General features: G+C 59.4%; 57 protein-coding genes and 1 tRNA gene (2 of these 58 running past the window's edge). 35 read left to right on the top strand and 23 right to left on the bottom strand.

The features are described 5' to 3' along the window. Positions 1-604, top strand: partial view of an RsmB/NOP family class I SAM-dependent RNA methyltransferase gene (locus ACR3EL_RS07920; protein ID WP_170338544.1) — the 3' portion only. 557 nt of this gene lie to the left of the window's left edge; 604 of the gene's 1,161 nt are visible here — the last part of the coding sequence; its start codon lies off the left edge, out of view; the stop codon is at positions 602-604. A gap of 104 nt (positions 605-708) precedes the next feature. Continuing rightward, positions 709-3,000 (top strand): ATP-binding protein, encoded by a 2,292-nt coding sequence (locus tag ACR3EL_RS07925; protein WP_480721099.1) that lies wholly within the window; start codon positions 709-711, stop codon positions 2,998-3,000. Here ACR3EL_RS07925 and ACR3EL_RS07930 read toward each other — a convergent pair. Next, on the bottom strand, positions 2,997-3,590 hold the full coding sequence (locus tag ACR3EL_RS07930) for a gamma-glutamyl kinase (protein WP_170338548.1): 594 nt from the start codon (positions 3,588-3,590) through the stop codon (positions 2,997-2,999). The two genes, ACR3EL_RS07925 and ACR3EL_RS07930, sit on opposite strands and share 4 nt — an antisense overlap. A gap of 306 nt (positions 3,591-3,896) precedes the next feature. Here ACR3EL_RS07930 and recA point away from each other — a divergent pair, with 306 nt between their 5' ends. From recA to ACR3EL_RS07950, 4 genes are all read left to right on the top strand, one after another. Continuing rightward, complete coding sequence (gene recA / locus ACR3EL_RS07935) at positions 3,897-4,961, top strand: recombinase RecA (protein WP_170338550.1); 1,065 nt, start codon at positions 3,897-3,899, stop codon at positions 4,959-4,961. Positions 4,962-5,102: 141 nt separating this feature from the next. Beyond that, positions 5,103-7,775 carry an alanine--tRNA ligase gene (alaS, locus tag ACR3EL_RS07940; RefSeq protein WP_480721103.1) on the top strand — a complete coding sequence of 891 codons (2,673 nt, stop codon included), beginning with the start codon at positions 5,103-5,105 and terminating at the stop codon, positions 7,773-7,775. A gap of 1 nt (position 7,776) precedes the next feature. After that, complete coding sequence (locus ACR3EL_RS07945; RefSeq protein ID WP_093962104.1) at positions 7,777-8,064, top strand: DUF1330 domain-containing protein; 288 nt, start codon at positions 7,777-7,779, stop codon at positions 8,062-8,064. 377 nt (positions 8,065-8,441) lie between these two features. Beyond that, complete coding sequence (locus ACR3EL_RS07950) at positions 8,442-9,065, top strand: transglutaminase-like cysteine peptidase (protein WP_170338554.1); 624 nt, start codon at positions 8,442-8,444, stop codon at positions 9,063-9,065. A 119-nt stretch (positions 9,066-9,184) separates the two neighbouring features. On the opposite strand, the gene ACR3EL_RS07955 is transcribed toward ACR3EL_RS07950, so the two are convergent. The 5 genes from ACR3EL_RS07955 to ACR3EL_RS07975 form a co-directional block, all read right to left on the bottom strand. Further along, positions 9,185-10,060, bottom strand: coding sequence for a hypothetical protein (locus ACR3EL_RS07955; RefSeq protein WP_480656799.1), 876 nt, complete (start codon positions 10,058-10,060; stop codon positions 9,185-9,187). A 437-nt stretch (positions 10,061-10,497) separates the two neighbouring features. Beyond that, positions 10,498-12,315: a translational GTPase TypA gene (gene typA / locus ACR3EL_RS07960; RefSeq protein ID WP_170338557.1), complete on the bottom strand. Its 1,818-nt coding sequence runs from the start codon at positions 12,313-12,315 to the stop codon at positions 10,498-10,500. A gap of 74 nt (positions 12,316-12,389) precedes the next feature. Next, positions 12,390-12,725, bottom strand: a complete 336-nt coding sequence (locus ACR3EL_RS07965; protein ID WP_170339109.1) for a DMT family transporter — start codon at positions 12,723-12,725, stop codon at positions 12,390-12,392. 366 nt (positions 12,726-13,091) lie between these two features. Next, on the bottom strand, positions 13,092-13,337 hold the full coding sequence (locus ACR3EL_RS07970; RefSeq protein WP_093962100.1) for a hypothetical protein: 246 nt from the start codon (positions 13,335-13,337) through the stop codon (positions 13,092-13,094). After that, the gene (locus ACR3EL_RS07975) at positions 13,337-13,990 is read right to left on the bottom strand and encodes an alpha/beta hydrolase (protein ID WP_480721107.1); all 654 of its coding nucleotides are present in this window, start codon (positions 13,988-13,990) and stop codon (positions 13,337-13,339) included. The genes ACR3EL_RS07970 and ACR3EL_RS07975 overlap by 1 nt, the downstream gene beginning before the upstream one ends. A 179-nt stretch (positions 13,991-14,169) precedes the next feature. Here ACR3EL_RS07975 and iscR point away from each other — a divergent pair, with 179 nt between their 5' ends. The 11 genes from iscR to ACR3EL_RS08030 all read left to right on the top strand — a co-directional run bounded on the left by iscR (position 14,170) and on the right by ACR3EL_RS08030 (position 22,258). Further along, positions 14,170-14,628, top strand: a complete 459-nt coding sequence (gene iscR, locus ACR3EL_RS07980; protein ID WP_093962098.1) for a Fe-S cluster assembly transcriptional regulator IscR — start codon at positions 14,170-14,172, stop codon at positions 14,626-14,628. 56 nt (positions 14,629-14,684) lie between these two features. Beyond that, positions 14,685-15,728 (top strand): cysteine desulfurase family protein, encoded by a 1,044-nt coding sequence (locus ACR3EL_RS07985; protein WP_170338559.1) that lies wholly within the window; start codon positions 14,685-14,687, stop codon positions 15,726-15,728. Between the two features lie 18 nt (positions 15,729-15,746). Then, a complete protein-coding gene (sufB, locus tag ACR3EL_RS07990) occupies positions 15,747-17,267 on the top strand; it encodes a Fe-S cluster assembly protein SufB (RefSeq protein WP_170338561.1) in 1,521 nt (506 codons plus the stop codon). After that, positions 17,267-17,536, top strand: a complete 270-nt coding sequence (locus ACR3EL_RS07995) for a hypothetical protein (RefSeq protein WP_170338563.1) — start codon at positions 17,267-17,269, stop codon at positions 17,534-17,536. The genes sufB and ACR3EL_RS07995 overlap by 1 nt, the downstream gene beginning before the upstream one ends. Further along, positions 17,536-17,739 carry a hypothetical protein gene (locus tag ACR3EL_RS08000; protein ID WP_170338565.1) on the top strand — a complete coding sequence of 68 codons (204 nt, stop codon included), beginning with the start codon at positions 17,536-17,538 and terminating at the stop codon, positions 17,737-17,739. Before ACR3EL_RS07995 ends, ACR3EL_RS08000 begins: the two co-directional genes overlap by 1 nt. A 48-nt stretch (positions 17,740-17,787) precedes the next feature. Continuing rightward, the gene (gene sufC, locus ACR3EL_RS08005; RefSeq protein ID WP_170338566.1) at positions 17,788-18,543 is read left to right on the top strand and encodes a Fe-S cluster assembly ATPase SufC; all 756 of its coding nucleotides are present in this window, start codon (positions 17,788-17,790) and stop codon (positions 18,541-18,543) included. After that, positions 18,543-19,823: a Fe-S cluster assembly protein SufD gene (sufD, locus tag ACR3EL_RS08010; protein ID WP_480721111.1), complete on the top strand. Its 1,281-nt coding sequence runs from the start codon at positions 18,543-18,545 to the stop codon at positions 19,821-19,823. The genes sufC and sufD overlap by 1 nt, the downstream gene beginning before the upstream one ends. After that, a complete protein-coding gene (locus ACR3EL_RS08015; protein WP_093962092.1) occupies positions 19,823-20,308 on the top strand; it encodes a YIP1 family protein in 486 nt (161 codons plus the stop codon). Before sufD ends, ACR3EL_RS08015 begins: the two co-directional genes overlap by 1 nt. Then, positions 20,305-20,871, top strand: a complete 567-nt coding sequence (locus ACR3EL_RS08020; RefSeq protein ID WP_093962091.1) for a Yip1 family protein — start codon at positions 20,305-20,307, stop codon at positions 20,869-20,871. Before ACR3EL_RS08015 ends, ACR3EL_RS08020 begins: the two co-directional genes overlap by 4 nt. Positions 20,872-20,882: 11 nt before the next feature. Further along, positions 20,883-22,103, top strand: coding sequence for a cysteine desulfurase (locus tag ACR3EL_RS08025; RefSeq protein WP_170338570.1), 1,221 nt, complete (start codon positions 20,883-20,885; stop codon positions 22,101-22,103). A 78-nt stretch (positions 22,104-22,181) separates the two neighbouring features. Beyond that, positions 22,182-22,258, top strand: a tRNA-Arg gene (locus tag ACR3EL_RS08030). 131 nt (positions 22,259-22,389) lie between these two features. On the opposite strand, the gene mepK is transcribed toward ACR3EL_RS08030, so the two are convergent. Further along, a complete protein-coding gene (gene mepK / locus ACR3EL_RS08035; RefSeq protein ID WP_170338571.1) occupies positions 22,390-22,959 on the bottom strand; it encodes a peptidoglycan L,D-endopeptidase MepK in 570 nt (189 codons plus the stop codon). A 354-nt stretch (positions 22,960-23,313) separates the two neighbouring features. On the opposite strand from mepK, the gene ACR3EL_RS08040 reads away from it, so the two are divergent. From ACR3EL_RS08040 to ACR3EL_RS08055, 4 genes are read left to right on the top strand one after another with little or no spacing between them, the layout of a single operon-like run. Continuing rightward, positions 23,314-24,924, top strand: coding sequence for a L,D-transpeptidase family protein (locus ACR3EL_RS08040; protein WP_170338573.1), 1,611 nt, complete (start codon positions 23,314-23,316; stop codon positions 24,922-24,924). Positions 24,925-24,960: 36 nt separating this feature from the next. Continuing rightward, on the top strand, positions 24,961-26,052 hold the full coding sequence (gene lpxD / locus ACR3EL_RS08045) for a UDP-3-O-(3-hydroxymyristoyl)glucosamine N-acyltransferase (RefSeq protein WP_170338575.1): 1,092 nt from the start codon (positions 24,961-24,963) through the stop codon (positions 26,050-26,052). 32 nt (positions 26,053-26,084) lie between these two features. Continuing rightward, positions 26,085-26,342, top strand: a complete 258-nt coding sequence (locus ACR3EL_RS08050; protein ID WP_093962086.1) for an acyl carrier protein — start codon at positions 26,085-26,087, stop codon at positions 26,340-26,342. A gap of 9 nt (positions 26,343-26,351) precedes the next feature. Continuing rightward, positions 26,352-27,560, top strand: coding sequence for a beta-ketoacyl-[acyl-carrier-protein] synthase family protein (locus ACR3EL_RS08055; protein ID WP_093962085.1), 1,209 nt, complete (start codon positions 26,352-26,354; stop codon positions 27,558-27,560). 50 nt (positions 27,561-27,610) lie between these two features. Here the strand turns inward: ACR3EL_RS08055 and ACR3EL_RS08060 are convergent, their stop codons facing one another. Further along, positions 27,611-28,222 (bottom strand): invasion associated locus B family protein, encoded by a 612-nt coding sequence (locus ACR3EL_RS08060; protein WP_093962962.1) that lies wholly within the window; start codon positions 28,220-28,222, stop codon positions 27,611-27,613. Positions 28,223-28,689: 467 nt separating this feature from the next. Here ACR3EL_RS08060 and ACR3EL_RS08065 point away from each other — a divergent pair, with 467 nt between their 5' ends. Continuing rightward, positions 28,690-30,237, top strand: a complete 1,548-nt coding sequence (locus ACR3EL_RS08065; RefSeq protein ID WP_170338581.1) for a helicase HerA-like domain-containing protein — start codon at positions 28,690-28,692, stop codon at positions 30,235-30,237. A 42-nt stretch (positions 30,238-30,279) separates the two neighbouring features. On the opposite strand, the gene ACR3EL_RS08070 is transcribed toward ACR3EL_RS08065, so the two are convergent. From ACR3EL_RS08070 to ACR3EL_RS08100, 7 genes are all read right to left on the bottom strand, one after another. Further along, complete coding sequence (locus tag ACR3EL_RS08070; RefSeq protein WP_170338583.1) at positions 30,280-30,534, bottom strand: hypothetical protein; 255 nt, start codon at positions 30,532-30,534, stop codon at positions 30,280-30,282. Between the two features lie 188 nt (positions 30,535-30,722). After that, the gene (locus ACR3EL_RS08075; RefSeq protein ID WP_170338584.1) at positions 30,723-32,036 is read right to left on the bottom strand and encodes a branched-chain amino acid ABC transporter permease; all 1,314 of its coding nucleotides are present in this window, start codon (positions 32,034-32,036) and stop codon (positions 30,723-30,725) included. Continuing rightward, a complete protein-coding gene (locus ACR3EL_RS08080) occupies positions 32,033-33,043 on the bottom strand; it encodes a branched-chain amino acid ABC transporter permease (protein WP_093962081.1) in 1,011 nt (336 codons plus the stop codon). Before ACR3EL_RS08080 ends, ACR3EL_RS08075 begins: the two co-directional genes overlap by 4 nt. Positions 33,044-33,253: 210 nt before the next feature. After that, positions 33,254-33,583, bottom strand: coding sequence for a hypothetical protein (locus ACR3EL_RS08085; protein WP_480721120.1), 330 nt, complete (start codon positions 33,581-33,583; stop codon positions 33,254-33,256). A gap of 327 nt (positions 33,584-33,910) precedes the next feature. Continuing rightward, positions 33,911-34,741, bottom strand: a complete 831-nt coding sequence (locus tag ACR3EL_RS08090; RefSeq protein WP_170338588.1) for an ABC transporter ATP-binding protein — start codon at positions 34,739-34,741, stop codon at positions 33,911-33,913. Continuing rightward, on the bottom strand, positions 34,738-35,526 hold the full coding sequence (locus tag ACR3EL_RS08095) for an ABC transporter ATP-binding protein (RefSeq protein WP_093962961.1): 789 nt from the start codon (positions 35,524-35,526) through the stop codon (positions 34,738-34,740). The genes ACR3EL_RS08090 and ACR3EL_RS08095 overlap by 4 nt, the downstream gene beginning before the upstream one ends. A 131-nt stretch (positions 35,527-35,657) precedes the next feature. Next, complete coding sequence (locus tag ACR3EL_RS08100) at positions 35,658-36,839, bottom strand: ABC transporter substrate-binding protein (protein ID WP_170338589.1); 1,182 nt, start codon at positions 36,837-36,839, stop codon at positions 35,658-35,660. Between the two features lie 167 nt (positions 36,840-37,006). Here ACR3EL_RS08100 and ACR3EL_RS08105 point away from each other — a divergent pair, with 167 nt between their 5' ends. Together ACR3EL_RS08105 and ACR3EL_RS08110 are read left to right on the top strand one after the other, a co-directional pair. Continuing rightward, on the top strand, positions 37,007-38,104 hold the full coding sequence (locus ACR3EL_RS08105) for a PQQ-dependent sugar dehydrogenase (protein WP_170338591.1): 1,098 nt from the start codon (positions 37,007-37,009) through the stop codon (positions 38,102-38,104). Between the two features lie 32 nt (positions 38,105-38,136). Continuing rightward, on the top strand, positions 38,137-38,547 hold the full coding sequence (locus tag ACR3EL_RS08110; RefSeq protein ID WP_170338593.1) for a hypothetical protein: 411 nt from the start codon (positions 38,137-38,139) through the stop codon (positions 38,545-38,547). Between the two features lie 3 nt (positions 38,548-38,550). Here ACR3EL_RS08110 and ACR3EL_RS08115 read toward each other — a convergent pair whose 3' ends face one another. Beyond that, positions 38,551-39,555, bottom strand: coding sequence for a GlxA family transcriptional regulator (locus ACR3EL_RS08115; protein ID WP_170338595.1), 1,005 nt, complete (start codon positions 39,553-39,555; stop codon positions 38,551-38,553). A 169-nt stretch (positions 39,556-39,724) separates the two neighbouring features. Here ACR3EL_RS08115 and ACR3EL_RS08120 point away from each other — a divergent pair, with 169 nt between their 5' ends. Then, positions 39,725-41,095, top strand: coding sequence for a class II 3-deoxy-7-phosphoheptulonate synthase (locus ACR3EL_RS08120; protein WP_093962074.1), 1,371 nt, complete (start codon positions 39,725-39,727; stop codon positions 41,093-41,095). A 54-nt stretch (positions 41,096-41,149) separates the two neighbouring features. Here ACR3EL_RS08120 and ACR3EL_RS08125 read toward each other — a convergent pair whose 3' ends face one another. Beyond that, entirely contained in the window at positions 41,150-41,824 is a 675-nt protein-coding gene (locus ACR3EL_RS08125; RefSeq protein WP_170338597.1) for a PAS domain-containing protein, read from the bottom strand. 237 nt (positions 41,825-42,061) lie between these two features. Between ACR3EL_RS08125 and ACR3EL_RS08130 the strand changes: the two genes are divergently transcribed. The 7 genes from ACR3EL_RS08130 (at position 42,062) to phoB (ending at position 47,472) form a co-directional block, all read left to right on the top strand. Then, positions 42,062-42,952: a YicC/YloC family endoribonuclease gene (locus tag ACR3EL_RS08130; RefSeq protein WP_170338598.1), complete on the top strand. Its 891-nt coding sequence runs from the start codon at positions 42,062-42,064 to the stop codon at positions 42,950-42,952. Positions 42,953-42,967: 15 nt separating this feature from the next. Continuing rightward, positions 42,968-43,609: a guanylate kinase gene (gene gmk / locus ACR3EL_RS08135; protein WP_170338600.1), complete on the top strand. Its 642-nt coding sequence runs from the start codon at positions 42,968-42,970 to the stop codon at positions 43,607-43,609. After that, the gene (locus ACR3EL_RS08140; RefSeq protein WP_480721130.1) at positions 43,606-44,139 is read left to right on the top strand and encodes a gamma carbonic anhydrase family protein; all 534 of its coding nucleotides are present in this window, start codon (positions 43,606-43,608) and stop codon (positions 44,137-44,139) included. Before gmk ends, ACR3EL_RS08140 begins: the two co-directional genes overlap by 4 nt. Before the next feature lie 16 nt (positions 44,140-44,155). Continuing rightward, complete coding sequence (locus ACR3EL_RS08145; protein ID WP_480721132.1) at positions 44,156-45,202, top strand: sensor histidine kinase; 1,047 nt, start codon at positions 44,156-44,158, stop codon at positions 45,200-45,202. A 70-nt stretch (positions 45,203-45,272) separates the two neighbouring features. Continuing rightward, positions 45,273-46,052, top strand: coding sequence for a phosphate ABC transporter ATP-binding protein PstB (gene pstB, locus ACR3EL_RS08150; RefSeq protein ID WP_093962069.1), 780 nt, complete (start codon positions 45,273-45,275; stop codon positions 46,050-46,052). Between the two features lie 16 nt (positions 46,053-46,068). Then, the gene (gene phoU / locus ACR3EL_RS08155) at positions 46,069-46,770 is read left to right on the top strand and encodes a phosphate signaling complex protein PhoU (RefSeq protein WP_093962068.1); all 702 of its coding nucleotides are present in this window, start codon (positions 46,069-46,071) and stop codon (positions 46,768-46,770) included. A gap of 12 nt (positions 46,771-46,782) precedes the next feature. Continuing rightward, positions 46,783-47,472 carry a phosphate regulon transcriptional regulator PhoB gene (gene phoB / locus ACR3EL_RS08160; protein ID WP_480721134.1) on the top strand — a complete coding sequence of 230 codons (690 nt, stop codon included), beginning with the start codon at positions 46,783-46,785 and terminating at the stop codon, positions 47,470-47,472. A gap of 1 nt (position 47,473) precedes the next feature. Here the strand turns inward: phoB and ACR3EL_RS08165 are convergent, their stop codons facing one another. Then, a complete protein-coding gene (locus ACR3EL_RS08165) occupies positions 47,474-48,385 on the bottom strand; it encodes a LysR family transcriptional regulator (RefSeq protein ID WP_170338607.1) in 912 nt (303 codons plus the stop codon). 96 nt (positions 48,386-48,481) lie between these two features. On the opposite strand from ACR3EL_RS08165, the gene ACR3EL_RS08170 reads away from it, so the two are divergent. Both ACR3EL_RS08170 and ACR3EL_RS08175 read left to right on the top strand, forming a co-directional pair. Beyond that, on the top strand, positions 48,482-49,711 hold the full coding sequence (locus ACR3EL_RS08170) for an acyl-CoA dehydrogenase (RefSeq protein WP_170338609.1): 1,230 nt from the start codon (positions 48,482-48,484) through the stop codon (positions 49,709-49,711). Between the two features lie 129 nt (positions 49,712-49,840). Beyond that, positions 49,841-50,608 (top strand): SDR family oxidoreductase, encoded by a 768-nt coding sequence (locus ACR3EL_RS08175; protein ID WP_170338611.1) that lies wholly within the window; start codon positions 49,841-49,843, stop codon positions 50,606-50,608. Here the strand turns inward: ACR3EL_RS08175 and ACR3EL_RS08180 are convergent. Genes ACR3EL_RS08180 through ACR3EL_RS08190 form a run of 3 tightly spaced genes read right to left on the bottom strand, consistent with a single transcriptional unit; the run spans position 50,605 to position 52,856 of the window. After that, positions 50,605-51,474 carry an acyl-CoA thioesterase gene (locus ACR3EL_RS08180; RefSeq protein ID WP_170338613.1) on the bottom strand — a complete coding sequence of 290 codons (870 nt, stop codon included), beginning with the start codon at positions 51,472-51,474 and terminating at the stop codon, positions 50,605-50,607. The genes ACR3EL_RS08175 and ACR3EL_RS08180 overlap by 4 nt on opposite strands. A 49-nt stretch (positions 51,475-51,523) precedes the next feature. Then, on the bottom strand, positions 51,524-52,741 hold the full coding sequence (locus tag ACR3EL_RS08185) for a serine hydrolase domain-containing protein (RefSeq protein ID WP_170338615.1): 1,218 nt from the start codon (positions 52,739-52,741) through the stop codon (positions 51,524-51,526). Further along, positions 52,731-52,856, bottom strand: coding sequence for a hypothetical protein (locus tag ACR3EL_RS08190; RefSeq protein WP_254920127.1), 126 nt, complete (start codon positions 52,854-52,856; stop codon positions 52,731-52,733). Before ACR3EL_RS08190 ends, ACR3EL_RS08185 begins: the two co-directional genes overlap by 11 nt. A 104-nt stretch (positions 52,857-52,960) precedes the next feature. Here ACR3EL_RS08190 and ACR3EL_RS08195 point away from each other — a divergent pair, with 104 nt between their 5' ends. Continuing rightward, positions 52,961-53,566: a 2-hydroxychromene-2-carboxylate isomerase gene (locus ACR3EL_RS08195; RefSeq protein WP_093962062.1), complete on the top strand. Its 606-nt coding sequence runs from the start codon at positions 52,961-52,963 to the stop codon at positions 53,564-53,566. A gap of 4 nt (positions 53,567-53,570) precedes the next feature. On the opposite strand, the gene ACR3EL_RS08200 is transcribed toward ACR3EL_RS08195, so the two are convergent. Together ACR3EL_RS08200 and ACR3EL_RS08205 are read right to left on the bottom strand one after the other, a co-directional pair. Then, complete coding sequence (locus ACR3EL_RS08200; protein ID WP_367646341.1) at positions 53,571-54,365, bottom strand: IclR family transcriptional regulator; 795 nt, start codon at positions 54,363-54,365, stop codon at positions 53,571-53,573. 10 nt (positions 54,366-54,375) lie between these two features. Further along, a protein-coding gene (locus ACR3EL_RS08205) for a phosphotransferase (protein ID WP_480721143.1) crosses the window boundary here: on the bottom strand, positions 54,376-55,048 show its 3' portion. Its footprint extends 353 nt past the window's final position; 673 of the gene's 1,026 nt are visible here — the last part of the coding sequence; its start codon lies off the right edge, out of view — the gene reads right to left on this strand; it ends in the stop codon at positions 54,376-54,378.

Raw genomic sequence — 55,048 nt, forward strand, 5'->3', positions numbered from 1 at the left:
GAAGATTTCGCAATCCCAAAGCTATCGTGACGGCTTGGTCGAGTTGCAGGATGCAGCGAGCCAAGCTGTCGTTGCTGCATTGAACCTCAGGCCTGGCATGAGGGTTCTGGACTATTGTGCCGGGGGTGGCGGCAAGGCGCTGGCCATGGCCGCCACCGGCGGTGTCGAAGTCTTCGCCCATGACGCCAACCCCGGGCGCATGCGTGACCTTCCTGATCGAGCGCAACGGGCGGGAGCGCGCATTACCATCCTGTCGACAGATGACTTGGTAAAACACGGCCCGTTTGACGTGGTGCTGACTGACGCTCCCTGTTCCGGGAGCGGCTCGTGGCGGCGCGCACCTGCGGGCAAATGGGCATTGACGCCCGAGCAACTGGCCCAGTTGCCTCAGACACAATTGTCCATTCTGGACGCAGCCGCACCCCTCGTCGGTGATGGTAGTGTATTGGCCTACGCCACCTGTTCGATGCTGGATGTCGAAAACAGAGGCGTCATAGACACGTTCCTGTCGTCGCATCCGGAATGGCAATGCACGTTCAGCCGATTGTGGCAGGTTGTACACGGCACCGACGGCTTCTATTCCGCCCACTTGACGCGACGCTGATACGCTGAAAACAACTTAAAGGAGAATATTCGCCGGATTCCTTAAGCGGATATTAACCCTTTGTGCCACGATATGCCGTGGATTGATTTTGAATTGAGTTGTTGATGACCGAAGTCGCTCAATTTACGCCAAGCTTGACTGGGCGGCACTTTCCGAGCTGGTCGCGGGCCATCTCTCTGGTCGGTGTCGCGCTTTTGTTGGTCATTCTCGCACAGTTCTTTCCGATCTTACCCCAGTTGGTTTCGGGCCTGCTGGCGGTCGGAGGGTCTTTTCTGGCCGTTGGCGCGTTTGTTATGTTGCGCGGATGGTTCTCGTATCGCGTTGACAAACAGGCGCAAACCATTCTCGCGTCGTTTCTAGAAAAAGAGCCCGCCCCGGGATTCATCACGGATGCCAACGGGCGGGTGCTGATCGTGAATTCCGCAGCGCGAGACAGGTTCAACGCCTCGACAGGCGCAAGGCTGGACATGTGTTTGCAGTCCGTTTTCGCCAATCCTGCGGCGATACTGGTTCGGATGCAGTCATTGGCGCAAGTCGAAGGGCGCGCGGCAGAAGACATCGTGACAAAGGGTACGACAATTCCAGTTCTGGCGATCGACCTTGGCGATGATCTGTACCTGTGGCGGATCAAGGCCTCGGGTCGGCAACCCTGGGCGTATGCTTCGCTTCCAATCGTGACGCTCGGGCGAAACGACGTGGTCCTGAACATGAATGCAGCGGCCGAGGCGATGCTCCGAGGCAGCGAAGTGGGCGCGGCCGAGGCTCTGACGCCGGAGGTCATATCCGGTGAAACGGTTCTACGCCTGCCTGCTCAAGAAGGCTCGCGGCGGGTATTCGTGTGCGAGGTTCAAAAAACCAGTGCGGGCCGGGACATAGCGCTGGTCGCGCTTGACGACGCACCTGCAGATCGGTGGACCACGACTTTCGCCGACGTCCCGGTACCCATGATGCACCTTGCTCCGGGCGGAGAGATTCTGGATGCCAATCGATTGGCGCGCAAGCTGATCGGTGATGTTGAATTGGGTCAGACCAATATTGACACGATCCTGAGCGGATTGGGGCATCCCTTGCGGGACTGGCTGCTTCAGGTCGCCGCGTGCGACGGGCCACCACGTTCCGAATTCCTGCGGCTGGGTGGAAAGGACCGAGAGGTTTTCGTTCAACTGACCTTGACCCGCATCGTCAAGAACGGTGAGGTGCGCCTGGTTGCCGTGTTGAACGACGCGACCGAACTCAAGACGCTGGAGGCTCAGTTCGTCCAAGGGCAAAAGATGCAGGCGGTCGGGCAGCTGGCGGGCGGTGTTGCGCATGATTTCAACAATCTGCTGACCGCCATTTCCGGACATTGCGACCTGCTGCTGCTGCGCCATGATCAAAGTGATCCGAACTACGGCGATCTCGTCCAGATAAACCAGAATGCCAACCGGGCCGCTGCGTTGGTCAGCCAGTTGCTGGCCTTTTCCCGAAAACAGACTCTGCGACCCGAAGTGCTGGATCTGCGCGATACCATTTCCGATCTGATCCACTTGTTGAACCGCCTGGTGGGCGAGAAGGTCAAGCTGATCCTCAGTCATGATCCGGTTCTCAAGCCCGTTCGCGCAGACAAGAGGCAGTTGGAACAGGTCATCATGAACCTGGTGGTGAACGCGCGCGATGCGATGCCCGACGGCGGAGAAATCCGTATCGAAACAGAGGTGTTTTCTTTGACCGAGCCGCTGATGCGGGACAGGGCGACCGTTCCGGTGGGTGAATATGTTTCGGTCAAGGTCATCGACAGTGGCGTCGGTATTCCGTCAGACAAGCTGCAGAAGATTTTCGAACCCTTCTACACGACCAAGCGGACAGGCGAGGGGACCGGGCTGGGTTTGTCGACGGTCTATGGCATCGTCAAGCAAACCGGCGGCTTCATCTTTGTGGACAGCACCGAAGGGCGTGGGACCGAGTTCAACGTCATGCTGCCGGTCTGCTTGGCACGGGACACCGAGGTTGCGATCGAACCGCCGGCACAACCGGAACCGAACGCGCATCAAGGCGAAGGTGTCGTTTTGCTGGTCGAGGATGAGGCGCCGGTACGCGCCTTTGCCACCCGGGCCTTGCGCCTCAAGGGCTATACCGTCTTTGAGGTGGGCTCGGCCGAGGACGCGTTGCGCATTCTCGAGGATCAGAACCTGCATGTCGACGTCTTCGTCACGGACGTGGTCATGCCCGGAATGGATGGTCCAACCTGGGTTGCCAAGGCGCTGGAAAGCCGGCCCGATGTTCGGGTGGTCTTCATGTCAGGCTATACCGAAGGCGCGTTTGGGGACGCTGGGCCGGAGATCAGAAACTCGACTTTCCTGCCCAAGCCCTTTTCACTGACACAATTGACCGAGGCGGTGTTTCAGCACCTCAACTAACGCGCCTGCTGATGCAGACGAAACTCGACGGCATGAGCCTTGCGGAATGCATCCAATGTCTGGTCCGAAAGTGTCAGTTCCCGTTTGGGCGATACGTTTTCGCGGGGCAGACTGATCCGGGCGTTCAGCCGATCTTGAAGGAAGTCCAGAATTTCGTCCTGGTGTTCGTAGCGAAAGATATGCGAAGCGCCGGCGCCATTGCTGCGGCTCCGGAAGAATTCAGTTTGGCTTCCGACATCGGCAAACCCGGGACGGGGCGATTGCATATAGGCCTGAACAAACATGTCGAAAGACATGCCGGCGGTCGAATGCGGGTGGCCAGTCAATTCGGTGCGCGTCCTGTACCGGTACCAGCTGCCCAGCCAATCGACGGGTTCGCGGACTACGGCCATGATTTCCATTTCCGTGTCGTACATCTTGCGGAAAATGTTTTGGAAGAAACGGTCATAGCGACGCACCGGCGCATGTTTCAGATCCGGTGGACCCGATACCACGATATCTGCGCGGTCCCGCAACGCGACCTGATAGGCGGTGCTTCCGGTTTTGGGCAGCGACAGAAGCGCAAGGCGTTCCTTGAAGAAGATCAGCATTTCATGTCTTTCCTGCGCCGAAGGCTGTCGTGCCGCATGATTGTCCGCCCCGGCGGCCGAGGTCAATTGCTTCCGCACAAAATCACCAGCCTGTTCAAGTTAAATTTCATCGCAAAGACAGAGCCTTGGGCATGATTGAGCAGTTTCGAGATCAGAATAAACGACTCTTTAACCTCTTCATCGAAGGGTAAGGAATGAAAGTTTTTGTTGAAATGTTCTCTTTTTGATCTCATAAGGAACAAGAGGCGAACAAAGCAGCGATTGCCGCCCGGTGATGGGTGTGACAAAAGGGAAGGCGACAGGACAATGGCGGATCTTCTGACAATGAACGACAAGAAAAACCCCGACAAGCAAAAGGCGCTGGACAGCGCGTTGGCGCAGATCGAGCGGCAGTTCGGCAAGGGCTCGATCATGAAATTGGGCGATGGCGCCCGGCAGGAGATCGAGGCCAGTTCGACCGGGTCACTCGGGCTGGATATCGCCCTTGGCATCGGCGGACTGCCGATGGGTCGGATTGTCGAAATTTACGGCCCGGAAAGCTCGGGCAAGACGACCCTGACCCTGCATTGTATCGCCGAGCAGCAGAAACGCGGCGGCGTCTGTGCATTCGTCGATGCGGAACACGCGCTGGACCCGCAATACGCCCGCAAGCTGGGGGTGGATCTGGACGAACTGTTGATCTCACAGCCCGACACGGGTGAACAGGCGCTGGAAATCACCGATACGCTGGTGCGTTCCGGCGCAGTCAACATGGTTGTGGTGGACTCGGTGGCGGCGCTGACGCCGAAATCCGAGCTGGAAGGCGACATGGGCGACAGCAGCGTGGGCGTGCAGGCCCGGCTGATGAGCCAGGCGATGCGCAAACTGACAGGCTCGATCGCCCGCAGCAACTGCATGGTGATCTTCATCAACCAGATCCGCATGAAGATCGGCGTCATGTTCGGTAGCCCGGAAACCACGACCGGGGGCAACGCCCTGAAATTCTACAGCTCGGTCCGCCTGGACATCCGCCGCATCGGCGCGATCAAGGACCGCGACGAGGTGGTCGGCAACCAGACCCGCGTGAAGGTGGTGAAAAACAAGGTGGCCCCGCCGTTCAAGCAGGTTGAATTCGACATCATGTATGGCGAAGGCATCAGCAAGATGGGCGAACTGCTGGATCTTGGCGTCAAAGCCGGAGTGGTCGAAAAATCCGGCTCGTGGTTCAGCTATGGGGATGAGCGGATTGGGCAGGGGCGCGAGAACGCCAAGCAATACCTGCGGGACAACAGTCGGGTTGCGCTGGAAATCGAGGACAAGATCCGTGCCGCGCACGGGCTTGATTTCGACATGCCGCCTGCGGCGGATGAGGATGATATCCTCGAAGCCTGATCGGAAGATCAGAGAGAACACTGGCAAGGTGAGCCTTCGGGTTCACCTTGTTTCGTTTGCACTGCAGCAATCCTGTGGACTATCGGCGGGCAGGGGGCTAAACCGTCGCGATAGATCATGAATGCGCGCTGAGAGAGCCCAATGCCCACGCTGAACGATATCCGCTCAACCTTTCTGAACTACTTTGCCAAACAAGGGCACGAAGTGGTCGCGTCGAGCCCGCTTGTGCCGCGCAACGACCCGACGCTGATGTTCGTCAACTCGGGCATGGTGCAGTTCAAGAACCTGTTCACCGGCCTTGAGACACGCGACTACACACGTGCCACCACGGCGCAGAAATGCGTGCGCGCCGGCGGCAAGCACAACGACCTGGACAATGTCGGTTACACGGCCCGCCACCACACGTTCTTCGAGATGCTGGGCAACTTCTCGTTCGGAGACTATTTCAAATCGGAAGCGATTCCGTTCGCTTGGGAGTTGATCACCAAGGAGTTCGGGATCGACAAGAATCGTCTGCTGACGACCGTCTATCATACCGATGACGAGGCGTTCGAGATATGGAAGAAAGTCGGCGTTCCCGAAGACCGGATCATCCGCATCGCCACCAGCGACAATTTCTGGCAGATGGGCCCGACCGGCCCCTGCGGCCCCTGTACCGAGATCTTCTATGATCACGGCGACCACATCTGGGGCGGACCTCCGGGATCGGCCGAGGAAGACGGTGACCGGTTCATCGAGATCTGGAATATCGTTTTCATGCAGAACGAGCAGTTCGAAGACGGCTCGATGCGTGAACTGGACATGCAGTCGATCGATACCGGCATGGGTCTGGAACGGATCGGCGCGTTGCTGCAGGGCAGCCATGACAACTATGACACCGACCTGTTCAAGACACTGATCGAGGCCTCGGCCGAAGTCACGCATGTGGACCCCTATGGCGATCAGAATGTGCACCATCGGGTAGTTGCCGACCACTTGCGGTCGACCTCTTTCCTGATTGCTGACGGGGTCATGCCCTCGAATGATGGTCGCGGATATGTCCTGCGCCGGATCATGCGCCGGGCCATGCGCCATGCGCATCTTCTGGGCGCCAAGGATCCGGTCATGCACAAGCTTGTTCCGACACTGGTTCAATTGATGGGCGCGCAGTATTCCGAGCTGGGTCGTGCTCAGGCTCTGATCGAAGAGACGTTGTTGTTGGAGGAAACCCGGTTCAAGCAGACGCTGGACCGCGGCCTCAAACTGCTGGATGACGAAGTGGCGGGCCTGCCGGACGGGGCGCCACTGCCCGGGGATGCCGCCTTCAAGCTGTATGACACCTATGGGTTCCCGCTTGACCTGACCCAGGATGCCCTGCGCGAAAAAGGTCGGACGGTTGATACCGACGGATTCGACGCCGCCATGGCCGAGCAGAAGGCGAAGGCGCGCGCCGCCTGGGCTGGTTCGGGTGAGGCTGCAGATCAGGCAGTCTGGTTCGACATACTGGACGCAAGCGGTGCGACCGATTTCCTGGGCTACGAAACAGAAGTGGCTGAGGGTCAGGTTGTGGCCCTGGTGGTCGACGGTGACCTTGTAGACCGTATCGAGCAGGGCGGATCCGGCTGGGTGGTCGTAAATCAGACACCCTTTTACGGCGAGGCGGGTGGCCAAGTTGGCGATTCCGGCAGCATCCGCCGTCTTGAAGATCGCACCCAGAGCGCGACGGTCGAAGACACCCGGAAGTTCGCGGATGGCAAGGTCTATGCACACAAGATCGTCGTGGACAGCGGTGCGGTAGCCAAAGGTGATGCCGTCGAACTAGAAGTCGATCACGCCCGGCGTTCGGCCATTCGAGCGAACCATTCGGCGACGCACCTCCTGCACGAAGCGCTGCGCGAAACGCTTGGCGATCATGTTGCACAGCGCGGATCGTTGAATGCTGCCGACCGTCTGCGGTTTGATTTCAGCCACGCCAAAGCGCTGACACCGGCCGAGCTGCAGACCGTTGAACGCGAGGTGAATGAGTTCATTCGTCAGAACTCGACGGTCGAAACCCGTATCATGACCCCGGACGATGCCCGCGCCTTGGGTGCACAGGCGTTGTTCGGTGAAAAATACGGCGACGAAGTCCGGGTTGTCTCGATGGGCAAGGCCCAGACCGGCAAGGGCCATGACGGCCAAACCTGGTCGATCGAACTGTGTGGCGGTACGCATGTGCGCCAGACTGGTGATATCGGGACCTTTGTCATTCTGGGTGACGGCGCAAGCAGCGCGGGTGTGCGGCGGATCGAAGCTCTGACCGGGGACGCTGCATTGCGGTATTTGACCGAGCAGGATCGGCGCCTTGGCCAGATTGCCGCCGAGTTGAAGGCGCAGCCGGATGATGTCGTCGATCGCATCAAAGCTCTGCTGGACGAGCGCAAGTCGTTGCAGAACGAAGTGGCGCAGTTGCGCCGCGATCTGGCGATGGCCGGTGGAGCCGGTCAAGGCGGCGGCGCTGAGGCCAAAGAGATCAATGGCGTCAAGTTCCTGGCGCAGGCTCTGAATGGGGTGTCGGGCAAGGATCTGCCGGCCCTCATTGATGAGCACAAAGCGCGGCTGGGATCAGGAGCCGTTCTTCTGATCGCCGACACGGGGGGCAAGGCTGCAGTCGCCGCCGGTGTCACAAGTGACCTGACGCAGTCGATATCGGCCGTCGATCTGGTCAAGGCTGCGGTGCAGGAACTGGGCGGCAAGGGCGGCGGCGGGCGTCCCGACATGGCGCAGGGCGGTGGTCGCGACGCCGCCAACGCCGCGGCGGCCATCAAGGCCGCGGAAGAGGTTTTGGGAGGATAAGATGCCAGCACTCTGGATAGCACATGTCACGGTTACTGATGCCGAAGCTTATGGCAAATACGCCGAGCTTGCCGGCCCGGCCATTTCCAAACACGGGGGCACGTTCATCGCCCGTGCAGGGCGCTACGTCCAACTGGAAGGCAAAGAGCGGCCCCGCAATGTCGTAGCCAAGTTCCCGTCGGTTGAAGCCGCCGTCGCCTGTTACAACTCGGCTGAATACCAAGAAGCCCTGAGCCACGCCCGGGGCGCAAGCGAGCGCGAATTGCTGGTCGTCGAAACGACCGAGTGAGAATCAGCCGGAGCCGGTTTTGGATCGGCTCCGGAACCCGCTTTGGATGACGCAACGTCAGACAAAGTTGCGACACCGATCCGGGAATTGGGCCAAAATTGTTCCGGTGATCACGTCCCGCAATAAAATTTACTCATGTTTTCAATTGGTTGAGCCTTTTTGTGGCGGTGAAATTATGACGCTCTACCTCTAATTGTGTCAGGCTTCGCCATTTTCTTGCGCAGAAAAGGTCATATTGAGTTACGAATTTCCGCCGTTTTTTGCCGACAACCTGACCGAGGATTGCCAGAGCCAGTCTGTTAACGGATAGTTTCCAAAAGCAGAATATGGTCCTCAGAAGCGGCAGTCAGTCGAACGTATGGGATCGAGGGACAGGCATGAATCGGGTTTTGGACAGGTTCAACGCAGTGGCAAGTCGCGCAGCCAGAAAGGCCACATTGGCTCTGGGTGTGTTGGGAGTGATCGGCGGTGCCGTTCTTACGACAGGACAAGCCAGCGCTTCAGAGACAGCTTTCATTTCGGGATTTTCGGCTTCGCCACCGCCGTCGGGCGCACGGACACTGTGCCGACAGTATGCGTGGGCCTGTGCGAACAAGAAATCGGTTTCGCTGCCCAGCCATCAGGAGCTGCGACTGGTCAAGCAAATCAATGCCCAGGTCAATGCGACAACGCGTGAGGTCACGGATCAGGTGCAGTACAAGACGCGGGAGCGTTGGGCCCTGCCAACATCGCGCGGCGGTGATTGCGAGGATTTTGCGCTGCTGAAAAAGCGTGACCTAATCAAGGCAGGAATTGATCCCAACAAGCTTTTGCTGGCGACCGTCCTGGACACCCGTCGCGGACCTCACGCGGTTCTGGTTTACCGCTCCAATCAGGGTGATCTCGTACTGGACAACCTGACCAATCGGATCAAACCCTGGTCGGCCACACGCTATTTGTTCCTGCGGATGCAGGACCCGAAACAGCCCCAGCGTTGGGTTGGGATCTACGGGCGAAGCTAAGAAGCAACAGCGAATTTGAGTTTCTTTAAGGCTCCAGCAAAAAAGGGCGATGAATTCATCGCCCTTTGTCATTTGTATGCCAGACTGCCACTCAAACGTGGCATCACGACCAAAGGCGGTTAGTCCTCGTCGTTGTTGGCGTTGTTGCCCTGACCAGGGCTTGCGCCTTCCGATCCATTTCCACCGCCATTATTACCGTTAACGCCGCCGCCGTTACCGTTGCCGCCGCCGTTACCGTTGCCGCCGCCGTTACCGTTGCCGCCGCCGTTACCGTTGCCGCCGCTTGAGCTGCCACCGTCGCCGCCGCCCGAGCCGCCATCACCCGAGCCGCCGCCGTCACCGCCGTCGCCACCGCCCGAGCCGCCATCACCCGAGCCGCCGCCGTCACCGCCGTCGCCACCACCAGAGCCGCCGTCACCAGATCCACCGCTGGAGCTACCGCCGCTTGAGCTGCCACCACCATCGCCGGACCCACCGCTGGAGCTGCCGCCACTCGAGCTGCCACCGCCATCGCCGGACCCGCCGCTGGAGCTGCCTCCGCTGGAGCTTCCACCATCGCCAGAACCGCCGCTGGAGCTGCCGCCGCTTGAGCTGCCACCGCCGTCGCCGGACCCACCACTGGAGCTACCGCCACTGGAACTGCCGCCGCTGGAGCTGCCACCGCTGGAGCTACCGCCCGATCCATCCGGGGGCGGTGCGGGATTATTGCCACCGCTCGAGCCACCGCTGGAGCTGCCACCACTGGAACTGCCACCGCTGGAGCTGCCGCCACCGGTTGGGGTAACGCCGCTTCCGCCAGAGGAACTCCCACCGCTCGAGCTGCCGCCCGAAGAACTACCACCCGGGTCCGAAGGGCCGTCGCCGGATCTTTGATCAACCGTACCAATCGACGCGGTCGGGAAATCCGTCAGTACGGCCGCAAAGGCAGGACAGGTCTGCAAAGTGCGGGCAAGAATGTCTTCGAAATCGGCACGACGCTGGATGTAACGCAGCATCCGTGCATCCACGACCGTACAGGCACACAGGGTTTCTGTGGAAACCGACTGCCGGGCTGTCTGGATCGTACACTTGTCCGCGGCGACAACAGGCCCGCCGGACATCAGAGGCAATGAAGCTGAAGCAAATACTATTGTCAGTAGACGGGATTTGATGCGCATATCGCGCCTCCTTAAACTCGTTAAACTCATCACCGAACAACCTGGCGATGACACACTTTGAACACAAATACACCCCTATCACGTCGCATTTTCAAGGGCAACACCGCGATAGCGATGCGGAATTAACTCATCTTATGAGCGAAATTGCAGGTAAAACAAAAGGGAAGCCATGAACCATTCATGGCTTCCCTGAGAAAACACCGTTTCAGATGGACGCAAAAATGCCACATTCGCGCCATTGTTTCCGACACGTTCAAAATCGAACGGACCGGGGGTCAGGCTGACTTGGCCATACGCTTGCGTTCGTGCGGGTCAAGGAACCGCTTTCGCAGTCGAATCGCGTTCGGGGTTACTTCGACCAGCTCATCGTCGTCGATGTAAGCAATGGCCTCCTCCAGCGAGAACTGGACATGCGGTGTCAGGCGAACGGCATCGTCCGAACCGCTGGCCCGCACGTTTGTCAGTTTCTTGCCTTTCAGCGGGTTCACCTCAAGGTCATTGTCCCGCGAGTGTTCGCCGATGATCATACCCTGGTACACATCGGTCTGGGGGCCGACGAACATCCGCCCACGCTCCTCCAGGTTCCACAGCGCATATGCGACGGCCTGGCCGTTCTCCATCGAGATCAGAACGCCGGCGCGGCGGCCGGGGATCGGGCCCTTGTGCGGTGCCCAGCCGTGGAAAACGCGGTTCAGAACGCCGGTGCCGCGGGTGTCGGTCAGGAATTCACCGTGATAGCCAATCAGACCGCGCGACGGTACATGCGCGATAATGCGGGTTTTGCCAACGCCTGCGGGGCGCATCTCAACCAGCTCGCCCTTGCGCGCGCCTGTCACCTTTTCGATGACTGCGCCCGAGAATTCGTCATCCACGTCGATGGTGACTTCCTCGATGGGCTCCAGGCGTTGGCCGTCTTCCTCGCGGAACAGAACCTGCGGGCGCGAGATGCTGAGCTCGAACCCTTCGCGACGCATGTTCTCGATCAGAACGCCCATCTGCAACTCACCGCGGCCCGCAACCTCGAAGGCTTCGCCGCCGGGGGTGTCGGTGATCTGGATCGCCACGTTCGATTCGGCCTCTTTCATCAGGCGGTCGCGGATGACGCGCGACTGGACCTTCTTGCCGTCACGCCCCGCCAGCGGCGAGTCGTTGATGCCGAAGGTGACGGTGATGGTCGGCGGGTCGATCGGCTGGGCGGGCAGGGCCTCGTCCACCTGGGGCGCCACCAGCGAATCCGCAACGGTGGCCTTGCTCATGCCTGCGATGGTTACGATGTCGCCCGCTTCGGCGACGTCGATCGGTTGCTGGCTGAGGCCGCGGAAGGCCAGGATCTTGGTAGCCCGGAAATTCTCGATCAGCTTGCCATCACGGCTGAGCGCTTTGAGGCTGTCACCCGCTTTGAGCGTACCGCTTTCCACACGGCCGGTCAGAATGCGACCGATGAACGGGTCGCTGCCCAGAGTGGTCGCCAACATGCGGAAGGGTTCATCCTTGCGCTCAGCTTGTTTGGGGGCGGGAACGTGGTCGACTACTAGATCGAACAGGGCGGACAGGTCCTTGCGTGGGCCGTCCAGTTCCATATCGGCCCAGCCGGACCGCCCCGAGGCGTACATGGCAGGGAAATCCAGCTGGTCGTCGTCGGCGCCGAGGTTGGCGAACAGGTCAAAGCATTCGTCCAGCGCGCGGTCGGGCTCGGCATCGGGCTTGTCGACCTTGTTCAGCACCACGATTGGACGCAGACCCAGTGCCAGCGCCTTCGATGTCACGAATTTCGTCTGGGGCATCGGGCCTTCGGCGGCATCGACCAGAAGCACAACACCGTCGACCATGCTGAGGATGCGCTCGACCTCGCCGCCGAAATCGGCGTGGCCGGGGGTGTCAACGATGTTGATGCGCGTGCCTTTCCACTCGACACTGGTGGCCTTGGCCAGAATGGTGATGCCGCGTTCACGTTCGAGATCGTTGCTGTCCATGGCGCGCTCGGCCACGGCCTGGTTCTCCCGGAATGCACCGGATTGTTTCAGAAGCTCGTCAACCAGGGTCGTTTTACCGTGGTCCACGTGAGCGATGATTGCGATGTTGCGCAGGTCCATGAGGTCAGCCTTTGAACGGGAAGTTGCCGCGCGCATAACGCGGCGCGGCACAAGTTACCAGCCCTAACGCGCGATCAGTGGCCCGCAGTCTGCGAAAAGAGGTGGATGACCAGAATGCCGCCCAGAATCATCGCAAGGCCCAGAACCGCCGGCCAGTCCAGCCGTTGGCCGAAAACCACAAAGCCGATCAGCGCAATCAGAGCGATGCCAAGCCCGGACCAGATCGCGTAAACGATGCCGACGGGCATTACCTTCAGCGTCAGCGCCATCAGGTAAAAGGCAAAGCCATAGCCCACCACCACCAGAACCGAGGGCCAGAACCGGGTGAATTGCTGGCTGGCCTGCAGTGCGGTCGTTCCGATTGTCTCGGCAATAACGGCGAGAAGGAGGATCAGGTAGGCGTGGGGCATGGTTCTTGAACCCTTGATGCAGCTGCTGGGACGTTGAGCACAGAATTCAGAAACGGCGCAAGGAAATTCAGGCAGCCGCCCTTTTCGTTGGTTCACCTAGGGTCAGGTAAACCCGACTATGGCAAGGTCGGAAAGCGTGTAAACTACTCCACGTTTTCGATTACTTTTTTAACGAGTGTGTTTCATGACGACATTTGCAAAAACGGTCGTGTTTGCTTCGGCAATAATCGTGGCGATTGGGTGGCTTGCTGACGGGGGGTCCGTCGATACTGACGCAGCCAAATTGGTTGATAGGTCAAGCGCAACAAAAGTTTGAACGCCACGAATGAAACGAAAAAGGAGCCCGCGGGCTCCTTTTTTGTACGCCTATTGCTTTTCGATCGCCTTTACCTTGGACCGGTGATCCGACAGCCTCTTGATCAGGAACTGCCGCGCCTTGCGCTCGGCCAACCGGACGCGGATTTCGGTAAGGAAAGCCTCCTCAAGCGATTGGGACGCCGCGCCCAGCACGTCACCGACTTCGACATAGAACCGATCCTGGCCCGTTTCGTCCATGACCTTCATCGTATCCTCGGCCAGTTTCGCCGCGAGAATGGTGATGGTGTCGGACATCAGCGTGTGTTCTCGGTCAGGCGGCGTTTGACGTAGTCGGTCACGTTGGTCATCAGCGTATCCATGTGCTCACCCTGGAAGAAGTGGTCGGCTCCTTCAACCTCGGTGTGGGTGATGGTGATACCCTTCTGTTCGTGCAGCTTTCCGACCAGTGCGGTGGTGTCCGCCGGCGGTGCCACCCGGTCAGCCGTTCCGTTGATGACCAGCCCGGACGAGGGGCAGGGGGCAAGGAACGAAAAATCATACATGTTCGCGGGCGGCGACACGCTGATGAAGCCGGTGATCTCGGGGCGACGCATCAGCAACTGCATGCCGATCCAGGCTCCGAACGAAAAGCCCGCAACCCAGCAATGTTTCGAGTTGTTGTTCATCGACTGCAGATAGTCCAGCGCCGATGCCGCGTCGCTGAGTTCTCCGACTCCCTGGTCATACTCGCCCTGGCTGCGGCCGACGCCCCGGAAATTGAATCGCAGGACCGTAAAGCCCATGTTGTAGAACGCGTAGTGCAGGTTGTAGACGACCTTGTTGTTCATGGTCCCGCCGAACTGGGGGTGCGGGTGCAGCACGATGGCGATCGGTGCGTCTTTTTCCTTCTGGGGGTGGTAACGGCCTTCCAGTCGGCCTTCAGGTCCGGGAAAAATCACCTCGGGCATGTGTGCGGTTGTCCTGTCTTTTTCTCGCGGGCGCCGGGATATACTTGACGGTTATCGTCAGGCACCTTAGAACGGTTCTAATTGAGTATCGCAGCGTGAACACGCTGTCAGTCGGAGATACGCACTGACCGCGGCGACGTCAATGTTTTCACGCGGTTCACGCCGGAGGGATCGAGGAAATGAAGCTGTCCACCAAAGGTCGTTACGCAATGGTTGCGCTGGCTGACATCGCGCTTCAGCCCGCCGACACTTTGGTGACGCTGGGTGAGATTTCCGAGCGTCAGGACATCTCGCTTCCTTATCTGGAACAGTTGTTCGTCAAACTTCGCCGCGCCGATCTGGTCGCATCGGTGCGCGGGCCGGGGGGCGGCTATCGTCTGGCGCGGCCTGCGTCCGAGATTCGCGTGGTCGAGATTTTGTCGGCGGTGGACGAGACCGTGGACGCCATGCACAAGGGGGCCGGGGCTTCGGGGGGATCCTCGGGCAGCCGGGCGCAGTCGCTGACCAATCGCCTGTGGGAAAGTCTCAGTGCGCATGTCTACGTGTTCCTGCACCAAACACGCTTGTCCGATGTGATCCAGAACGACCTTGCGCCGTGTCCGGCGGTGCCTGGGCTGTTCTCGGTCGTGGATGATTGACCGGTGAGCGGATCGGGAATCTCGAAGGGTGTGGCCGTGGATGAAAAGGTGAGTCCATGAGACGTGTTTACCTGGATCACAACGCCACGACCCCGCTGCGCCCCGAGGCGCGCGACGCGATGATCGCGGCGATGGAGGTCTGCGGCAACCCCTCCTCGGTACATGCCGAGGGGCGAGCGGCCAAGGCCGTCATCGAAAAGGCGCGTGCGCAGGTTGCGGCTGCCTTTGGGGCGGATGGGGCCGATATCGTATTCACATCCGGGTCGACCGAAGGCGCGGCGCTGGCCTTGGAAGGGCACGACCTGCATGGCGCGGCGATCGAACATGATGCCGTAAGGGCCTGGACTGTCGAGGATTTGCCGGTTTCGAGCCAAGGCGTTGTTACGGTTTCCGATCCGGCTCGGTCCACGTTGCAGCTCGCCAATTCTGAGACCGGACTCATTCAGGCCTTGCCCAAGGGTCTGGCCGTCACCGATGCCACGCAAGCGTTCGGGAAATTGCCGATCGCCTTCAACTGGTTGGACGTGCAGATGGCGTTGGTCTCGGCGCACAAGCTGGGCGGGCCAAAGGGTGCGGGCGCCGTGGTGATGAAACGCGGCACCGATCTGGAGGCCCGGATTAAGGGCGGTGGCCAGGAAATGGGGCGCCGGTCGGGAACGGAAAATGTCATTGGAATAGCAGGGTTCGGCGCTGCGGCTGAAGCAGCGGCGCGGGATCTGGCAAACGGAGTTTGGGAAAAGGTTGCAGAACTTAGAAATATTCTAGAAAAGGCCCTTGAGGCTGGTTCTAAATCTACTATTTTTGTCGGGAAAGATCAGGATCGGTTGCCTAACACCCTGTGCTTTGCGACGCCCGGCTGGAAGGGCGAAACGCAGGTAATGCAGATGGATCTGTCGGGCTTTGCGATCAGCGCCGGTTCGGCCTGCTCCAGCGGCAAGGTGAAGGCAAGCGCGGTACTGACCGCAATGGGATATGACGAGGCCACGGCAGCCAGCGCAGTACGCGTTTCGCTGGGCCCCGAGACGAGTGAAGAAGACGTGCTACGTTTCGCCGAAACGTGGCTGGAAAAAGAGAAAAAGCATCGCGCGCGGGCCGCGTGATCTGACGGAGGGTGGAACATGGCCGCTTTGGACCAGACCCAGGTAAAAGAAGGTGTCGATCAGGAAACCGTTGACGCGGTACGCGAGGTCGGAACCTATAAATACGGGTGGGATACGGATATCGAGATGGAGTACGCGCCCAAAGGCGTGAACCCCGATATCGTCAAGCTGATCTCGGAAAAGAACGAAGAACCCGAGTGGATGACCGAATGGCGTCTGAAAGCCTTCGAGCGCTGGACCCAGATGGAAGAGCCCAAATGGGCCATGGTTCACTATCCGAAGATCGACTTTCAGGACCAGTATTACTACGCCCGGCCCAAGTCGATGGAGACCAAGCCCAAGTCGCTGGACGAGGTCGATCCCAAACTGCTGGCCACTTACGAAAAGCTGGGTATCCCGCTGAAAGAGCAGATGATTCTGGCAGGCGTCGAAGGCGCTGAGGATGCCCCGGCCGAGGGCCGCAAGGTCGCCGTGGATGCGGTGTTCGACTCGGTTTCGGTGGGCACGACCTTCCAGGCCGAGCTGAAGAAGGCCGGCGTCATCTTCTGCTCGATCTCCGAGGCGATCAAGGAACACCCCGAACTGGTCAAAAAGTATCTGGGCTCGGTTGTTCCGGTGTCGGACAACTTCTACGCCACGTTAAACTCGGCCGTGTTCTCGGACGGCTCGTTCGTCTATGTGCCGCCCGGCGTGCGCTGCCCGATGGAGCTGAGCACCTATTTCCGCATCAACGCAGAAAACACGGGGCAGTTCGAGCGGACGCTGATCATCGCCGACAAGGGCTCGTACGTGTCCTATCTGGAAGGCTGTACCGCGCCGCAGCGTGATACCGCGCAGCTGCACGCCGCAGTGGTCGAAATCATCGTCGAAGAAGATGCCGAGGTGAAATACTCGACCGTTCAGAACTGGTTCCCGGGGGATGAGAACGGCAAGGGCGGCATCTACAACTTCGTGACCAAGCGCGCCGATTGCCGGGGCGACCGGTCAAAGGTGATGTGGACGCAGGTCGAGACCGGCAGTGCCGTGACCTGGAAATACCCGTCCTGCATCCTGCGAGGCGATGACAGCCAGGGCGAGTTCTATTCGATCGCCATCACCAACAACATGCAGCAGGCCGATACCGGCACCAAGATGATCCATCTGGGCAAGAACACCAAGTCGCGTATCGTGTCCAAGGGCATCAGCGCGGGCAAGGCCCAGAACACCTATCGCGGGCTGGTGTCGATGCACCCCAAGGCCAAGAACAGCCGCAACTATACCCAGTGCGACAGCCTGCTGATCGGCGACAAATGCGGGGCGCACACCGTTCCGTATATCGAGGTCAAGAACAACAGCAGCCGGGTCGAGCACGAGGCCACCACCTCGAAAGTCGATGACGATCAGCTCTTCTATTGCCGCCAGCGCGGCATGGACGAGGAAGAGGCCGTGGCGCTAGTTGTCAACGGGTTCTGCAAGGACGTGCTGCAGGCGCTGCCGATGGAGTTCGCCATGGAAGCCCAGCAGCTGGTCGCGATCTCGCTGGAAGGCTCGGTCGGCTGATGGCGCGTACCAGCCAAATCAGCCAAGAGGCCAAGGTTTTCGAAACCAATGCCAAGGAAGGCGCACGCTCGGAGGCTTTCTGTTGGTTGTCACGTCGGGCCGTGTTGCCGGTTGTGTTGATTTGTGTGGGACTCATTGTTGCGGCATTCGTCAAAAACGGACCGATGGCTGGAAGTCTGAGTCTTCTGATTTTCGTGCCGCTGTTGATCGTGGTTTGGAGGCTCTGGTGGCGTCAGTTTCAGAAGATATGGAAGTATTGGAGAAGTTGATGGCGCGAAATCACCAAAACGGCATCCGCAAGGATAATTTGCTGACTTGGCTTGGCTATGCGCTGCCGGTTCTGGGCGGCTTGCTGGGCGTGGCCTATGTCAACGTCAACTACACCGATTTCATCAACCCGGTCTGGGCAATCGGCGGCGGGGCGGTCCTGGGATGGATCGCGGCGCGGCTGCTGCGCAGAGTGCTGGGATAGGGACAAACCGGGGCCGGCGCGTCCCGACGATACGCAAAAGGAAAAAACATGCTGGAAATCAAGAACCTGCACGTCAAACTTGAGGAAGAGGAAAAGCAGATCCTCAAGGGCGTGGACCTGACGGTCGAGGCCGGCAAGGTACACGCGATCATGGGGCCGAACGGCTCGGGCAAGTCGACGCTCAGCTATGTGCTTTCGGGCCGTGACGGGTATGAGGTAACCGAGGGTTCGGCGACTCTGGATGGCGCCGACCTGCTGGAGATGGAGCCGGAAGAGCGTGCCGCCGCCGGCGTGTTCCTCGCGTTCCAATACCCGGTCGAAATCCCGGGCGTGGGCAACATGACCTTCCTGCGCACCGCCGTGAACGCCCAGCGCAAGGCGCGCGGCGAAGAGGAACTGTCGGCCGCCGACTTCCTCAAGCTGATCCGCGAAAAGGCCAAGTCGCTGAAGATCGACGCCGACATGCTGAAACGCCCCGTGAACGTGGGCTTCTCGGGCGGTGAGAAGAAGCGCAACGAAATCCTGCAGATGGCGATGCTGGAACCCAAGATGTGCATCCTGGACGAGACCGACTCGGGCCTTGACGTGGATGCGATGAAGCTGGTGGCCGAGGGCGTGAACGCGCTGCGCGACGAAGGCCGCGGGTTTCTGGTGATCACCCACTATCAGCGCCTGCTGGACCACATCAAACCCGACGTGGTGCACATCATGGCCGATGGCCGGATCGTCAAGACCGGCGGGCCTGAGCTTGCGCTGGAGGTCGAAAACAACGGTTACGCCGACATTCTTGCCGAGGTGAACTGATGGCCTTGCCCGATTTGAAACAATCCGCGACCGAGGCGCGGCTCGCCACGCTGCGCATGCCCGAAGCCGGCTGCACCCGCGAAGCGCGTGAGGTGGCCCTGGCCCGGCTGCGCGCCATGGGTCTGCCCGGGCGGCGCGACGAGTATTGGAAATACACGCGTCCCGATACGCTGATCTCGCCCGAGGTTCCGGTGGCCGAGGTATTCCACACCGACGAGCCGATGGTCTTTGACGGGTTTGACCGCTTGAAGATCGTCTTCGTCGATGGCGTATTCAGCCCCGAGGACAGCGATGATCTGACGCTGGAAGGCGTGAGCATCGACCGGCTTGAGGATATCTGCTGCAAGGACATCCACTGGGCCAAGCAGCTGTATGGCGTGCTGGAAGAAAGGGGCCAGACCCCGGTTCAGCGCCCGCTCGCGGCCTTGAACACCGCCTTTGCGCAGGACGGCGTGGCGATCCATGTGACCGGCAAACCGTCCAAGCCGATCAGCCTGATCTATCGCCACGACTCCGAGACCTCGGACGCGATCCTGCACCACGTGATCCGCGTGGAAAGTGGCGCCGAGGTGACAATTCTCGAGAATGGTCCGGCGGCCTCGCGGTTCAACAAATGCATCGAGATCGACATCGCCGATGGCGGCACGCTGCACCATGTCCGGGCGCAGGGCAGGGACCATCAGCGCCGCGCCGCGACGCATATGTTCACCCGGTTGGGCAAGGAATCCGTTTATAAATCCTTTACCCTGACCGTGAATGGTGTGCTGACGCGCAATGAACAGGTGGTCGAGCTGACCGGCGACGATGCGGTGGCGCATGTGGCCGGCGCTTGTGTGGGCGATGGCGACTTCCACCATGACGACACGGTGTTCATCACCCATGACGCGGTGAACTGCGAAAGCCGTCAGGTGTTCAAGAAGGTTCTGCGCAACGGCGCGACCGGCGTGTTCCAGGGCAAGATCCTGGTCAAGGAGGGCGCCCAGAAGACCGACGGTTACCAGATCAGCCAGTCTTTGCTGTTGGATGACGACAGTCAGTTTCTGGCCAAGCCCGAGCTTGAGATCTATGCCGATGACGTGGCCTGCTCGCACGGGTCGACCTCGGGTGCCATCGACGAGACCGCGATGTTCTACCTGCGCTCGCGCGGGGTTCCGGCCAAGGAAGCGACCAACATGCTGACGCTGGCCTTTTTGGCAGAAGCCGTGGAAGAGATCGAAGACGAAGCGCTGGCCGAGGACATCGTCTCGCGGCTGGAAGGCTGGTTGGCGCGGCACAGCTGATGCCGGTGACCACCGATATCGTCGCCTCCTATCGCGGGCCCGGTCGAGTTGTGCGTCGACTTCTGGACATGGGCCCGCGCGAAGACCGCGCGCTGGCCTTTGTCATGGCGTTCTGTGTGATTGGCTTTATCGCACAGTTGCCGGGCCTTGCGCGCCGTGCCCATCTTGAGGGGCTGGACCTGAACATGCTGATGGGTGGGGCCCTGTTGGGGTCGGTCTTCATTCTGCCGTTGCTGTTTTACGTCCTTGCATGGGGGACTCACCTGATTTCTCGCATGTTCGGCGGTGCAACCACGTCCTATCAGGCGCGGCTTGCGCTGTTCTGGGCTCTGCTCGCCTCATCACCGCTGGTGTTGTTGAACGGGCTGGTGGCTGGTTTCATCGGTCCGGGCCCTGTCCAGACACTGACCGGAGCCCTTTGGGTTGCGGTATTCGTCTGGTTCTGGTTTTCCGGGTTTTCTCAAACACGAAGGGCGCGGGCATGAACGCCGCATTTCTGGGACATCTGGCCGTTCTGACATTGGCAAATCCGGCCGAGGCGGCAAGGCGTCTGTTGGCCGGAGTACCCGGTCGGGATGTGCTTTGGACAGCGCTGGCATTGGTCGTTGTCCTGAACGCTTTGTCTCAATCACTATCGACCCTTGTGTTTCCGGCGCTTGATCCATCGCTGGATATGGCGTTTGAACCGGTCGTGCAGTCGTTGGCGACTTCGGCCGGAGCCGTTCTCTTGGGCATCTTCGCGTTTCATTTTGTCGGCAGGATGATTGGCGGCACCGGCAGCCTGGACGGTATGATGCTGCTGATGGTCTGGCTGCAATTCCTGCAGATTCTGGGCCAATTGATCATCTTCGTCATGGTGATGATTGCGCCGACTATGTTCCTGATCCTCGTATTGGGGATGAGCCTGTACAGCCTCTACATCAGCCTGCATTTCATCAATCAGGCGCACCATTTCGACTCGCTGGGCAAATCCTTTGTGGTCATCCTCATCTCGGGATTGCTGGCGATACCTTTCGTCCTGTTGATGACCCCAAGCGGGCCTGTTTAGGGAATTCGATCATGTATGACGTCCAGAAAATCCGCGCCGATTTCCCGATCCTCTCGCGTGAGGTGAACGGGAAACCCCTGACCTATCTCGACAACGGGGCCTCGGCGCAGAAACCTCAGGTGGTGATAGATGCGGTTACCAATGCCTATGCGCACGAGTATTCGAACGTGCATCGCGGATTGCACTACCTGTCGAACCTAGCGACCGAAAAATACGAATCCGTGCGCGGGACCGTCGCCCGGTTTTTGAATGTCGCGAATGAGGATGAGATCGTCCTGAATTCCGGGACGACCGAGGGGATCAACCTTGTCGCATATGGATGGGCCATGCCACGGATGCAGGCCGGCGATGAAATCGTTCTGAGCGTCATGGAGCATCATGCCAACATCGTACCCTGGCATTTCCTGCGCGAACGCCAGGGCGTCGTTCTGAAATGGGTGGACGTGGATGCAAGTGGTGCGCTGGATCCGCAGGCCGTGATCGACGCCATCGGGCCCAAGACCAAACTGGTGGCGGTGACCCAGTGTTCCAACGTTCTGGGTACCGTGGTTGACGTAAAGACGATTACCGAAGGCGCCCATGCCAAAGGCGTGCCTGTGCTGGTCGACGGAAGCCAGGGCGCGGTTCACATGCCGGTGGATCTGCAGGATATCGGGTGTGATTTCTATGCTATCACCGGGCACAAGCTGTACGGCCCCTCGGGATCTGGCGCCATTTTCATCAAGTCCGAACGGATGGCGGAAATGCGCCCCTTCATCGGCGGTGGAGACATGATCAAGGAGGTCTCGAAGGAGACGGTGATCTACAACGATCCGCCGATGAAATTCGAAGCCGGCACTCCGGGTATCGTCCAGACGATCGGCATGGGCGTTGCGCTGGACTACATGATGGGTTTGGGGATGGACAACATCGCGGCTCATGAGGCGGGCTTGCGCGACTATGCAATGCAGCGCCTGACCGGGCTGAACTGGCTGCAGGTTCAGGGGACGACGCCCGACAAGGCCGCTATCTTCAGCTTTACGCTGGATGGTGCGGGCCACGCGCACGATGTATCCACTATTCTCGACAAGAAGGGCGTCGCCGTTCGGGCGGGGCACCATTGCGCCGGACCGTTGATGGATCATCTCGGGGTTACGGCCACTTGCCGCGCCAGTTTTGGTCTGTACAACACAACCGACGAGGTCGACACGCTGATCGATGCGCTGGAACTGGCGCACGAATTGTTTGCCTGATTGTTCGTCGCTAAACCGCGTTCCGACATGCAAAATCCAGTTGCACCCGGATCGGAACAAGGTTAGCTAACGGCCAACGCACCTGTAGCTCAGCTGGATAGAGCGCTGCCCTCCGAAGGCAGAGGCCAGAGGTTCGAATCCTCTCAGGTGCGCCACTTTCTTCCAGAGTTTCAAGGCGTAGCGCTTCTGCGCCTGTGTCCGTCACTGCCAGATGCGCGCTGCGCAGCAAAAAGCCCCGGGCAGTGATGCGCCGGGGCTTTTTGCGGGGTTGGTGAGTGGTAGTGTATTAGCCGCGCCAGGAGCGAACGTCGCCGCAATCCATGTGCACGAAATTTGATCCATAGTATTGGCCGACACCGCCGGCACGGCACGAAATGGCTGCCTTGGCCATCTGTGAGACCGAGCGGGAGGCAAGCCGCAGGTCCGCAGCCTGACCTTTGACGTGGAGAGAGTTCTTGGCGACACCGCGCGACCGACGGCGCAGCATGGCGTTGGTCTGCGGAGAGCGGTAGCCCGACAACAGCATGTAGGGCTCGTTCACATCCAGCAGGTTGTGGGCCGCGGCCATGATGTCGATCGTGCGCAGATCCATGTCCTTTGACTGATCGGTGCGCCAGTCACGCATGAAGTGGTTGATTTCCTTGACCGCGTCTTTGACGTATTTACCATCGACCCAGTAGATCATGTCCAAGCGCTCGCCGGTACGACCCGAATACATACGGATCCTGCGGATGTCTCCACCCCCGCGAAGGAAGCCTGCTGCGTTTGAGTAGGTTGGTGCTGCAACAACTGCCGTTGCCGCGAATGCGCCCAATAGGGCACGCCGGGTCATCCCCGAGGTACTGCTCTTGGTCATAACGTGTTTCGTCCCGTACAGTTCCTGCCTGCACACGATGTTACGTGCGCTTTCTTAATTCTTTCCCATCCCAGATGCGGATTTTATGCCACAGAGGGATTCTTGCGCCAAGTGATCTTTTGGTCTTGTGCTTTCTTACGGGGAATTTTCGGCGAAAATCTGCGCAAGTGACGAAAAATGTGGCGAACAGGCCTGAATCCCTTTCGTTTTTTTCCAGACGATGCAAACGCGCATCAGGGGCCCAGCGGTGTGATGTGCTGTTGGAAATGTGAGTGGACAATCCCCCGAGGCGTGAAACATAATTGTCGGGCGCAAAAACTAGTGTTCCAAGTTATTGAAAACCAAGGCTATCCCATGAATTCTGTCCGTCGGACCTGTACTATTTTTCTGTTTGCCGCAAGCATCGCCGTGTCGGCCACATCCGTTCAGGCGGCTCCGACCCAGGCTGAGAGTTTCGCGTTTCGGATGGCTGTCGCGGAAAGCGCAGGGACAACCCCGGATATCGCGTCCTTCTATCGAGAACAGGAATTCGCGCCGATTTGGGTCGGTCCTACCTCTGATCACGCGGCGCGTCGGTCGGCACTTATAAAAGCATTGTCCCATGCTCAGATGCACGGTCTTCCGGCCGAACGATATGACGTTGATGGCCTGATGGCGAAGATGCAGAGCGCTCGGTCAAACCGCGATCTCGGGGCGCTTGAGGCTGCGCTGAGCGAGGCGTTTGTCCGCTATGCGCAGGATGTTCAGTCCGGGCTGCTGCGCCCGGCTCAGATCGACGCCGGCCTCGTGCGTGCGGTCGAACGGAAGCCGGCTTCGGATCATCTTGCGGCGATGATGAAATCCACCGACGGCTCTTATCTCGCGCAGCTTCCGCCGCAGTCCAGCCAGTACCGGGCGCTGCTCAAGCAGAAGATGGCGCTGCAGTCACTGAACGAACATGGCGAATGGGGTCCGACCGTACCAACCGGAAAATACGAACGCGGCGATACGGGGCTGAGCGTCATAAAGCTGCGTAATCGTCTGGTTGCGATGGGGTTCCTCAAGCCCACGGCCAGCCCGGAATATGACGACTCCATGGTGGCAGCGGTGCAAGCCTTCCAACGCGCCCATGGACTTGAACCAGATGGTGTCGCCGGCCAGGGAACGATTGCCGAAATCAACCGTTCACCTTCTGACCGGCTCAAGGCGGTGATGGTTGCGATGGAACGTGAACGCTGGCTCCCTCGCGAGAGGGGGGCACGGCATGTTCTGGTCAATCAGGCCGACTTTTCCGCGAAAATCGTCGACGATGGTCGGGTGACATTTGAAACACGTGCAGTGATAGGCAAAAACACCAGCGATCGTCAAAGCCCCGAATTTTCGGATGTGATGGAGCACATGGTGATCAATCCCAGCTGGCATGTGCCGCGCTCGATCATCACCAAGGAATACCTGCCGAAGTTGCGGGCCAACCCCAATGCCGTCCGGCATCTAGAGATAACCGATCGGCGCGGGCGGCAGGTGAACCGCAACGCGGTGGACTTCAACCAGTTCACGGCTCGCAGCTTCCCGTTTGCGATGCGCCAGCCTCCGGGGCAGAGCAACGCTCTGGGGCTGGTCAAGTTCATGTTCCCCAACAAGTACAACATCTATCTGCACGACACCCCGCAGAAGAGCCTGTTCGCACGCGAAGTGCGCGCCTTCTCTCACGGGTGCATTCGTTTGGCGCAACCCTTTGATTTCGCATATGCTTTGCTGGCAAAACAGGAAGAGGACCCCAAGGCCTTTTTCCACAGGGTTCTGGGCACCGGGCGTGAAACCAAGGTTGACCTCAAGCAGCCGGTCCCGGTTCATCTGATCTACCGCACCGCATTCGTCGGGCCGAAGGGCGACGTGCAGTATCGGCGCGATGTCTATGGGCGGGATCAGAAGATTTGGGATGCCCTGCAAAAAGCAGGGGTGGCCCTGCCGAACGTTCAGGGGTAAGCACGGGGCGCAAATCCTGCGACAAGGAAGCCCGCGATGCAGTTCACCTTACAGCAAATCGCCGATGCTCTGGGGGCGCCGGCCGAGGGAAACACCAGCCTGACGATTCTGAGGGCGGCCGAGCCCAAGGATGCCGGTCCGACCGATTTGGCTATGGCGATGGCTCCGAAATACGCCGAGGCGCTGGCTGAGGGTCAGGCGCGTTGTGCTGTTCTGTGGGAAGGTGCCGACTGGCGCGCACTGGGTCTGGAGGGCGCCGTGTTTGTCGGCCGCCCCCGTATGGCAATGGCCGGAATTACCACGATGCTGGACCGGGGGCAGGGCGTCGCACCCGGGATCCATCCTTCGGCGGTCGTGGACCCGACGGCCGAGATCGCCGGAGATGTGTCCATCGGGCCTCTGGCCGTTGTCGGCCCCCGGGCCCGCATCGGGTCCGGAACGGTGATCGGCGCCCAGTGCCACGTGGGTATGGATGTCGTGCTGGGCGAGAACTGCCTGTTGCGCGAAATGGTCAGCATCGGTGCGCGCGCCATGATTGGCGATCGCTTTATTGCGCAGCCCGGAGCGAGGATCGGCGGAGATGGGTTCAGCTTTGTCACGCCCGAGGTGTCCGGGGTGGAAAACGTGCGCAAGACCATGGGCGACGCCGGGGACGCCAAGGCACAGAGCTGGTTGCGCATCCATTCACTCGGTGCGGTCCAGATCGGCAATGATGTCGAGGTTGGCGCGAACTGCACCATCGACAACGGTACGATCCGCAACACCGTCATCGGAGACGGCTCCAAGTTGGACAATCTTGTTCATGTCGGGCACAACACTCAGGTCGGCAGAGACTGTCTGCTTTGCGGTCAAACCGGCGTGTCCGGTTCGGTCGAGATCGGCAACAACGTGGTTTTGGGTGGCCAGACCGGAGTCGTCGACAATATTTTCATCGGTGACGGCGTGATCGCGGGCGGTGGAACCAAGGTACTTTCGAATGTCCCGGCAGGTCGTGTGATCATGGGCTATCCGGGCGTGAAAATGGAAACGCACACCGAAATCTACAAGGCGCAGCGTCGGCTTCCACGCATGGCCCGTGACGTAGAGGCGCTTAAAAAGACGGTTTTCAAACCCTCGTCGAGCGACTAAATCAACCGCAACGCGACAATCAGGGGAACGACATGAGCATCAGCGACCGCGTCATCGCAATCATTGCAGAGCAGGCCGTGCTGGAGCCGTCCGACGTGACGCCCGAAAGCTCTCTTGAAGATCTCGGGATCGATAGCATGGGCCTCGTTGAAAGCATCTTTGCCATCGAGGAAGAATTCGACATCTCGATCCCCTTCAACGCCAACGAACCGACGGCAAGTGATTTCGACATTTCGAATGTTGCGGCGATCATTGCCGGGATCGAAAAGCTGGTCGCGGAAAAGGTTTGATCCGCGGTCATGAAACGGGTTGTCATCACCGGCGCTGGCACGATCAATTCGCTGGGCCATTCCGTGCCCGACACCCTGGAAGCGATGCGCGAAGGCCGTTGCGGCATTTCCGAGCTTGAATTTCGTGACGTCGACCGACTGAGCATCAAAATTGGCGGCCAGGTCCGCGGGTTCGAGGCAGAGGGCCGGTTCAATCGCCAGCAAATGGCGCTGTATGACCGTTTCACGCAATTCACTTTGACTGCGGCCAAAGAGGCGATCGACCAGTCGGGGCTGGAGTTTCACGGCGAATTGGCCGTGCGGTCGGGGGTCGTTCTGGGAACGGCCGGCGGTGGTGTTTCGACCTGGGATGACAACTACCGCTCGGTCTACGAAGACGGGAAGAACCGGGTCCATCCATTCGTCGTGCCGAAGCTGATGAACAACGCGGCAGCAAGCCACATTTCGATGGAGCACAACCTCAAAGGCCCCAGCTTCACCGTTTCGACGGCCTGTGCATCGTCCAACCACGCGATGGCGCTGGCGTTCCAGATGGTGCGCAGTGGCGCCGCCCCGGCGATGATTACCGGCGGGTCGGAATCCATGTTGTGTTTTGGCGGGGTCAAGGCCTGGGAGGGCCTTCGGGTTATGTCGAAGGACGCCTGCCGGCCGTTCAGCGCAAATCGCAATGGCATGGTTCAGGGCGAGGGCGCCGGTGTGTTCGTGTTCGAGGAATACGAACATGCGCGTGCTCGCGGCGCTGAAATTCTGTGTGAGGTTGCGGGCTATGCGATGTCATCGGACGCGACGGATATCGTAATGCCCAGCAAGCAGGGCGCGGCCCGTGCCATGGCCGGGGCCTTGAAGGACGCCGGGCTGAACGCAAGTGACGTGGGCTATATCAACGCCCACGGCACCGGAACCGCCGCCAATGACAAGACCGAATGCGCAGCAGTCGCGGATGTGTTCGGACGCCATGCCGACGATCTGATGATCTCATCGACCAAATCCATGCACGGCCACCTTATCGGCGGAACCGGCGCGGTTGAACTGTTGGCCTGTATCATGGCCGTCCGTGACGGCGTGATTGCTCCGACCATCGGGTATGAAGAACCCGACCCGGAATGCGCTTTGGACGTCGTACCAAACGAGGCGCGCGAGGCCGAGGTGAATGTGGCATTGAGCAACGCCTTTGCGTTTGGCGGTCTGAACGCGGTGTTGGCCCTCAAGAAGGTATGAAAAAAGCCGCCATCGGGGGATGGCGGCTTTGGTCATTCATCTTGGCGTGATCAGTTGGTGTTGACCTCCAGCCCGTCAAAGGCAGCGGTAAATCCGCTCAGCGACAGATCCATGTTGATAACCTGATCGGGCGCGCGTGCGGGCACCAGTGAAATGGTAGCCTTCGTTCCTGCTTTCATCGCGTCAATGTCGCCCTGCGTCAGACCCAGCTGTGCAACACAACCGACCGGAACACAGTGATGATAGTTGTACAGCTTGCGCGGTGCGCCATCGATCGAGATGGCCAGTTGTGCCTGCAGCAGGGTTTCCAGCGGAACAATTACGTTCGCCCAGGCTGCGGCGGCACCACCGGCGGGCAGCTTGCCAACGGTGATCTCGGCCAGAGGTTCATTCTGCGCACCGTTGAGAATCTGAACCATCGCACAGGGGTCATCGCCGGATTGCGCCTTGATGCAGGAGATCTCCCAGTCGCCCGACTTCTCGCGGACATATTGCTCGCCGACACGCGGGCCGCTTTGACCCAGATCCAGGTCGGAGCCGGTATCCGTGGTCTGACCGGCTTGGGTCTGCTCTTGAGTTTCAGTCGTGGCTTCCTGGGCGAACGCGCCTGAGCCCAGCAATGCAGCCGTTACCAGGGTGGCTGGAACAAGTTTGGTGATCATCAGTGCCTCATTGTGCTGATACAGCTTTTTCAAACGTCTCTAGCATTCCTGCTCGGCCATGTCAGTTGCAAAGCGCGCGCTGCACGCGGGATTGGACGGATTTTCGCCGACACATCGGAGGCCACCTGAAGTGACGCCGAGAAGCCTTTGAGTACAAACGACAAAGGGAGCCGTACGTGCGGCTCCCTTCAATCAATGTATCTCCCCGTCGGACTGGCCGACTTAGTTATGCCCGAACGTTACGAGAGGCGAACCCAGTGGTCAACTGCTAACAGCGAAATTTAATGTTTCCACAAGCAGAAACTTGGCAATTTCAAAAAATGGCTGTGCCCGAAAGCACAGCCAGTCGACAGGGAGGAAGTTTGCCCACCACACGAGGGAATTGCGAGGTGGGCAAAATCACTATCGCAGTCAAAGGTTAAGTTTGTATGGTGGTGCCGGGACGCTAAGTTTTGGGACGTATCAATATGACGGAAAACGTTTTTGTCGGCGGTGGCGGTGTTGAATACAAGCAGCCGCAGGGTTTGACGCTGAAATATGCAAACCGGCACGGTCTGATTGCCGGTGCAACGGGGACGGGCAAGACCGTGACCCTGCAAATCCTGGCCGAAGGGTTCTCGCAGCAGGGCGTTCCTGTTTTCCTGTCTGACGTTAAAGGTGACCTGTCCGGACTGGCGCGTCCCGGTAGCCCCGATCACAAGTTGCACCAGGCCTTCATGGACCGTGCCCAGCGCATCGGGTTTGCCGACTATTCCTATGCCGCGTGCCCAGTCACGTTCTGGGATCTGTTTGGTGAGCAGGGCCACCCTGTCCGGACAACGGTTACCGAGATGGGGCCGCTGTTGTTTTCCCGGCTTCTGGACCTGAGCGAAGCGCAGGAAGGTGTGCTGAACATCGCCTTCCGGGTTGCGGATGAAGAGGGGATGCCGCTGCTGGATCTCAAGGACCTGCAGGCTCTTCTGGTCTGGATTGGTGAAAACCGGTCACAGCTGTCGCTGCGCTACGGAAATGTCTCGACCGCTTCGATTGGCGCCATACAGCGACGATTGCTTGTGCTGGAGAACCAAGGAGGCGCACGGCTGTTTGGTGAGCCTGCGCTCGAACTGTCGGATTTGATGCGCTCGGATGAAAACGGCCACGGGATGGTCAACATCCTGGCTTCTGACAAGCTGATGGGCGCGCCCGGGCTGTATGCCACGTTCCTTTTGTGGCTGCTGAGCGAACTGTTCGAAGAACTGCCCGAAGTCGGCGATCCCGACAAGCCCAAGCTGGTCTTTTTCTTCGACGAAGCCCATCTGTTGTTCGATGATGCGCCCAAGGTTCTGGTGGACAAGGTCGAGCAGGTCGCGCGATTGATCCGATCCAAGGGCGTTGGGGTTTACTTCATTACTCAGAACCCGGCCGATATTCCCGAAGATATCCTCGGACAGTTGGGCAACCGCGTCCAACATGCTTTGCGCGCCTTCACCGCGCGCGATCGCAAGAATTTGCGGCTGGCCGCGGAAACCTATCGGGAAAACCCGGCCTTCGACACGGAAACCGCGATCCGGGAAGTCGGAGTGGGCGAGGCGTTGACCTCGATGCTTGAACGGAAGGGCGCGCCGGGTATGGTCGAGCGGACATTGATACGTCCGCCGGGTTCACAACTGGGCCCGATTACCGACGCCGAGCGCAAGGCTGTGATGGCGGCGTCTCCGATGGCTGGGAAATACGAAACGCTTCTGGATCGCAAATCGGCATTCGAAATCCTGCAGGCGCGCGCGGCCAAGGCCGCGGCCGAGGCCGAAGTAGCCGAACCCGAGGAGCATGACGACACCCGGTCGGTGTCCGAGCGGGAGTATTCGGCGGCGCGCAGATACAGCGGCAGCAGAGTAGGGCGATCGTCTGCACGATCGGTCCGAAAGCAGGACAGCTTTGCCTCTGCCATGAGCGAGGCAGTCATCAAAGAGCTGAAAGGAACCACAGGACGCCGCATCGTTCGCGGCATTCTGGGCGGGCTGTTTCGCAACCGTTGAATTTCATCGCCCTGCCAGCCGGAACTGGCGGGGCGTGCCGCGTCAGCGCTTGAGGCGCCGCTGTCCTTCCTGCTGGCAATAGGCGTCAGCTTCGGGAACCGACATCTTGGTGGCCGGGAAATCAATCGCGCGATCCCAGACAACCCGATCCTGGCGATACAGTTGGCAGGTCACGACGCCCTTGGGCGTCTGTACCTGGACGGGTGTGGTTTCCAGTTCACGGGGGCTCGGGATACATCCGGCCACAACAGCTAGGACCGGAACCATAAGGGCAATTTTCTTTGTGGAAGTCTTCATGGTGCAAGAACTTTTCTTCTGGGTCAGAGTTTACTCGTTAAGATCGGCGCATCAGGTGAGTGGTCTTTCGAACAATATGCGCCGATATGGTTCATAGAGTGTGAAGCCGTCTATTGATTTTTCAAGCCGCAATCAAGAAACCGCGCCATTCGCATGGCGCGGCCTGACGGTTTAGTGATGAAAGATGTCTACTTCTCGGGGATCAGGCCCCTTGGGCTGAATCTGAGAACAATCAGCAGGATAAGCCCCATCGTGAACAGGCGCATATGTGCCGTGCTTTCGATCAGGTGGGCCTTAAGCGCGCTGCCATCTGGCATGCTGGAAGTGATCAGGTTCATAAGCCACAGACCGATCGGTTCGACCTCGACCCACAGGAACCAGATCAGAAAGGCCCCCAGGACCGAGCCGAAATTGTTGCCGGAACCGCCGACGATCACCATCACCCAGACAAGGAAGGTGAACCGGAGCGGTTGGTAGGCGCTGGGTGTCAGCTGGCCGTCCAGCGTCGTCATCATCGCCCCGGCAATGCCACAGATGGCCGAGCCCAGAACGAAGATCTGCAGATGACGGCGGGTGACGTCCTTACCCATGGCTTCGGCGGCGACCTCGTTGTCGCGGATCGCGCGCATCATGCGGCCCCACGGGCTTTTGAGCGCCATCTGAGCCATCCAGAGCAGGATGAGAAGCACGATCAGAAACAGGAATGCATAACCCAGTTTCACCCACAGGGTCGAAGCGGTCACCGGGTCCAGCCCGAATGAGGCTGCACGTTCGACGAAGGTCGGATCGCTCTGCAGGTCAATCTCATAGCCTACGATAGGTGAAGGGCGGGGGATGCCGTAGACGTTCTTGACCCCTCGGGCCAGCCAGTCCTCGTTTTTCATGATCGCAATGATGATCTCGGCGATACCCAGCGTGGCAATCGCAAGATAGTCCGAGCGCAGACCCAAGGCCGTCTTGCCAATCAGCCAGGCAGCGCCCGCGGCCAACAGCCCACCCGCCGGCCATGCAAGCAGCACCGGAAGATTCAGCCCGCCGATATTTCCGGCAATGGCTGGGTCGATGGCTTCGACGGCAGCGATGCTCGGGTCGAACACCGCGCGATAGACGAAGAACCCGACGACGAGGATTGCGATGATTGCCAGCGTTCGTGCCCGGCCCTTGGGCATCTTTTGCGCGGCCATCACGGCTGCGACAACGGTCGCTGCCCCCAGCAGAAGCGCCAGCACGATCCCATACCCGCCTGCGGACCAGGCTCCGGGTGTCGGCGGGGTCGAGACCAGCACAACCGCAAGTCCGCCCAGCGCAACAAAACCCATGACGCCGACATTGAACAGTCCGGCAAAGCCCCATTGCAGGTTTACACCGATCGCCATGATCGCGGAAATCAGACCCATGTTCAGAATCAGGATCGCCGTGTTCCAGCTTTGAACGAAACCGGTCAGCAGGATGAGCCCGCCGACAATCACGAAAAGCAGGGTGTTTTTGACTGCTTCGTTCATACCGCTTTCCCCTTGAACAGACCCGTTGGCTTGAACAGAAGCACGATCAGCAGAATGACGAAGCTGACGGCGAATTTGTAATCGGTGGAGAGGAACTGCACCAGGCCCGAAGGTTCGAGGCTTTCCGGGGCAAGGTAGGTCAGCACCTTCTTCCAGGCATAAGTGATCGTGACTTCGGAAAAGGCGATGATGAATCCGCCTGCGATCGCCCCAATCGGGTTGCCCAATCCGCCCACGATAGCAGAGGCAAAGATCGGCAGAAGCAGTTGGAAATAGACGAACGGCTTGAAACTCTTGTCCAGCCCATAGAGAACCCCGGCCGTCGTGGCCAGCGCCGCAACGATGATCCAGGTGATCATCACCACACGTTCCGGGTTGATGCCGGACAACAAGGCCAGATCCTCGTTGTCGGAATAAGCGCGCATCGACTTACCAGTGCGGGTCTTGTTGAGGAACCAGAACAGCAAGGCTACGGCAACGACGGCGACGATCACGGTGATGCCCTGCGAGGTTTTGATCGCAAGCCCCTCATCCAGCCCGGTCATCTTTTTGAAATCCCGCGCAGAAATCAGGAACCGAGCCCCATCCGAGAACCGTTGGTCATCGGGGCCGATGATGAAACGCACCAGCCCATTCATGATGAACATCACACCCATGGATACGATCACCAGGATCACAGGTTTGGCTTTTTGCTCGCGATAGAAACGATAGACCAGCCTGTCGGTGATCAGCACCAGAAGGATGCACCCCAGGATCGCAAACGGAAGCGCCAGAAGCGCCGTCGGCAGGGGCCCGAACCCGATCCCTGCCGCCTGAAGACCCCAGGTGACCAGCACGGCGATCATTGCGCCGAAGGCCATCGTATCCCCGTGGGCAAAGTTGGAAAATCGCAGGATGCCGTAGATCAGGGTGACCCCCAGCGCCCCAAGTGCCAACTGGCTGCCATAGGCAACCGCAGGCACGATCACAAAGTTCGCAAGCGCAACAAGCGCATTCAGTAGGTCCATTATGTTCTTCTCACTGTCCGGGTGCGGCTTTATGGCATGACGCCGACGAAAGACACAACAATTTGGAGCATGATTTTTGCGGCTTTGTGCATGTTTTTATGCGGTTTGGCGAACATTGATCATGCGCGCTCCAACCGTCTGCTGATCCCCGAAAGAAAAAGACCGCGCCACCATGTGGGACGCGGCCTGAAATCGCAGATGATTGCGGGACTAGGCTCCGGTTTCCGTGCATTGACCACGGTCATTCTGAAGGACCGGACGGCGAATGGACAGGTTGTAGGACAGATCCGGGCTTTTGACGAAGAAGGTCATGACATGCTGTTCGGTCGCCAGGATGAACGTCATGTTGTTCAGGCCAGGAAACACCTGAGCATCCCCGGTCGTGTCACCGAATTTGACCGATCCCTTCTGCTCGCCTTCAAGCCGTGTCAGCCGGTACTCGGTTCCATCAATATCCGATATGCACACAAATTCGCTTTGCTGAGCCACAGCGCCAGTTGCCAAGTGTGCGACCAGTGCGGCGATCATCCATTTCTTCATTTTGTCTTCCAATTTCTGTGCCCCCAACCGGGGCGCGTTTCGGGGATTGGTGTAGTGGTTCGGGCGCAGCGATATTTTTGAAATTTGACCTGATTAAAGCAGCAGATAGGCATTCCGGGAATTTCCACAGGCTTTTTGAAGCGGTGCGCTACCAGGAAATAATTTATACTTTTCAGATGCCTAATAAGGGTTCTCAAGAAGAAGGTCATAGCCGGAAACACCGATTGCCATCTTCTGGCCTTCAATTTTGCGCAAAGCGATCAAGAAAAAGGGCCAGTCGAGAATCCCGACCAGCCCCATAAAAAAATCAGTTCTGAAAAGCGTCGGTTAGCCGCCCAAAAACGACTTGCGCACTTCCTCGTCCGCCAGCAGTTCCTTGCCGGTTCCGGTGTATGCGTTTCGCCCTTGGACCAGCACATAGCCCTTGTCGGCGATCTCAAGCGCCTGGCGTGCATTCTGCTCGACCATCAGGATCGGAAGGCCGGTGCGCGACACTTCGATGATGCGGTCGAACAGCTCGTCCATTACGATCGGCGAAACGCCCGCGGTCGGTTCGTCCAGCATCAGCACTTTGGGCTTGGTCATAAGCGCGCGGCCGACGGCCACTTGTTGGCGCTGACCGCCCGAGAGCTCTCCCGCCGCCTGGTTGCGTTTGTCTCGCAGAATCGGGAACAGTTCGAACACCTGTTCCATCGTGTCCGAGAAATCATCCGTGCGGATAAACGCGCCCATTTCCAGATTTTCCTGAACCGTCATCGAGGTGAAAATGTTCTGCGTTTGGGGCACAAAGCCCATGCCCTTGATCACTCGGTCCTGTGGGCTGAGGTTGGTGATGTCCTCTCCATCCAACCGCACCGATCCGGCGCGCACGTCCAGCATGCCGAAAACGGCCTTCATCGCGGTGGATTTGCCAGCGCCGTTGGGGCCGACGATCACGGCGATTTCGCCCTTGTCCACGGCGATCGTGCAATCGTGCAGAATGTCGGGGCCTTTGCCGTACCCGCCGGTCATGGTGTCACCGATCAGGAATGGACCGCCCTCTACCCGGTGGGTCTTGCCGCTGACCCGATGGGCCGGCGTCATCGTGCCGATGCCATGCGTGTTGGTGATCGAGGCGTCCTTGTTGCCCTTGTCGTCCTGATAGGGGTTGTCGCTCATGCCCCGGCCTCCAACTGGTCTTTGTTCTTGAGCCCAGTGCCCAGATAGGCCTCGATGACATGCTCGTTGGCCTTGATCTCGTCCAGTGTGCCTTGCGCCAGAACCTTGCCCTCGGCCATGCAGATCACCGGATCGCAGATCTTGCCGATGAAATCCATGTCGTGTTCGATCACTACGAAGGTATAGCCGCGTTCCTTGTTCAGACGCAGGATCGTATCGGCGATGGTCATCAGCAGGGTGCGGTTCACGCCTGCGCCGACCTCGTCCAGGAACACGATCTTGGCGTCCACCATCATCGTGCGGCCCAGTTCCAGCAGCTTTTTCTGGCCGCCCGAGACCTGACCCGCCTTGTGGTCGGCCAAATGTTCGATGGTTAGGAACTCCAGCACCTCGTCGGCCTTGGCGCGCAGGGCGCGTTCCTCATCCGCAATCCGCTTGCGGCCGAACCATGTGTTCCACAGCGATTCACCGGATTGGCCACCGGGGACCATCATCAGGTTTTCGCGGCATGTCATCGACGAGAACTCGTGCGCTATCTGGAACGTGCGCAACAGCCCCTTGTGAAACAGATCATGGGGCGGCAGGCCGGTGATGTCTTCGCCATCCATCCAGACCTTGCCGCTGGTCGGAGGCAGAACACCCGCGATCACATTGAAAAGAGTGGTTTTTCCGGCCCCGTTTGGACCGATCAGGCCAGTAATCGAGCCCTTTTCGATCTCCAGCGATGCCCCGTCCACCGCATGGAAACCGCCGAAATGCTTGTGCACGTCCTCGACGACGATCATGTGTTCCCCTGTCCGCGGCTTTCGCGGTTCTTCGTGTTGCCCCATCCCAAAGATAAGGTGGCGCCTTTTGTCATTGAAACAGCCCGGGCACAAGGCCCGGGCTGCTTGGTATCATGCGGTCAGCTGACGGATCAACGGAACTTGACGGTCTCGTTCTTGCCGTCTTTCACTTCGATCTCGCGGTAGGACCCAGCGCTTTCGCCCGGACCGATCAGTTCGACACCCGAAGCGCCGACATAGTCGATGTCCTGACCAGCGGCCAGCAGTTCCAGACCCTTGGCCAGTTCACCCGGATAGATCTTCTCGCCGGGGGCGTTGGCCACATCCAGGATCTTGCCACCGTACTGGGCCGGATCGGCCGACCCTGCGGCCTGCATGGCCAGCATGAACAGCGCGGCAGCGTCATAGCTTTCGGGCGAGTAGGGCGACGAGCCGTCAAAGCCCGCGGCTTCGGCCATCGCGAAATATTTCTCGGCGCCTTCACCGCCGGAACCGGCGATCTGACCAAACGAGCCGTCCAGATCGGGGCCGACATTCGCAGGCAGCGAGTCACCGATCATGCCGCCCGGCAGACCGAACGTGTCGAACGCGCCGCTGTCCAGAGCGGACTGGATGATGCCCAGACCACCCTGATCCAGGTAACCGGCAACCACGAGGATGTCACCGCCGGCCGAGGCCAGCGCGCCGACTTCGGCCGAATAGTCCGCTTTGCCGTCTTCATGTGCTGCAACGATGGTCACTTCGCCGCCCACGGCCTCGAACGACGACTGGATCGCGTCGGCCAGACCTTTGCCGTAGTCGTTGTTGGTATAGGTCAGAGCGATCGAGTTGATGCCGCGGTCTTTCAGAATGTCGGCCATAACCTGACCTTCACGCGCATCCGACGGGGCGGTGCGGAAGAACAGGCCGTTGTCTTCCATCGTCGACAGGCCGGGCGAGGTCGCCGACGGCGAGATCATGACCATGCCATTCGGAATAGCGACGTTCTGCAGGATTGCGCCAGTCACACCCGAGCAGTCGCCGCCGATGATGCCGGCAACGCCATCGGCGATCATGCGTTCGCCGTTCGAGGTGGCCAGACCGTTGTCGATGCAGCCGGTATCGGCACGCGACGGGGTGACGGTGGCGCCGCCCAGCAGCTTGCCGGATTCGGTCACTTCGGCCATCGCCAGTTCGGCGCCCGAACCCATTGCCGGGGCCAGCGATTCAATCGGCCCGGTAAATCCGAACAGAACGCCCAGTTTGACGTCTTCGGCCATTGCGGCACCAGCCAGCAATGCGGTTGCTGCAGTCGCAGTAAGCAGCTTTTTCATTAGGTTACTCCCTTGTTGGAACGTATGCGTTCTGAGCAAGACCCTAGGCAAGCTGTTCAGAAAAGAAAAGTCCAAACAGGAATGTGTCTTTTGGCTGAACAACTCTATTTGTTTTCTAAGGTTTGGTTCCCGGGCGGCTCATTCTGACCGGGATTGGAGCGATAGATATGATCAGGGTTTTCACGATTCTCATTCTGATGATTTGCGGCAGCGTCGCGTCGGGCGAGTCATTGAAGACATCCGCAGGCGAGGTCTCGGTGACGACCATGCTTGCCGGCCTCGATACGCCCTGGGCGATCGGCCTGCTGCCTGATGGCAGTTTTTTGGTTACCGAGCGCGACGGCCAGTTGCTTTTGGCGCGTGACGGCAAGGCCACCAAGGTACGGGGCGTTCCGAAAGTCGCGGCGCAAGGGCAGGGCGGTCTGCTGGACGTAACCATCGCCCGCGATTTTGACCGCACCAGAGAGGTGTTTCTCACATTCTCGAAGCCACAGAGCGGCGGGGCCGGTACGGCGGTTGCCGTGGCGCGCCTGTCCGAGAACGGCAAGCGGCTGACCAACCTGAAGGTGATATTCGAAGCGGTTCCCGGCGGCTCGGGTGGCCGGCATTTCGGATCGCGCGTGGTCGAGGCGCAGGACGGGACGCTGTTCATCACTTTGGGGGATCGTGGCGACAGGCCGACCGCACAGGACCGCTCGAACCACATGGGGACGGTTATTCGGATCAACCGCGATGGCTCGATCCCGGCGGATAATCCGTTTGTCGCGCAAGAAGGCATCCGCCCCGAGATCTGGTCCTTTGGTCATCGCAATCCGCAAGGCGCTGATATTGATACGAGTGGCCGGTTGTGGGTCTCGGAACATGGCGCCAAGGGCGGGGACGAAGTGAACCTTGTGAAACCCGGCGCCAACTACGGTTGGCCGGTCATTTCCTACGGGACGCATTATTCCGGAGAGAAGATCGGCGAAGGCACCAGCAAGGCCGGAATGGAACAGCCGCGCTTGTATTGGGATCCGTCCATCGCGCCGTCGGGCTTGATGGTCTATTCCGGCGGGATGTTTCCCGAATGGCAGGGTGACATCTTCGTGGGTTCGCTGAAATTCGACTATATCGCACGGCTGTCCGGCAACCCGTTGCGCGAGGTCGAGCAGATCAAAGGCCCCGAGACCGAACGGGTCCGTGACATCGTGCAGGCCCCGGATGGGGCGATCTGGTTCATCTCGGTCGGGCAGGGTGCGGTTTACAGGATTTCCCGTTCGTCCTAGGAGTGCAGCGATACACTTCTAAGAGGATTGAGATGTTCCGCATTCTCGCAGCAATATTTTTGTCCCTTTCGACACTTCCCGCCGCGGCCGACGAGGTCTTTGCGACCTATGCCGATTACGAAGCCTTCGTCGACACCAAGATCAAGAACCGCGAGTTCTCGAACGTCATCAACCGGTTGGGCGGCGCCGACGAATACACGCCGCAGCAGATGCAAGTCCTGCAAGGGCAGCTACGTGACCTTGTTCCGTACTACCTGACCAATGCCGACGTTGCCAAACGGGTCGAGCTTGAGAACGGGTTCGCGCAGGAAATGCGGATCTACTGGAACGACAAGAACAGCTATCTCTACTATTACGCTCTTCTGCACCAACGCGACGACGGCGTGATGGTTCTGCAGTTCAGCATCAACACCAGCGCCGAGTCCATTCTGGCGAAGTTCTAGGTGTCAGACCGACAGCCGTCCACTCTGCGTTCCACGCTCGCGATAGGGCGTGGTGTTGTAATGCGCGCGGTAGCATTTCGAGAAATGGCTGGGGCTGGCAAAACCGCAGGCCAAGGCCACGTTGATCACGCTCATGTCGGTCTGCATCAGCAGGTTGCGCGCCTTGTGCAGCCGCAATTCCATGTAATAGCGCTTGGGCGAACGGCTCAGATACCGGCGGAACAGCCGCTCGAGCTGGCGGGTCGACATGCCAACATCCTTGGCCAGGATCGAGGGCGAAATCGGCTCCTCGATGTTCTTCTCCATCATCAGGATGACCTGGCTCAGCTTGGGGTGGCGCACACCGATCCGCGTGGGCGTCGAAAGGCGCTGGGTGTCCTGATCGGTGCGGATAGAGGAATAGATCATCTGGTCAGCTACGGCGTTAGCCAACTCTTCACCGTAGTCATCGGCAATCAGCTTCAGCATCAGGTCGATTGACGAGGTGCCACCAGCCGTTGTCATCCGGTTGCCGTCGATCAGAAAGACGGATTTCGTCAGTTCGACGTTTTCGAACTCTTCCGCAAAGCTGTCGGCGTTTTCCCAGTGGATGGTGGCGCGTTTGCCGTCCAGCAGGCCGGCTTTGGCAAGGGTATAGGCGGCTGTGCACAAGCCACCGATCTTCAGACCTTTGCGGGCCTCGCGGCGCAGCCAGTTCAGAACCTTTTTGGTGGTCGCCGCCTGAACATCGACGCCGCCACATACAAGGATCACCTCGTCCCGCTGCAGTTCGTCCAGGTCGCGGTCAAGCTCGAACGTCGTCCCGGCCGAGCAGCTGACCACCTCTCCGCCTTCACCGGCCAGCGACCAGGTATAGATCTGCTGATCCGCCATCCGATTGGCAATCCGAAGGCTGTCCAGTGCCGAGGCAAAAGACAGCAACGAAAACTTGTCGAGCAACACGAATACGAAATTGAGCGGCTTGGCCGCGCGCTTGTCCACAGTGACAACTTGGCGTTGCTCTTGCATGGCGAACTGTCCTTGATTCGGCGGGCCGAGGCCCGAGGCCTGCGGCGAATTTGACCGACACCATGCTCAAAGCTTGTTTCCGACGTCAAGAGGCGCAAATCGGATATGGTCTCTGGTCTATGGATTTTGTATAGAGACCACCTGAATTACCTCAGCGGAGATCAAAGCTATGACCGAGTGGCAAAAAACGAACTGGCGCAGCAAGCCGCGGGTTCAGATGCCAGACTATACCGACGCGGCCGCGCTGGCCAAAGTCGAGGCCAAGCTTTCGCAGTATCCCCCGCTGGTTTTTGCGGGCGAGGCCCGGCGTCTGAAACAGCACTTGGGCGCGGCCGGCCGTGGCGAGGCCTTCCTGCTGCAGGGTGGGGACTGCGCCGAAAGCTTCGACCAGTTCAGCGCCGATGCGATCCGCGACACCTTCAAGGTGATGCTGCAGATGGCGATGGTTCTGACCTATGGTGCCAAGGTTCCGGTGGTCAAGGTGGGCCGTATGGCCGGCCAGTTCGCCAAGCCGCGCAGCGCGCCGACCGAAGTGGTCGATGGCGTAGAATTGCCAAGCTACCGTGGTGACATCATCAACGAGCTGGCCTTCACGCCCGAGGCGCGTATCCCGAACCCGGAAAAGATGCTGCAGGCCTATACCCAGGCTGCAGCCACTCTGAACCTGCTGCGCGCGTTCTCGACCGGCGGTTTCGCGGACATGAGCCGTGTGCATTCCTGGACCTTGGGCTTTACCAACGAACAGGACGTCCAGAAGTATTCCGAGATCGCCGACCGCATTCAGGACACGATCGACTTCATGGAGGCCGCTGGCATCACCGCAGATACCACCCATGAATTCTCGACCGTCGAGTTCTACACCAGCCACGAAGGTCTGTTGCTGGAATATGAGGAGGCGCTGACGCGACTGGATTCGACTTCGGGCAAATGGCTGGCCGGCTCGGGCCACATGATCTGGATCGGCGATCGCACCCGTCAGCCCGACGGCGCGCATGTCGAATTCTGCCGGGGCGTGCTGAACCCGATCGGTCTGAAATGCGGCCCGACGACAACGGCCGAAGACCTCAAGGTTCTGATGTCCAAGCTGAACCCGGACAACGAAGAAGGCCGTCTGACCCTGATCGCGCGCTTCGGCGCGGGCAAGGCGGGCGAGCACCTGCCGCGCCTGATCAAGGCCGTCAAGGAAGAGGGCGCCAAGGTGACCTGGGTCTGCGACCCGATGCACGGGAACACGATCAAGTCGGCCACCGGCTACAAGACCCGTCCGTTCGAATCGGTCCTGCGCGAGGTGCGGGATTTCTTCGGCGTGCATCAGGCCGAGGGCACGATCCCCGGCGGCGTGCATTTCGAGATGACAGGTCTGGACGTGACCGAATGCACCGGCGGCGTCCGCGCCGTCAGCGAAGAGGACCTGTCGGACCGCTACCACACCGCCTGCGACCCGCGCCTGAACGCATCGCAATCGCTGGAGCTGGCGTTCCTGGTGGCTGAAGAGCTGACCAACCTGCGCCGTGACCGAAAGGACCGCGCGGCAAGCTGAGGCATGTCGGATTGAAACGCAAACGGCGGGCCCTCGGGTCCGCCGTTCTGCTTTTTACTCGTCGCGAGAGAATACCAGCCGCAGGTGTTTCGCCGGTCTCTGGAAATCGGCCTGATCCTCGGCAAAACCCACCTCGACAGGCCGGCTGTTGTGGGCCTGATCCTGAATGTTCACCAGCGTGCGGATTCGAGTGTCCGCGATTCCGAACCGGCGCGGAGTAGCGCCGATCGTGCCATCGCTGACCATCACACCCAGCACCCGGCTGACATCCCCCAGATCGCTTCTGAGGGGCAACAGGATCATGCGGGCCTGCAGCCGCGTCCGGCCGAGCTTGCCTTTTGAAACAAGGCTGAACTCACCGATCGCCGGAGCGGCGAACACCTCTTCCAGTGTCTCTGACACCTGATCACGGGCGCTGGGATCAAAGAAGGCGGTCAGAGGCATTCCGCGCACCTCCATCCCCGCGATCTTGTTCAGATGGCTTCCCGCCAGTCGAAACCGGGCGAGGCCGGGCGCGATGCGTTCCAGAATGAATGTGTATTCCAGAATGTTTTCGAGGCCGCGTGGGTCGATCTGGGAACGCTTGGGAACGCCGTCGCCGCTCAGCAGCGCGGTCCAATACGCCTCAGCCTGACGGATGGGGGACAGACTGCGCCCACTGTCAAAGCGATCCATTGCGATGATCTTTCCAGCTTTCGACCCGGAACCATTCCAGAGGAAGGTTTTCATTACCATGCACCTCGTGTCGATTGGCGGCCATCCGGTCCGTGCGCCATGCAAAGCGATAGCGGCCGACCCATCCTTCGACTGACAGATTGACACGGGTTTATTCAATTTTGGACCAAATCTTTAAGGAATGGTTAACTTCTTGCGATGAATTGCACATCCGGCAAGGTCTTGCCCTATGGGGTACGATAGCTTTAGGTGCAGCAGAACAAGGCTGCGCAGCAGTGGGAAAGGGCAGGCATGATCAAATCCATGACCGGTTTTGCATCCGGAAAGGGCGCATTGGGGCCGCACAGCTGGAGCTGGGAACTGCGCAGTGTCAACGGCAAGGGTCTGGACATGCGGTTGCGGGTGCCGGACTGGCTGACGGGACTTGAGGCTGCGCTGCGCGCGGATATGTCCAAACAGATCAGCCGGGGCAACGTGACGCTGAGCCTGCGCGTCGCCCGCGAAGAAACCGCCGCGGAACTGAAGCTGAACGAAGGCGCAATGAGCGCCGCGCTGGATGCGTTGGCGCAAGCCGAGGAATTGGCGGTCAACAAGGGCGTCGCGCTTGCACCGTCAAAAGCCAGCGATCTGCTGATGCTCAAGGGGATGCTGGACGCAGCAGCCGAAGACGACGATCCCGCTCCGCTGGTCGAGGCGTTGAAATCCGAATTTGGCAGTCTGCTGGCCGAGTTTGTGACAATGCGCCGGGATGAGGGGCAAGCCCTGGCTTCCGTCCTGTCTGCCCAGTTGGATCAGATCCAGACCCTGACCGAGCAGGCCACCGAGCTGGCCGAGCGGCGCAAGGAAGCCATGGCCGACACTCTGCGCCAGAACCTCGCGCGGGTCATGGAAAACAGTCAGGGCGCTGATCCTGACCGGGTGGCGCAGGAGTTGGCCCTGATCGCGGTCAAGGCGGACATCACCGAAGAACTGGACCGCCTGGCCGCGCATGTCGTAGCCGCGCGCGCTCTGCTGGAGCAGGAGGCCCCGGTCGGCCGCAAGCTGGATTTCCTGATGCAGGAGTTCAACCGCGAGGCCAACACGCTGTGCTCCAAATCCCAGAACTCGGAACTGACATCGGTCGGTCTGGAGTTGAAGGCGGTGATCGACCAGTTGAGAGAGCAGGTGCAAAATGTTGAATAAGCAAGGAAAAGTGTAATGGCGGATCGCCGCGGTCTACTCATCATCCTGTCGTCGCCCTCGGGTGCCGGAAAATCCACTTTGGCCCGTCGCCTGATGGAGTGGGACACCGATCTCGAATTTTCGATCTCGGCCACCACACGCGCCCCGCGCCCGGGTGAGGAACATGGACGCGAATACTATTTTCTCAGCGAAGATGATTTCCGCCAGCAGGTATCAAATGGGCAGATGCTTGAGCATGCCCACGTGTTCGGCAATTTCTACGGCTCACCAGCTGGTCCAGTGCGCGAAGCGATCCAGAGCGGGCGGGACGTGCTTTTTGACGTGGACTGGCAGGGTGAAGTGCAGATACGGAATTCCGAGCTGGGCAAACATGCGTTGTCCATTTTCATTCTACCGCCATCGATCAAAGAGCTGCGCCGCCGGCTTGAAACCCGCGGTCAGGACAGCGCCGACGTCATTTCCAAGCGCATGATGAAAAGCTGGGACGAAATCAGCCATTGGGGCTACTACGACTATGTGTTGATCAATGACGATCTGGCCACAACCGAGGAAAAGCTGAAGACGATCGTCAGCGCCGAGCGGATGCGCCGTATTCAGCAGCCTCGGTTGCAGGATCACGTCCGCGCCCTGCAATACGAATTCGAGAGCATGTCATGACCATTTACGCATTGGGACAGGACGTCCCGCAGATTCACGAAGACAGCTGGGTTGCGCCGGACGCGAACCTGATCGGCAAAGTTGTCCTGGAGCAAGGTGCATCTGTTTGGTTCGGGTGCACGATCCGCGCCGATCACGAAGAAATCCGCGTGGGCGAGGGCAGCAACGTTCAGGAGAACTGCGTGATGCATATCGACGCCGGATTTCCTCTGACGATCGGAAAGAACTGCACCATCGGCCACAAAGTGATGCTGCATGGCTGCACCATCGGTGACAACAGCCTGATTGGTATGGGGGCCATCGTTTTGAACGGCGCGAAGATCGGCCGGAACTGCCTGATCGGGGCAGGGGCCCTGATCACGGAAGGCAAGGAGATTCCCGACAACTCTCTAGTGATGGGAGCCCCGGGTAAGGTGGTTCGGCAACTGGACGAGGCGGCGGCCCAGCGGATCACGTTCAGTGCGGTGCACTATCAAGAGAACATGCGCAAGTTCCGGGAAACGCTGACGCCCGTTTCGCCCGGCGCATAGGTCCTGTGAACCGGTCATGAGCAACGAATTGCTTGCCGAAGTCGTCTCTGCCTTGCCGATGCCTGCATTGATGGTCGATCAGACCGAGCGGATCATCGCTTCGAACGCGGATGCGCGTGCGCTGTTGGGTCGAAACATCGACGGTCGCCATTTTGCGACGATCCTGCGACAGCCGCAGGTCATCGAAGCGATGGAGAAGAGCTTGCGAAGCAAGGGGCCGGCCAACAGCCGGCATCTGGCGAACGACGGCGCACAGGACACTGCGTTTCAGGTCCACTGTCGGTACATGCAGGGCGTCGGCGCGGTTTCCGGTGGCGCGGTTCTGGCAACGTTTATGGATGTGACCCACCTCGAGCAGGCCAGCCAGATGCGTCGTGACTTCGTTGCCAATGTCAGCCACGAACTTCGTACCCCACTGACCGCTTTGATGGGATTCATCGAGACCTTGCAAGGACCAGCGAAGGATGACGCGGCCGCCCGGGACAGATTCCTGAAGATCATGACATCCGAGGCCAACCGGATGAATCGTCTGGTTGGTGACTTGTTGTCGTTGAATCGGGTCGAAAGCGAAGAGCGCATTCGGCCAAGGCAGCAGATCGAACTGGTCGAGCTGCTGCACGTGACGCTCGAGACGCTACGCCCCTTGGCTGATGACGCGGGCGTTTCCCTGAATCTGAGCGCCCCGGAAAACCCCGTTCGCCTTCCGGGCGACAATGATCAGCTGCGGCAGGTTTTCACAAACCTTGTTGAAAACGCAATCAAATATGGTGGCAGCGGTGGCAGTGTGGATGTGCAAGTGTCGGTCTCAGATCAGGATACCGCCATCCGGGGACCGGCCGCCCGGGTGAGGGTCATCGACAAGGGCCCTGGCATTGACCCGGTTCATCTGCCCCGGCTTACCGAACGGTTTTACCGCGCCGACAGCCATCGCTCGCGCGAACTGGGGGGTACGGGGCTGGGCCTGGCTATCGTCAAGCACATCATCAACCGCCACCGCGGCCGGTTGCGAGTGGAAAGTGATTTGGGAAAGGGCGCGGTGTTCACCGTCATTTTGCCCATGTAAGACCGGCGCGTGATAGGCTAGGAACGGTCAAGCCGAGCACTCGGACCAAAAAACGAAGGACCCGCCACCCGTGGATAGCGCATTGGAACCCGAAACCCTCAAGGTCTCAGCCAGGAACGTGAACGTGTTCTATGGTGACACGCACGCCATCAAGGACGTGAATGTAGAAATCCAGGACAAGACCGTCACGGCGTTCATTGGGCCCTCGGGGTGCGGCAAGTCTACCTTTTTGCGATGTCTGAACCGGATGAATGACACCATCGACATCTGTCGGGTCGAGGGAGAAATTCGCCTGGATGGGGAAGACATCTATGACAAGCGGATCGACCCCGTGCAACTGCGCGCCAAGGTCGGCATGGTGTTTCAGAAACCCAACCCTTTTCCAAAGTCGATCTATGACAACATCGCATACGGTCCGCGCATTCATGGTCTGGCCAAGACCAAGGCCGAACTTGACGAGATCGTCGAGAAATCCCTACGCCGCGGTGCCATCTGGGACGAGGTGAAGGATCGCCTGGATGCCCCTGGTACTGGTTTGTCAGGGGGGCAACAACAGCGCCTGTGTATCGCCCGCGCCATCGCCACAGCACCCGAAGTTCTGTTGATGGACGAGCCCTGTTCGGCGCTGGACCCGATTGCCACCGCCCAGGTCGAAGAGCTGATTGATGAACTGCGTGAGAGGTTTTCGGTCGTGATTGTCACCCACTCGATGCAACAGGCGGCGCGCGTCAGCCAGAAAACGGCGTTTTTTCACTTGGGCAATCTTGTCGAGTTCGGTGATACCGCCCAAATCTTCACCAACCCCGAAGACCCGCGTACCGAAAGCTACATCACCGGCCGTATCGGCTGAGAACAGGTAAAAGACCATGAGCGAACAACATATTGCATCTGCCTTCGACCGCGATCTTGAGGCGGTTCAAGCCCACATCATGAAAATGGGTGGTCTGGTCGAGGCCGCGATCACAGGTGCGGCCCGTTCGCTGGAAACGCGGGATGAGGAACTGGCGCAGCAGGTGCGGCAGGGCGACAAGGCCATTGATGCGCTCGAGGACCTGATCAACGAAGAAACCGCCCGGGTGATCGCTTTGCGGGCTCCCACCGCCGGCGACCTGCGGTTGGTGCTGTCGGTTCTCAAGGTTTCGGCCAACCTGGAACGCATCGGCGATTACGCAAAGAACATCGCCAAGCGTACCACCATTCTGGTCGAGGCCAACCAGATCGGCGGCAGCACCGCCGCACTGCGCCGCATGGCGCGCGAGGTCGAGCGGATGCTGCGTGACGCATTGGATGCCTATATTCAAAGGGATGCTGAGCTGGCCCGTGACGTCATCGATCGGGACCAGGAAGTGGACCAGATGTACAACGGCCTGTTCCGCGAGTTGCTGACCTTCATGGCTGAAGACCCGCGCAACATCACGGCATGCATGCATCTGCATTTCATCGCCAAGAACATCGAGCGGATGGGTGACCACGTCACTGCCATCGCCGAACAGGTGATCTATCTGGTGACCGGCGAACGGCCGACCGAAGCGCGCCCGAAAGCAGACAACACCTCGCAATCTCTGTAGGGAGTGGCCGGCATGCCGACAGGCCAGCCGACTATCCTGATCGTCGATGATGAGCCGGCGCTGCGCGAGGTGCTGGCCTACAACATGCAGTCCGCCGGGTACGAAGTGGTTCAGGCGGCAAGCGGCGAAGAAGCCCTGGTGCTGGTCCAAGAGGTGGCGCCTGATTTGATCGTGCTTGACTGGATGATGCCCGATCTCAGTGGGATTGAGTTGTGTCGTCAGCTAAAGGCACGCCCGCAGACCCGCGCAATTCCGATCATCATGCTGTCGGCGCGGTCGGATGAGGTGGACAAAGTGCGTGGTTTGGAGACGGGGGCCGATGACTATGTGGCCAAACCGTATTCGATGGCGGAGTTGATGGCGCGGATCCGAGCTCAACTGCGTCGGGTACGCCCGGCGGCGGCTGCGGAAACCCTAGAATACGACGACATCATCGTGGACCTCGAAAGCCACAAGGCCAGTCGAGCGGGCAAGCCGCTCCGGATGGGACCAACCGAATTCCGGCTGCTGAGCACCTTCATGGAAAAGCCGGGGCGCGTGTTCAGTCGCGATCAGCTATTGGGCCGTGCCTGGGGGCGTGACGTCTATGTCGATTCCCGCACCGTGGATGTCCATATTGGTCGACTGCGCAAGGCTTTGACGGCATTCGGCGGATCCGACCCCCTTCGAACGGTTCGAGGTGCTGGATACGCGCTGGATTAGCCTACCTGGGCAGTGTTTCGTCGTTTTGGGCCTGAGAAGCCAACCAGTGACGGAAGTGCCGAAGTGTCGGATCTTCGGACTTTGAGCTTGGCCAGACCAGGTAATAGGCCCCCATGGTTTCAACCGGATCCTTGCAGGCCGCAACAAGCCTGCCGGTCGCCAGGTCTTGCTCGATCAGGTAGTTGGGCAGCAAGGCGACGCCCAGCCCATGCAGGGCGGCTTGATTGATGGTCGTGAATTGATCGTGCACCGTACCGGGCAGGGCGCCTGAATGCGGAACACCCATTTGCTTGAACCATTCTTGCCAGGCGCGCGGGCGGGTCTGGATGTGAAGCAGGGGCAGTTTCAGCAATTCGCGCGGATCGTCCGGCGCGCCTCCTGGCAGCAGCGCGGGGGAACATACAGGCAGAACCCTTTCCACCTTCAGCAGCAAGCGCTCGGTGCCGGGCCAATCCGGTTCCCCGAAATGTAACGCGGCATCAAAGGGTTCCGATGAGAAGTTGAATGGCCTCAGACGCGTGGACATGTTGATCGTGATGTCAGGATGCAAACGGGCGAAATCCGGCAGCCGTGGCACCAGCCAACGCATTCCGAATGTCGGCAGGATTGCCAGATTCAGCGTTCCACCCACTGGCGCGACGTGCAGTTTCAGGGAAGCCTGCGCAATTTGGTTCAGACCTTGTCGAATTTCCGCGACATAGTCCTGCGCCACCGGCGTCAACGCCAATCGCTTTTTGTCACGCAGAATGAGCTGCACGCCCAGCTGGGTCTCGAGCGTCTGCAGTTGCCGGCTGACGGCGCTCTGGGTCAGCGCAAGCTCTTCCGCGGCGGCCGAGGCGGAGCCCAGCCGGTCCAACGCTTCGAGCGCGCGAAGCGAAGAAATTGACGGAAAGAGTCGACGAGGCGTATCCATCTATGCGTTTTACTCATGAAAACTTGCAAATGTCTCGCTGTTTTTTGCGTAAATTGCAGGGTAGGGTGCGTGTGAACTTCAGTTTGGAGCCAGAAGATGAACGCCCCCGACACCAAACCTGCATTGCGCGCAAAGGATGCGCCCGATCTTGGCCGCTTTACTTGGTACGATCCGTTCCGCCTGTCTGATCAACTGACCGAGGATGAACGCCTGATCGCCGACAGCGCCCGTGCGTATGCGCAGGAAAAGCTGCAACCTCGGGTAACTCAGGCGTTTCAGAACGAGGAAACCGATCCTGAAATCTTCCGTGAGATGGGCGAAATGGGCCTGCTGGGCACCACCATTCCCGAGGAATACGGCGGGATTGGCGCCGGTTACGTAACCTACGGTCTCGTCGCGCGCGAGGTCGAACGTGTGGATTCCGGCTATCGCTCGATGATGTCGGTGCAAAGCTCGCTGGTGATGTATCCGATCTATGCCTATGGCAGCGAAGAGCAGCGCCGGAAATACCTGCCGAAACTGGCCAGTGGTGAATGGATCGGTTGCTTTGGCCTGACCGAACCGGATGCGGGATCTGATCCGGCTGGTATGAAAACCCGGGCAGAAAAGATCGACGGCGGCTACCGTCTGACCGGCAGCAAAATGTGGATTTCAAACGCGCCAATCGCCGATGTGTTTGTTGTCTGGGCCAAGTCCGATGCGCATGACGGAAAGATCCGCGGCTTCGTACTTGAAAAAGGCGCCAAGGGTCTGGGCGCGCCAAAGATCCAAAACAAGCTTAGCCTGCGCGCGTCAATCACCGGTGAAATCGTTATGGACGGCGTGGAGGTCGACGACAGTGCCTTGTTGCCGCACGTCCAGGGCCTGAAAGGGCCATTCGGATGCTTGAATCGAGCGCGCTATGGCATCAGTTGGGGTGTCATGGGGGCTGCAGAATGCTGCTGGCATGCGGCGCGTCAGTACGGTTTGGATCGAAAGCAGTTCAATCGTCCTTTGGCGCAGACACAGCTATTCCAGAAGAAACTGGCGGACATGCAGACTGAAATCGCGTTGGGTTTACAGGCCAGCCTGACGGTCGGACGGCTGATGGACAAAGCCGAAGCCGCGCCTGAGATGATCTCGATCATCAAGCGGAACAATTGCGGCAAGGCGTTGGATATCGCGCGGATGGCGCGGGACATGCATGGTGGCAACGGGATCTCGTTGGAGTTCCAAGTCATTCGTCACATGGTCAACCTTGAGACCGTCAATACCTACGAGGGCACGCATGATGTTCATGCGTTGATCTTGGGGCGGGCGCAGACCGGGTTGCAAGCATTCTACTGATCCGCAACCCAAAGTGCGCGTAATCGGTATTATGTAATTAAAGTGCAAGGCCTGGCACCGCTACGTTCGCGTTGGCGGTGCTATTTCAACCTGTTACGGTCCTGTGTGAAACCAAGACAGGATGCGCTGATGGACCTTCAAGGCAAAATCGTAGTTATTACCGGTGCAGCCCACGGCATCGGCAAAGGTATGGCGACGCGCTTCGCGGCGGACGGCGCGCGTGTGATCTGTGCGGATATCGATGAAGCCGGTGCCGAAGCCGTCGCGCAGGACATTGGCGGGCATTCGGTCAAATGCGATGTGGCCGACGAACACGAAATCCAGGCAATGATCGAAAGCGTTGAATCCAGCATCGGCCCAATTGATCTGTTCTGTGCCAACGCCGGCATTCTGACGCTTGGCGGTCTCGATGTTCCCGATGCGCATTGGGATAGGATCTGGAAGATCAACGTCATGTCTCATGTGTGGACGGCCCGCCATCTGGTGCCGCGGATGATTGCGCGCGACGGCGGCTACATATTGATCACGGCTTCCGCTGCGGGGCTGCTCAACCAGCCCGGAGCCGCGCCATACGGAGTCACCAAACATGCGGCGGTTGGTTTCGCGGAATGGCTGGCTTTGACCTATGCCGACAAAGGCATCCGGGTCTCGGTCTTGTGTCCTCAGGCCGTCCGATCGGAAATGACCAAAGGGTTTGAAGACTCAGTAGCCGCGATTGATGGCATGCTTGAACCCGAGGACGTGGCACAGGCATGTGTCGAGGCCATTGGGGCTGAGAGCTTTCTGGTTCTGCCGCACCCGCAGGTTCTGGACTACATGCGCTTGAAAACCGCCGATTACGACCGTTGGATTTCGGGAATGAACAAGTTGAATCAGCAGTTTGCAGGCGATACCTAGTCTTTCTTACGAGCGCGGCGCAGAAGGCCTTCCTGCGCGACGGACGCGACCAAGGTACCATCCTGCGTATAGATTGACCCGCGGTTGAAGCTGCGTCCCTGCCCTGTCCATGGCGACTCCATGGAATAGAGATGCCAGTTCTGGAATTGAACCGGCGCATGAAACCAGATCGCGTGATCCAGGCTCGCGCCATTGATTTCGCCCGTGAACCAGCTCAACCCGTGCGGACGCATGCCGGAACTCAGCAGCGCCATGTCCGAGGCATAGGCCAGCAACAGGTGTTGGGTCACGTGATCAGCCTGTTCCGCTGCTCCCATGCGGAACCACAGATGGTTTCGGTCGTCGCTTTTCTCGGGCTGAAATATGTCCAGGGGATCAATCTCGCGCACCTCGATCGGGCGTTCGCGGAGCAATTCGGCGCGCAGCCTTTCGGGAACGCGGTTCAGGTATTTCTGCCGCAATTCATCGCGTGACGGTTGCGTTTCGGGCGCTGGGACATCAGGCATCGCGTGCTGATGGTCCCAGCCTTCATCCTGAATGTGGAACGAGGCCGACATGTTGAGGATCTGCTTGCCGTGCTGGATTGCCACCACGCGCCGTGTGGTGAACGACCCGCCATCCCGTGCGCGATCCACCTGATAGATAACCGGAATTTCCGGATCTCCCGGACGGATGAAATAGGCATGCAGCGAATGGCAAAGGCGGTTTTCGACCGTTCGGTATGCTGCTGCCAAAGCCTGTGCGATGACCTGACCACCAAATATCCGCGTGGGCGTTTCACCGCCGGACCCGGTGCCTCGGAACAGGTCAACTTCAAGGCGTTCAATGTCCAGCAAATCCAACAGAATGCGTTCGGCTTCGGTCATTCGACTCTCTCTGGTTCTGTTCGTGATCGGCCTAGCAGGCCCGCGCGGGTCATTCAATGAGGGCGGCGTGAACCAGCGCTTTGAGTTCCGAGCGTGACGGGTAAGAACTGGAGGGCGACAACTGAGTAAAGAAAACCGCCGACAGGTCGTTCTTTTGGTCGACCCAGAAAAAGGTCGACGCCATTCCGCCCCAACTGAAATCTCCGACCGATCCGGGGGTACGTGCACGGCCCGGGTCCAAAACCACAGCGCCGCCAAGCCCGAACCCCATGCCGTCCATTGGCTGTTCGGCAAAGCTTTGGGGCCCCATGGACGCGATGTCGCCCGGCAAGTGGTTGCGCATCATGAAGTCCACTGTGCTCGGGCCCAGCAGTCGTTGATCACCCACCTGCCCATTTGCGCGTAGCATCTCGGCGAAACGGGCAAAATCGTCGATCGTGCTGACCAGCCCACCACCGCCGGAAAACAGCGTGGCCGCTTCGAATGGCGAGTTTCCGGCCGGATCCACCAATCGCAACGTTTCGCCGCCGGACCTGGCCGCGTTCAGGGCCATCGCGTCCCCCTCGAGCGGTGTGTAGAGCGAGGCGAACCGGTCCCCTGCCCCTTTGGGAACCGAAAACCCGGTTTCGTCCATCCCAAGCGGGCCAAAGATCTCATCGGCAAAGAATTGGCTCAGACTCCTGCCGGACACCACTTCGACCACGCGTCCGATTACGTCGATGCCAACCGAATACTCCCAGCGGCTGCCGGGTTGAAACGCCAGCGGCAATGCAGCCACGGCCCGAACCTGATCGGCCAGCAGACCCTGGTCCGGTTTGAACATCAGGTCCTGAGCATCCATCGCAGCGGGCAGAATGCCCGGGTTGAATGGATAGCTTAGCCCGCTGGTGTGGGTCAGCAGTTGATGCAGGGTCGGCGACGTCGAGTCTTCTGTTTGATCAATGGATTGCGCGTCTTTCCGCAACGCCTTCATGTCGGCGAATTCCGGCAGAAACTCGGACACCGGCGCCTCAAGGTGCATTAGACCTTGTTCTACCAGCATCATCAGCGCTGTCGTGGTTACTGGCTTGGTCATCGAGTAGATGCGAACCAAGGTCTGGCGGTCGAACGGCAAATCACCCTCGAGACTACGCAATCCGCAATCGTGAAAGAACTCTTCGCGCCCGTGCTGCTTCAACAGAAAGGCACAACCGGGGTATTTTCGTTCGTCCACATACCTTTGCATCCATGTCTGAATGCGGTTCAGCCTCGTCCGATCAAACTGCATTGGCCGAAATTTCCCCGTTTTTTCTTTCACCTACGCGCAATCCTGCCGCCCCGTGGCAGAGAAAAACAGCCCAAAAAACAAAGCCGGCAAAAATTGCCGGGCGGGCGATCAGCAAGTCCGCTCTCGGCCACGACCCACGACGCTGTTAGACTGACGGCGTTCTGGATTCGTGATTTGCAGCCGTTACCCCCTGATTTCGCCACCGGCCGGAGGTGCCAGATGACGCAGAACGTGGAATTCGTATACGACTTTTGCAGCCCAAACGCTTACCTCGCTCATAAGGTTTTGCCAGATCTCGCCGCGCGGCACGCGGCCAGGATCCGTTATGTGCCGGTTCTGCTGAGCACAGTTTTCAAGGCCACCAACAACCAGAGCCCATTTCAGGCGTTTTCGGAAAATCGGAAGAAATCGGCGTATCTGACCCATGACCTGCACCGCTTTGCGCGGCGGCGAGGCCTGATCTTTCATATGAGCCCCTATTTTCCGCTGAACACGAAGTTCGCCATGCGTGGGGCAGTCGCGGCGATGGGAAGACCTTGGGAAGGCAGATACATAGATGCCGTTTTTGATGCAATATGGGTGCACGGGCAGAAGATTGACGACCTGAATGTATTGACCGACATCGTTCAAGAACATGAGCTGCCCGTACGAAAAATCCGCGAGGCGATCACCGGCGATTTGGGCAAGCAGACTCTGAAGGATCAGACAAAGGCGGCCGTTCGCCGCGGAGTTTTTGGGGTGCCTAGCTTGTTTGTCGGTTCCGAGATGTTTTTTGGTAAGAACAGCCTGGCCAACGTAGAACTCGAACTCGAGGCGTTGCACTGAGGTTTCAAGGACGCAGTCCCAATTGCCGGGCAGCATCAATAAGCTTGTGCGCGTGGTCTTTTTCAAGCTCTTCCGGGGTCACGTAAAAGCTGGGCCCGCCGATATTCAATCCAAATACCCGCCCGTCGCTGGCGGTGGATACTGGAACGGAAATGGCATGGACGTCGTCCCGCCACAGAGAATATCCGGTACAATAACCTTGTGTATCGTACTCATCCAACGCGGTTTTTATCGAGTCGCGCAGGTGACCTTCGGGCAGGTTCAGATCGCGTCGTGCAGCGTAAACCGCGGTTTCCCTTTGATCCTCGGTCATGCCAACCAGAATGGCCCGCCCCATGGCCGAGGAGAACAACGGCAGCCGGGATCCGACATGCATGGTAAGCGCCACGTTCTGCGTCGACCTGCTGACCGCGACGTATACGACCTCGGCCCGATGCGCTTCGCCGAGGGCGGCCGTCAGGTAAGGATTGGCTCCATCGCGCAGTTCCCTCAGCACCTCGACGGCACGCTCGCATATGTCAGCCGCTCCCAGAACTCCAAACCCCAGGCGCAGCACTCCGACACCAAGCCGATACGAACCGCCTGCGTGGTCCTGAACAAGGTAACCAAGCTGGCACAGCGTATGCGTCAACCGCGAGATCGTTGGCTTGGGCAGACCCGTGCGTTCGGCAAAATCCGTGTTGGTCAGGGCCGTTTCGCCGTGGCGAAAGCACCGCAGCAGTTCAAGCCCCCGCGCCAGTGCAGTGACGAAGTTCCGATCCTTGCCAATGTCGGCGCTTGATGATGTCTCGGATACCACGCCTGCCCCTCTATCCCAGCGCTGCCAGACCATGTTTGGCGAACATCGGCACATAGGCTCCGAATGCGCGCGCCCGGGCCGGATCGGATGCATTCCCGTCCAGAGCGCGTTTGTAGACGCCTTGGAGAATTCCGGCCATGCGGAAGAAGTTGAACGCAAGATAGAAGCCGAAATTGTCGATCCCCGGCAAACCGCGCCGCTTACAATATGAGGCGATGAACTGCTGATCGCTGGGCAGCCCGAGGCTGTCTCGGTCAACACCGGCCAGCCCCCGACCCTCTTTGCCCGGCGGCATCTGCCATTGCATGATTACGGCCGCCAGATCGGCATAGGGATGGCCGATGGTGGACAGCTCCCAATCCAGGACCCCGATGCAGCGGGTTCCGTCCCGCTCGAACATCAGATTGTCGATGCGATAGTCGCCATGAACCAGCGTTCGTTGACCATCATCCGCCGGGATCGAGCTTTCCAGCGCGCCGATCAGCGCATCCATGTCGGCAACCGTTTCGGTTTCCGAGGCGCGATACTGTTTGGTCCAGCGCGCGATCTGGCGTTCAAAGTAGTTGCCGGTCGGTCCGTAGTCGGACAGGCCCACGGCGTCGATATCGACCATGTGCAATTCGGCCAGAACCCGGTTCATCTCATCCAGAACGGCGCTGCGGGTTTCGCTGGTTTCGCCCTTC

This window comes from Ruegeria sp. BJ3 (genome assembly GCF_056535665.1).

Excerpts from the sequence above, each read along its gene's own strand:
- ACR3EL_RS07925 (WP_480721099.1), top strand. The coding sequence starts at position 709 with ATGACCGAAGTCGCTCAATTTACGCCAAGCTTGACTGGGCGGCACTTT.
- ACR3EL_RS07930 (WP_170338548.1), bottom strand. The coding sequence starts at position 3,590 with ATGCTGATCTTCTTCAAGGAACGCCTTGCGCTTCTGTCGCTGCCCAAA.
- recA (WP_170338550.1), top strand. The coding sequence starts at position 3,897 with ATGGCGGATCTTCTGACAATGAACGACAAGAAAAACCCCGACAAGCAA.
- alaS (WP_480721103.1), top strand. The coding sequence starts at position 5,103 with ATGCCCACGCTGAACGATATCCGCTCAACCTTTCTGAACTACTTTGCC.
- ACR3EL_RS07945 (WP_093962104.1), top strand. The coding sequence starts at position 7,777 with ATGCCAGCACTCTGGATAGCACATGTCACGGTTACTGATGCCGAAGCT.
- ACR3EL_RS07950 (WP_170338554.1), top strand. The coding sequence starts at position 8,442 with ATGAATCGGGTTTTGGACAGGTTCAACGCAGTGGCAAGTCGCGCAGCC.
- ACR3EL_RS07955 (WP_480656799.1), bottom strand. The coding sequence starts at position 10,060 with ATGCTGCGTTACATCCAGCGTCGTGCCGATTTCGAAGACATTCTTGCC.
- typA (WP_170338557.1), bottom strand. The coding sequence starts at position 12,315 with ATGGACCTGCGCAACATCGCAATCATCGCTCACGTGGACCACGGTAAA.
- ACR3EL_RS07965 (WP_170339109.1), bottom strand. The coding sequence starts at position 12,725 with ATGCCCCACGCCTACCTGATCCTCCTTCTCGCCGTTATTGCCGAGACA.
- ACR3EL_RS07970 (WP_093962100.1), bottom strand. The coding sequence starts at position 13,337 with ATGTCCGACACCATCACCATTCTCGCGGCGAAACTGGCCGAGGATACG.
- ACR3EL_RS07975 (WP_480721107.1), bottom strand. The coding sequence starts at position 13,990 with ATGCCCGAGGTGATTTTTCCCGGACCTGAAGGCCGACTGGAAGGCCGT.
- iscR (WP_093962098.1), top strand. The coding sequence starts at position 14,170 with ATGAAGCTGTCCACCAAAGGTCGTTACGCAATGGTTGCGCTGGCTGAC.
- ACR3EL_RS07985 (WP_170338559.1), top strand. The coding sequence starts at position 14,685 with ATGAGACGTGTTTACCTGGATCACAACGCCACGACCCCGCTGCGCCCC.
- sufB (WP_170338561.1), top strand. The coding sequence starts at position 15,747 with ATGGCCGCTTTGGACCAGACCCAGGTAAAAGAAGGTGTCGATCAGGAA.
- ACR3EL_RS07995 (WP_170338563.1), top strand. The coding sequence starts at position 17,267 with ATGGCGCGTACCAGCCAAATCAGCCAAGAGGCCAAGGTTTTCGAAACC.
- ACR3EL_RS08000 (WP_170338565.1), top strand. The coding sequence starts at position 17,536 with ATGGCGCGAAATCACCAAAACGGCATCCGCAAGGATAATTTGCTGACT.
- sufC (WP_170338566.1), top strand. The coding sequence starts at position 17,788 with ATGCTGGAAATCAAGAACCTGCACGTCAAACTTGAGGAAGAGGAAAAG.
- sufD (WP_480721111.1), top strand. The coding sequence starts at position 18,543 with ATGGCCTTGCCCGATTTGAAACAATCCGCGACCGAGGCGCGGCTCGCC.
- ACR3EL_RS08015 (WP_093962092.1), top strand. The coding sequence starts at position 19,823 with ATGCCGGTGACCACCGATATCGTCGCCTCCTATCGCGGGCCCGGTCGA.
- ACR3EL_RS08020 (WP_093962091.1), top strand. The coding sequence starts at position 20,305 with ATGAACGCCGCATTTCTGGGACATCTGGCCGTTCTGACATTGGCAAAT.
- ACR3EL_RS08025 (WP_170338570.1), top strand. The coding sequence starts at position 20,883 with ATGTATGACGTCCAGAAAATCCGCGCCGATTTCCCGATCCTCTCGCGT.
- mepK (WP_170338571.1), bottom strand. The coding sequence starts at position 22,959 with ATGACCAAGAGCAGTACCTCGGGGATGACCCGGCGTGCCCTATTGGGC.
- ACR3EL_RS08040 (WP_170338573.1), top strand. The coding sequence starts at position 23,314 with ATGAATTCTGTCCGTCGGACCTGTACTATTTTTCTGTTTGCCGCAAGC.
- lpxD (WP_170338575.1), top strand. The coding sequence starts at position 24,961 with ATGCAGTTCACCTTACAGCAAATCGCCGATGCTCTGGGGGCGCCGGCC.
- ACR3EL_RS08050 (WP_093962086.1), top strand. The coding sequence starts at position 26,085 with ATGAGCATCAGCGACCGCGTCATCGCAATCATTGCAGAGCAGGCCGTG.
- ACR3EL_RS08055 (WP_093962085.1), top strand. The coding sequence starts at position 26,352 with ATGAAACGGGTTGTCATCACCGGCGCTGGCACGATCAATTCGCTGGGC.
- ACR3EL_RS08060 (WP_093962962.1), bottom strand. The coding sequence starts at position 28,222 with ATGATCACCAAACTTGTTCCAGCCACCCTGGTAACGGCTGCATTGCTG.
- ACR3EL_RS08065 (WP_170338581.1), top strand. The coding sequence starts at position 28,690 with ATGACGGAAAACGTTTTTGTCGGCGGTGGCGGTGTTGAATACAAGCAG.
- ACR3EL_RS08070 (WP_170338583.1), bottom strand. The coding sequence starts at position 30,534 with ATGAAGACTTCCACAAAGAAAATTGCCCTTATGGTTCCGGTCCTAGCT.
- ACR3EL_RS08075 (WP_170338584.1), bottom strand. The coding sequence starts at position 32,036 with ATGAACGAAGCAGTCAAAAACACCCTGCTTTTCGTGATTGTCGGCGGG.
- ACR3EL_RS08080 (WP_093962081.1), bottom strand. The coding sequence starts at position 33,043 with ATGGACCTACTGAATGCGCTTGTTGCGCTTGCGAACTTTGTGATCGTG.
- ACR3EL_RS08085 (WP_480721120.1), bottom strand. The coding sequence starts at position 33,583 with ATGAAGAAATGGATGATCGCCGCACTGGTCGCACACTTGGCAACTGGC.
- ACR3EL_RS08090 (WP_170338588.1), bottom strand. The coding sequence starts at position 34,741 with ATGAGCGACAACCCCTATCAGGACGACAAGGGCAACAAGGACGCCTCG.
- ACR3EL_RS08095 (WP_093962961.1), bottom strand. The coding sequence starts at position 35,526 with ATGATCGTCGTCGAGGACGTGCACAAGCATTTCGGCGGTTTCCATGCG.
- ACR3EL_RS08100 (WP_170338589.1), bottom strand. The coding sequence starts at position 36,839 with ATGAAAAAGCTGCTTACTGCGACTGCAGCAACCGCATTGCTGGCTGGT.
- ACR3EL_RS08105 (WP_170338591.1), top strand. The coding sequence starts at position 37,007 with ATGATCAGGGTTTTCACGATTCTCATTCTGATGATTTGCGGCAGCGTC.
- ACR3EL_RS08110 (WP_170338593.1), top strand. The coding sequence starts at position 38,137 with ATGTTCCGCATTCTCGCAGCAATATTTTTGTCCCTTTCGACACTTCCC.
- ACR3EL_RS08115 (WP_170338595.1), bottom strand. The coding sequence starts at position 39,555 with ATGCAAGAGCAACGCCAAGTTGTCACTGTGGACAAGCGCGCGGCCAAG.
- ACR3EL_RS08120 (WP_093962074.1), top strand. The coding sequence starts at position 39,725 with ATGACCGAGTGGCAAAAAACGAACTGGCGCAGCAAGCCGCGGGTTCAG.
- ACR3EL_RS08125 (WP_170338597.1), bottom strand. The coding sequence starts at position 41,824 with ATGAAAACCTTCCTCTGGAATGGTTCCGGGTCGAAAGCTGGAAAGATC.
- ACR3EL_RS08130 (WP_170338598.1), top strand. The coding sequence starts at position 42,062 with ATGATCAAATCCATGACCGGTTTTGCATCCGGAAAGGGCGCATTGGGG.
- gmk (WP_170338600.1), top strand. The coding sequence starts at position 42,968 with ATGGCGGATCGCCGCGGTCTACTCATCATCCTGTCGTCGCCCTCGGGT.
- ACR3EL_RS08140 (WP_480721130.1), top strand. The coding sequence starts at position 43,606 with ATGACCATTTACGCATTGGGACAGGACGTCCCGCAGATTCACGAAGAC.
- ACR3EL_RS08145 (WP_480721132.1), top strand. The coding sequence starts at position 44,156 with ATGAGCAACGAATTGCTTGCCGAAGTCGTCTCTGCCTTGCCGATGCCT.
- phoU (WP_093962068.1), top strand. The coding sequence starts at position 46,069 with ATGAGCGAACAACATATTGCATCTGCCTTCGACCGCGATCTTGAGGCG.
- phoB (WP_480721134.1), top strand. The coding sequence starts at position 46,783 with ATGCCGACAGGCCAGCCGACTATCCTGATCGTCGATGATGAGCCGGCG.
- ACR3EL_RS08165 (WP_170338607.1), bottom strand. The coding sequence starts at position 48,385 with ATGGATACGCCTCGTCGACTCTTTCCGTCAATTTCTTCGCTTCGCGCG.
- ACR3EL_RS08170 (WP_170338609.1), top strand. The coding sequence starts at position 48,482 with ATGAACGCCCCCGACACCAAACCTGCATTGCGCGCAAAGGATGCGCCC.
- ACR3EL_RS08175 (WP_170338611.1), top strand. The coding sequence starts at position 49,841 with ATGGACCTTCAAGGCAAAATCGTAGTTATTACCGGTGCAGCCCACGGC.
- ACR3EL_RS08180 (WP_170338613.1), bottom strand. The coding sequence starts at position 51,474 with ATGACCGAAGCCGAACGCATTCTGTTGGATTTGCTGGACATTGAACGC.
- ACR3EL_RS08185 (WP_170338615.1), bottom strand. The coding sequence starts at position 52,741 with ATGCAGTTTGATCGGACGAGGCTGAACCGCATTCAGACATGGATGCAA.
- ACR3EL_RS08195 (WP_093962062.1), top strand. The coding sequence starts at position 52,961 with ATGACGCAGAACGTGGAATTCGTATACGACTTTTGCAGCCCAAACGCT.